Source organism: Nostoc paludosum FACHB-159 (assembly GCF_014698835.1).
Classification (GTDB): domain Bacteria; phylum Cyanobacteriota; class Cyanobacteriia; order Cyanobacteriales; family Nostocaceae; genus Nostoc; species Nostoc paludosum.
This window is the reverse complement of the sequence record NZ_JACJTU010000013.1, coordinates 115113-171431: the sequence shown is the minus strand read 5'-3', so window position 1 is coordinate 171431 and position 56319 is coordinate 115113. Positions and strand designations below refer to the sequence as shown.

General features: G+C 41.9%; 64 protein-coding genes (1 of these 64 cut by a window edge). 34 read left to right on the top strand and 30 right to left on the bottom strand.

Annotated elements, in window-relative coordinates:
- Positions 1-15 precede the first annotated feature (15 nt).
- The 3 genes from tuf (at position 16) to H6H03_RS15810 (ending at position 2618) form a co-directional block, all read left to right on the top strand.
- Complete coding sequence (gene tuf / locus H6H03_RS15820) at positions 16-1245, top strand: elongation factor Tu (protein ID WP_190956034.1); 1230 nt, start codon at positions 16-18, stop codon at positions 1243-1245.
- 161 nt (positions 1246-1406) lie between these two features.
- Complete coding sequence (gene rpsJ / locus H6H03_RS15815; RefSeq protein WP_008232935.1) at positions 1407-1724, top strand: 30S ribosomal protein S10; 318 nt, start codon at positions 1407-1409, stop codon at positions 1722-1724.
- A gap of 246 nt (positions 1725-1970) precedes the next feature.
- Entirely contained in the window at positions 1971-2618 is a 648-nt protein-coding gene (locus tag H6H03_RS15810; RefSeq protein WP_190956033.1) for an LON peptidase substrate-binding domain-containing protein, read from the top strand.
- Between the two features lie 71 nt (positions 2619-2689).
- Here the strand turns inward: H6H03_RS15810 and pheA are convergent, their stop codons facing one another.
- Positions 2690-3562 carry a prephenate dehydratase gene (gene pheA, locus H6H03_RS15805; RefSeq protein ID WP_190956032.1) on the bottom strand — a complete coding sequence of 291 codons (873 nt, stop codon included), beginning with the start codon at positions 3560-3562 and terminating at the stop codon, positions 2690-2692.
- Positions 3563-4190: 628 nt separating this feature from the next.
- Between pheA and H6H03_RS15800 the strand changes: the two genes are divergently transcribed.
- On the top strand, positions 4191-4778 hold the full coding sequence (locus H6H03_RS15800) for a DUF1997 domain-containing protein (RefSeq protein ID WP_190956031.1): 588 nt from the start codon (positions 4191-4193) through the stop codon (positions 4776-4778).
- 8 nt (positions 4779-4786) lie between these two features.
- Here H6H03_RS15800 and H6H03_RS15795 read toward each other — a convergent pair whose 3' ends face one another.
- From H6H03_RS15795 to H6H03_RS15780, 4 genes are all read right to left on the bottom strand, one after another.
- Positions 4787-5464 carry a ribonuclease HII gene (locus H6H03_RS15795; RefSeq protein WP_190956030.1) on the bottom strand — a complete coding sequence of 226 codons (678 nt, stop codon included), beginning with the start codon at positions 5462-5464 and terminating at the stop codon, positions 4787-4789.
- Between the two features lie 8 nt (positions 5465-5472).
- On the bottom strand, positions 5473-7575 hold the full coding sequence (locus tag H6H03_RS15790; protein ID WP_190956029.1) for an Rne/Rng family ribonuclease: 2103 nt from the start codon (positions 7573-7575) through the stop codon (positions 5473-5475).
- A gap of 1595 nt (positions 7576-9170) precedes the next feature.
- The gene (locus H6H03_RS15785) at positions 9171-11894 is read right to left on the bottom strand and encodes a TIGR03936 family radical SAM-associated protein (protein ID WP_190956028.1); all 2724 of its coding nucleotides are present in this window, start codon (positions 11892-11894) and stop codon (positions 9171-9173) included.
- Positions 11895-12053: 159 nt separating this feature from the next.
- On the bottom strand, positions 12054-12383 hold the full coding sequence (locus H6H03_RS15780) for an STAS domain-containing protein (protein WP_190956027.1): 330 nt from the start codon (positions 12381-12383) through the stop codon (positions 12054-12056).
- Positions 12384-12852: 469 nt separating this feature from the next.
- Between H6H03_RS15780 and H6H03_RS15775 the strand changes: the two genes are divergently transcribed.
- Both H6H03_RS15775 and H6H03_RS15770 read left to right on the top strand, forming a co-directional pair.
- Positions 12853-13053, top strand: a complete 201-nt coding sequence (locus H6H03_RS15775) for a hypothetical protein (protein WP_096536754.1) — start codon at positions 12853-12855, stop codon at positions 13051-13053.
- Positions 13054-13350: 297 nt separating this feature from the next.
- A complete protein-coding gene (locus H6H03_RS15770; RefSeq protein WP_190956026.1) occupies positions 13351-14526 on the top strand; it encodes an LL-diaminopimelate aminotransferase in 1176 nt (391 codons plus the stop codon).
- Between the two features lie 123 nt (positions 14527-14649).
- Here H6H03_RS15770 and H6H03_RS15765 read toward each other — a convergent pair whose 3' ends face one another.
- On the bottom strand, positions 14650-15006 hold the full coding sequence (locus H6H03_RS15765) for a hypothetical protein (RefSeq protein WP_190956060.1): 357 nt from the start codon (positions 15004-15006) through the stop codon (positions 14650-14652).
- A 300-nt stretch (positions 15007-15306) separates the two neighbouring features.
- On the opposite strand from H6H03_RS15765, the gene clpS reads away from it, so the two are divergent.
- The 3 genes from clpS to H6H03_RS15750 all read left to right on the top strand — a co-directional run bounded on the left by clpS (position 15307) and on the right by H6H03_RS15750 (position 17053).
- Positions 15307-15588, top strand: a complete 282-nt coding sequence (gene clpS / locus H6H03_RS15760) for an ATP-dependent Clp protease adapter ClpS (protein ID WP_099066750.1) — start codon at positions 15307-15309, stop codon at positions 15586-15588.
- A 42-nt stretch (positions 15589-15630) separates the two neighbouring features.
- Complete coding sequence (locus tag H6H03_RS15755; protein WP_190956025.1) at positions 15631-16455, top strand: CPBP family intramembrane glutamic endopeptidase; 825 nt, start codon at positions 15631-15633, stop codon at positions 16453-16455.
- Between the two features lie 139 nt (positions 16456-16594).
- Positions 16595-17053 (top strand): hypothetical protein, encoded by a 459-nt coding sequence (locus tag H6H03_RS15750; RefSeq protein WP_190956024.1) that lies wholly within the window; start codon positions 16595-16597, stop codon positions 17051-17053.
- Positions 17054-17221: 168 nt separating this feature from the next.
- Here H6H03_RS15750 and H6H03_RS15745 read toward each other — a convergent pair whose 3' ends face one another.
- The 3 genes from H6H03_RS15745 to H6H03_RS15735 form a co-directional block, all read right to left on the bottom strand.
- On the bottom strand, positions 17222-17860 hold the full coding sequence (locus tag H6H03_RS15745; protein ID WP_190956023.1) for a pentapeptide repeat-containing protein: 639 nt from the start codon (positions 17858-17860) through the stop codon (positions 17222-17224).
- Positions 17857-19245 carry a DICT sensory domain-containing protein gene (locus H6H03_RS15740; RefSeq protein ID WP_190956022.1) on the bottom strand — a complete coding sequence of 463 codons (1389 nt, stop codon included), beginning with the start codon at positions 19243-19245 and terminating at the stop codon, positions 17857-17859. Before H6H03_RS15740 ends, H6H03_RS15745 begins: the two co-directional genes overlap by 4 nt.
- 211 nt (positions 19246-19456) lie before the next feature.
- Complete coding sequence (locus tag H6H03_RS15735) at positions 19457-21049, bottom strand: photosystem II high light acclimation radical SAM protein (protein WP_190956021.1); 1593 nt, start codon at positions 21047-21049, stop codon at positions 19457-19459.
- Between the two features lie 583 nt (positions 21050-21632).
- On the opposite strand from H6H03_RS15735, the gene H6H03_RS15730 reads away from it, so the two are divergent.
- The 6 genes from H6H03_RS15730 to H6H03_RS15710 all read left to right on the top strand — a co-directional run bounded on the left by H6H03_RS15730 (position 21633) and on the right by H6H03_RS15710 (position 24934).
- Positions 21633-22028 carry a DUF1830 domain-containing protein gene (locus H6H03_RS15730; RefSeq protein WP_190956020.1) on the top strand — a complete coding sequence of 132 codons (396 nt, stop codon included), beginning with the start codon at positions 21633-21635 and terminating at the stop codon, positions 22026-22028.
- 135 nt (positions 22029-22163) lie between these two features.
- Entirely contained in the window at positions 22164-22625 is a 462-nt protein-coding gene (locus tag H6H03_RS15725; RefSeq protein ID WP_190956019.1) for a DUF4079 domain-containing protein, read from the top strand.
- 97 nt (positions 22626-22722) lie between these two features.
- Positions 22723-23019 (top strand): hypothetical protein, encoded by a 297-nt coding sequence (locus tag H6H03_RS40345; RefSeq protein ID WP_242057853.1) that lies wholly within the window; start codon positions 22723-22725, stop codon positions 23017-23019.
- Positions 22937-23323 (top strand): Uma2 family endonuclease, encoded by a 387-nt coding sequence (locus H6H03_RS40340; RefSeq protein WP_242057852.1) that lies wholly within the window; start codon positions 22937-22939, stop codon positions 23321-23323. Before H6H03_RS40345 ends, H6H03_RS40340 begins: the two co-directional genes overlap by 83 nt.
- A gap of 109 nt (positions 23324-23432) precedes the next feature.
- Positions 23433-23990 (top strand): hypothetical protein, encoded by a 558-nt coding sequence (locus H6H03_RS15715; protein ID WP_190956018.1) that lies wholly within the window; start codon positions 23433-23435, stop codon positions 23988-23990.
- Positions 23991-24154: 164 nt separating this feature from the next.
- Positions 24155-24934: an ABC transporter ATP-binding protein gene (locus H6H03_RS15710; RefSeq protein WP_190956017.1), complete on the top strand. Its 780-nt coding sequence runs from the start codon at positions 24155-24157 to the stop codon at positions 24932-24934.
- 114 nt (positions 24935-25048) lie between these two features.
- Here H6H03_RS15710 and H6H03_RS15705 read toward each other — a convergent pair whose 3' ends face one another.
- A complete protein-coding gene (locus H6H03_RS15705; protein ID WP_190956016.1) occupies positions 25049-25819 on the bottom strand; it encodes a response regulator transcription factor in 771 nt (256 codons plus the stop codon).
- Between the two features lie 581 nt (positions 25820-26400).
- Between H6H03_RS15705 and H6H03_RS15700 the strand changes: the two genes are divergently transcribed.
- A complete protein-coding gene (locus H6H03_RS15700; RefSeq protein WP_073641169.1) occupies positions 26401-26649 on the top strand; it encodes a DUF6761 family protein in 249 nt (82 codons plus the stop codon).
- 120 nt (positions 26650-26769) lie between these two features.
- Here H6H03_RS15700 and H6H03_RS15695 read toward each other — a convergent pair whose 3' ends face one another.
- The 6 genes from H6H03_RS15695 to cysS form a co-directional block, all read right to left on the bottom strand.
- Positions 26770-26916: a hypothetical protein gene (locus H6H03_RS15695; RefSeq protein WP_190956015.1), complete on the bottom strand. Its 147-nt coding sequence runs from the start codon at positions 26914-26916 to the stop codon at positions 26770-26772.
- An 11-nt stretch (positions 26917-26927) separates the two neighbouring features.
- On the bottom strand, positions 26928-27251 hold the full coding sequence (grxD, locus tag H6H03_RS15690) for a Grx4 family monothiol glutaredoxin (protein WP_190956014.1): 324 nt from the start codon (positions 27249-27251) through the stop codon (positions 26928-26930).
- Positions 27252-27382: 131 nt separating this feature from the next.
- On the bottom strand, positions 27383-27640 hold the full coding sequence (locus tag H6H03_RS15685) for a BolA family protein (protein ID WP_190956013.1): 258 nt from the start codon (positions 27638-27640) through the stop codon (positions 27383-27385).
- 162 nt (positions 27641-27802) lie between these two features.
- Positions 27803-29149 carry a TldD/PmbA family protein gene (locus H6H03_RS15680; RefSeq protein ID WP_190956012.1) on the bottom strand — a complete coding sequence of 449 codons (1347 nt, stop codon included), beginning with the start codon at positions 29147-29149 and terminating at the stop codon, positions 27803-27805.
- Between the two features lie 119 nt (positions 29150-29268).
- The gene (locus H6H03_RS15675; RefSeq protein ID WP_190956059.1) at positions 29269-30708 is read right to left on the bottom strand and encodes a TldD/PmbA family protein; all 1440 of its coding nucleotides are present in this window, start codon (positions 30706-30708) and stop codon (positions 29269-29271) included.
- 97 nt (positions 30709-30805) lie between these two features.
- Positions 30806-32281 carry a cysteine--tRNA ligase gene (gene cysS, locus H6H03_RS15670; RefSeq protein ID WP_190956011.1) on the bottom strand — a complete coding sequence of 492 codons (1476 nt, stop codon included), beginning with the start codon at positions 32279-32281 and terminating at the stop codon, positions 30806-30808.
- Positions 32282-32416: 135 nt separating this feature from the next.
- On the opposite strand from cysS, the gene H6H03_RS15665 reads away from it, so the two are divergent.
- From H6H03_RS15665 to H6H03_RS15640, 6 genes are all read left to right on the top strand, one after another.
- Positions 32417-33529 carry a CobW family GTP-binding protein gene (locus H6H03_RS15665; protein WP_190956010.1) on the top strand — a complete coding sequence of 371 codons (1113 nt, stop codon included), beginning with the start codon at positions 32417-32419 and terminating at the stop codon, positions 33527-33529.
- 208 nt (positions 33530-33737) lie between these two features.
- On the top strand, positions 33738-34190 hold the full coding sequence (dtd, locus tag H6H03_RS15660) for a D-aminoacyl-tRNA deacylase (RefSeq protein WP_190956009.1): 453 nt from the start codon (positions 33738-33740) through the stop codon (positions 34188-34190).
- A 107-nt stretch (positions 34191-34297) separates the two neighbouring features.
- Complete coding sequence (gene psb28 / locus H6H03_RS15655) at positions 34298-34639, top strand: photosystem II reaction center protein Psb28 (RefSeq protein ID WP_190956008.1); 342 nt, start codon at positions 34298-34300, stop codon at positions 34637-34639.
- A gap of 155 nt (positions 34640-34794) precedes the next feature.
- Positions 34795-35298 (top strand): MogA/MoaB family molybdenum cofactor biosynthesis protein, encoded by a 504-nt coding sequence (locus H6H03_RS15650; RefSeq protein ID WP_190956058.1) that lies wholly within the window; start codon positions 34795-34797, stop codon positions 35296-35298.
- Positions 35299-35849: 551 nt separating this feature from the next.
- Positions 35850-36467 (top strand): EF-hand domain-containing protein, encoded by a 618-nt coding sequence (locus tag H6H03_RS15645; RefSeq protein ID WP_313931851.1) that lies wholly within the window; start codon positions 35850-35852, stop codon positions 36465-36467.
- A complete protein-coding gene (locus tag H6H03_RS15640) occupies positions 36467-36700 on the top strand; it encodes a hypothetical protein (RefSeq protein WP_190956007.1) in 234 nt (77 codons plus the stop codon). The genes H6H03_RS15645 and H6H03_RS15640 overlap by 1 nt, the downstream gene beginning before the upstream one ends.
- A 134-nt stretch (positions 36701-36834) precedes the next feature.
- Here the strand turns inward: H6H03_RS15640 and mraY are convergent, their stop codons facing one another.
- Both mraY and H6H03_RS15630 read right to left on the bottom strand, forming a co-directional pair.
- Positions 36835-37938: a phospho-N-acetylmuramoyl-pentapeptide-transferase gene (mraY, locus tag H6H03_RS15635; RefSeq protein WP_190956006.1), complete on the bottom strand. Its 1104-nt coding sequence runs from the start codon at positions 37936-37938 to the stop codon at positions 36835-36837.
- A 79-nt stretch (positions 37939-38017) separates the two neighbouring features.
- Positions 38018-38257, bottom strand: a complete 240-nt coding sequence (locus H6H03_RS15630) for a DUF3134 domain-containing protein (protein WP_190956005.1) — start codon at positions 38255-38257, stop codon at positions 38018-38020.
- Between the two features lie 241 nt (positions 38258-38498).
- On the opposite strand from H6H03_RS15630, the gene H6H03_RS15625 reads away from it, so the two are divergent.
- Positions 38499-39083 carry a PAP/fibrillin family protein gene (locus H6H03_RS15625; protein WP_190956004.1) on the top strand — a complete coding sequence of 195 codons (585 nt, stop codon included), beginning with the start codon at positions 38499-38501 and terminating at the stop codon, positions 39081-39083.
- 76 nt (positions 39084-39159) lie between these two features.
- Here the strand turns inward: H6H03_RS15625 and H6H03_RS41315 are convergent, their stop codons facing one another.
- Positions 39160-39291 (bottom strand): hypothetical protein, encoded by a 132-nt coding sequence (locus H6H03_RS41315; protein WP_277926153.1) that lies wholly within the window; start codon positions 39289-39291, stop codon positions 39160-39162.
- A gap of 120 nt (positions 39292-39411) precedes the next feature.
- Here H6H03_RS41315 and H6H03_RS15620 point away from each other — a divergent pair, with 120 nt between their 5' ends.
- The 4 genes from H6H03_RS15620 (at position 39412) to mdh (ending at position 42377) form a co-directional block, all read left to right on the top strand.
- Complete coding sequence (locus H6H03_RS15620) at positions 39412-39624, top strand: photosystem I reaction center subunit IV (RefSeq protein WP_096536781.1); 213 nt, start codon at positions 39412-39414, stop codon at positions 39622-39624.
- Positions 39625-39878: 254 nt separating this feature from the next.
- Complete coding sequence (locus H6H03_RS15615) at positions 39879-40754, top strand: DNA-formamidopyrimidine glycosylase (RefSeq protein WP_190956003.1); 876 nt, start codon at positions 39879-39881, stop codon at positions 40752-40754.
- 151 nt (positions 40755-40905) lie between these two features.
- A complete protein-coding gene (gene ndhO, locus H6H03_RS15610; protein ID WP_190956002.1) occupies positions 40906-41121 on the top strand; it encodes an NAD(P)H-quinone oxidoreductase subunit O in 216 nt (71 codons plus the stop codon).
- A 281-nt stretch (positions 41122-41402) separates the two neighbouring features.
- Positions 41403-42377 (top strand): malate dehydrogenase, encoded by a 975-nt coding sequence (mdh, locus tag H6H03_RS15605; protein WP_190956001.1) that lies wholly within the window; start codon positions 41403-41405, stop codon positions 42375-42377.
- Between the two features lie 128 nt (positions 42378-42505).
- On the opposite strand, the gene H6H03_RS15600 is transcribed toward mdh, so the two are convergent.
- Positions 42506-42895, bottom strand: coding sequence for a translation initiation factor (locus tag H6H03_RS15600; RefSeq protein WP_190956000.1), 390 nt, complete (start codon positions 42893-42895; stop codon positions 42506-42508).
- A gap of 76 nt (positions 42896-42971) precedes the next feature.
- Positions 42972-43460 carry a hypothetical protein gene (locus tag H6H03_RS15595; RefSeq protein WP_190955999.1) on the bottom strand — a complete coding sequence of 163 codons (489 nt, stop codon included), beginning with the start codon at positions 43458-43460 and terminating at the stop codon, positions 42972-42974.
- A gap of 337 nt (positions 43461-43797) precedes the next feature.
- Here H6H03_RS15595 and H6H03_RS15590 point away from each other — a divergent pair, with 337 nt between their 5' ends.
- From H6H03_RS15590 to H6H03_RS15580, 3 genes are all read left to right on the top strand, one after another.
- Positions 43798-44457 (top strand): hypothetical protein, encoded by a 660-nt coding sequence (locus H6H03_RS15590; protein WP_190955998.1) that lies wholly within the window; start codon positions 43798-43800, stop codon positions 44455-44457.
- A gap of 122 nt (positions 44458-44579) precedes the next feature.
- Entirely contained in the window at positions 44580-46391 is a 1812-nt protein-coding gene (locus H6H03_RS15585; protein ID WP_190955997.1) for a P-loop NTPase fold protein, read from the top strand.
- A 96-nt stretch (positions 46392-46487) separates the two neighbouring features.
- Positions 46488-47948 (top strand): DUF1802 family protein, encoded by a 1461-nt coding sequence (locus H6H03_RS15580; protein WP_190955996.1) that lies wholly within the window; start codon positions 46488-46490, stop codon positions 47946-47948.
- 31 nt (positions 47949-47979) lie between these two features.
- Here H6H03_RS15580 and H6H03_RS15575 read toward each other — a convergent pair whose 3' ends face one another.
- The 4 genes from H6H03_RS15575 to H6H03_RS15560 all read right to left on the bottom strand — a co-directional run bounded on the left by H6H03_RS15575 (position 47980) and on the right by H6H03_RS15560 (position 49333).
- Positions 47980-48282 (bottom strand): type II toxin-antitoxin system RelE/ParE family toxin, encoded by a 303-nt coding sequence (locus tag H6H03_RS15575; RefSeq protein WP_190955995.1) that lies wholly within the window; start codon positions 48280-48282, stop codon positions 47980-47982.
- Positions 48279-48545: a ribbon-helix-helix domain-containing protein gene (locus H6H03_RS15570; protein ID WP_190955994.1), complete on the bottom strand. Its 267-nt coding sequence runs from the start codon at positions 48543-48545 to the stop codon at positions 48279-48281. Before H6H03_RS15570 ends, H6H03_RS15575 begins: the two co-directional genes overlap by 4 nt.
- Positions 48546-48656: 111 nt before the next feature.
- On the bottom strand, positions 48657-49019 hold the full coding sequence (locus H6H03_RS15565; protein WP_190955993.1) for an aspartyl protease: 363 nt from the start codon (positions 49017-49019) through the stop codon (positions 48657-48659).
- Complete coding sequence (locus H6H03_RS15560) at positions 49016-49333, bottom strand: hypothetical protein (RefSeq protein WP_190955992.1); 318 nt, start codon at positions 49331-49333, stop codon at positions 49016-49018. The genes H6H03_RS15565 and H6H03_RS15560 overlap by 4 nt, the downstream gene beginning before the upstream one ends.
- Before the next feature lie 283 nt (positions 49334-49616).
- On the opposite strand from H6H03_RS15560, the gene H6H03_RS15555 reads away from it, so the two are divergent.
- Positions 49617-50276, top strand: a complete 660-nt coding sequence (locus tag H6H03_RS15555; protein ID WP_190955991.1) for a Nif11-like leader peptide family natural product precursor — start codon at positions 49617-49619, stop codon at positions 50274-50276.
- Between the two features lie 132 nt (positions 50277-50408).
- On the opposite strand, the gene H6H03_RS15550 is transcribed toward H6H03_RS15555, so the two are convergent.
- The 3 genes from H6H03_RS15550 to H6H03_RS15540 form a co-directional block, all read right to left on the bottom strand.
- Positions 50409-51995, bottom strand: a complete 1587-nt coding sequence (locus H6H03_RS15550) for a glucose-6-phosphate isomerase (protein WP_190955990.1) — start codon at positions 51993-51995, stop codon at positions 50409-50411.
- Between the two features lie 112 nt (positions 51996-52107).
- Complete coding sequence (locus H6H03_RS15545) at positions 52108-52365, bottom strand: cytotoxic translational repressor of toxin-antitoxin stability system (RefSeq protein ID WP_190955989.1); 258 nt, start codon at positions 52363-52365, stop codon at positions 52108-52110.
- A 152-nt stretch (positions 52366-52517) separates the two neighbouring features.
- A complete protein-coding gene (locus H6H03_RS15540; RefSeq protein WP_190955988.1) occupies positions 52518-52715 on the bottom strand; it encodes a hypothetical protein in 198 nt (65 codons plus the stop codon).
- A 243-nt stretch (positions 52716-52958) separates the two neighbouring features.
- On the opposite strand from H6H03_RS15540, the gene H6H03_RS15535 reads away from it, so the two are divergent.
- From H6H03_RS15535 to H6H03_RS15525, 3 genes are all read left to right on the top strand, one after another.
- Positions 52959-53390, top strand: coding sequence for a hypothetical protein (locus H6H03_RS15535; protein WP_190955987.1), 432 nt, complete (start codon positions 52959-52961; stop codon positions 53388-53390).
- A gap of 235 nt (positions 53391-53625) precedes the next feature.
- A complete protein-coding gene (locus H6H03_RS15530) occupies positions 53626-54759 on the top strand; it encodes a branched-chain amino acid ABC transporter permease (RefSeq protein WP_190955986.1) in 1134 nt (377 codons plus the stop codon).
- Positions 54749-55531, top strand: coding sequence for an ABC transporter ATP-binding protein (locus H6H03_RS15525; protein ID WP_190955985.1), 783 nt, complete (start codon positions 54749-54751; stop codon positions 55529-55531). Before H6H03_RS15530 ends, H6H03_RS15525 begins: the two co-directional genes overlap by 11 nt.
- A gap of 173 nt (positions 55532-55704) precedes the next feature.
- Here the strand turns inward: H6H03_RS15525 and H6H03_RS15520 are convergent, their stop codons facing one another.
- Positions 55705-56166, bottom strand: a complete 462-nt coding sequence (locus H6H03_RS15520) for an HIT family protein (protein ID WP_190955984.1) — start codon at positions 56164-56166, stop codon at positions 55705-55707.
- A gap of 37 nt (positions 56167-56203) precedes the next feature.
- Positions 56204-56319, bottom strand: the final stretch of a protein-coding gene (locus H6H03_RS15515) for a DUF2087 domain-containing protein (protein ID WP_190955983.1). 475 nt of this gene lie beyond the right edge of the window; the window shows 116 of its 591 coding nt (coding positions 476-591); its start codon lies beyond the right edge, outside the window; its stop codon occupies positions 56204-56206.

Genomic DNA, 56319 nt, shown 5'->3' with positions numbered 1-56319 from the left:
AGGAAACGAGGATTCATGGCACGCGCAAAGTTTGAAAGGACTAAACCCCATATTAATATCGGTACAGTTGGCCACGTTGACCACGGTAAAACTACCTTGACAGCAGCCATCACAATGACCTTGGCAGCTATGGGCCAAGCTGTAGCTAAGGGCTACGACCAAATTGATAACGCGCCAGAAGAAAAGGCACGGGGTATTACCATCAATACCGCTCACGTAGAGTATGAAACCGCAAATCGGCACTATGCTCACGTAGACTGTCCCGGGCACGCTGACTATGTGAAAAACATGATCACTGGCGCAGCGCAAATGGATGGTGGCATTCTTGTAGTTGCTGCTACCGATGGTCCTATGCCCCAAACCCGCGAACACATCCTGCTGGCAAAACAGGTAGGCGTTCCTAGTCTGGTTGTCTTCTTGAACAAAGAAGACTTGATGGATGACGAAGAACTTTTGGAACTAGTAGAACTGGAACTGCGGGAATTGCTTTCCAGCTACGATTTCCCTGGCGATGACATCCCCATCATCAAAGGCTCTGGTCTGCAAGCTCTAGAAGCAATGACCAAGAATCCCAAGACCCAACGCGGAGAAAATAAGTGGGTAGACAAAATCTACGAACTAATGGATGCTGTAGATTCTTACATTCCCACCCCCGAACGGGATGTTGACAAGCCCTTCCTGATGGCTGTAGAAGACGTATTCTCCATCACTGGTCGTGGTACTGTTGCGACCGGTCGGATTGAGCGGGGTGTAGTTAAAGTCGGCGATAACGTTGAACTAGTGGGTATCAGAGATACTCGCGCCACCACCGTAACTGGTATTGAGATGTTCAAGAAGAGTCTCGACCAAGGTATGGCTGGAGATAACGCGGGCGTACTACTCAGAGGTATCCAAAAGGCTGATATTGAACGCGGGATGGTAATCGCCAAACCTGGTTCGATTACACCTCACACTCAATTTGAAGGTGAAGTATACGTTTTAACAGAAAAAGAAGGCGGTCGTAAGACTCCATTTTTCTCTGGCTACCGTCCCCAGTTCTATGTACGGACAACCGATGTAACTGGCACCATTAAAACCTTCACATCTGATGATGGTGGCGAGGCAGAAATGGTGATGCCAGGCGATCGCATCAAAATGACAGTAGAATTGATCAACCCGATCGCTATTGAACAAGGAATGCGCTTCGCTATTCGCGAAGGTGGTCGCACCATCGGTGCTGGTGTCGTCTCCAAAATTCTCAAATAGCACCTTTTTGCTCATAACAAAGGAGCAGAGATGGTATAATCCCACTCTGCTCCTTTCTATTCCCTGAATTCAAAAAAGTAGGGAGTAGAAAAAAAGATACTCCTTACTCACCACTCCCCATTTACTACTCCCCTAATTACGCAGAACCTGGAAAATTAAAGATGGCAACTCTACAGCAGCAGAAAATTAGAATTCGCTTACAAGCTTTTGACCGTCGTTTATTAGATACATCTTGCGAGAAGATTGTAGATACAGCTAACCGCACCAATGCTACAGCGATCGGCCCTATTCCTTTACCAACAAAACGCCGAATCTACTGTGTGCTGCGATCGCCTCACGTAGATAAAGATTCACGCGAACACTTTGAAACCCGTACTCATCGCCGGATTATTGACATCTACCAGCCATCTTCTAAAACTATTGATGCTTTGATGAAATTGGATTTACCATCCGGTGTAGATATCGAAGTCAAACTTTAATTAGTCATTAGTCATTGGTCAATAGGCAAAATACGACTAACAAAGCACAAAGTCTGACGGGAGGTTTCCTTTGCTTAGACTTTGTAAGACAGAAATAATGATATCAGTATGAATATTTACCTTGCCCTGAAGAAATATATCTCAGGGCTTTTTATTTAGCCCTAAAACAAATGGTAGAATGTAAACAAATTACGGGAAAAGCAGAGAAAAACATATTTTAAAGATTAAGTTTATACCAAGGTAACAATGACATCATCTTCTAAAATTGCAGTCCGCGAACTACCTCTGTTCCCGTTACCCGAAGTAGTTCTGTTTCCTACCAGACCATTGCCCCTGCACATCTTTGAATTTCGCTACCGGATCATGATGAACACGATTTTGGAGAGCGATCGCAGGTTCGGTGTTTTAATGTTCGATCCAGTTAAAGGTACAATTGCAAACACTGGCTGCTGTGCCGAAATTGTTCATCATCAGCGGCTGCCAGACGATCGGATGAAAATGTTGACCTTGGGGCAGCAAAGATTTCGTGTATTAGAATATGTTCGTGAAAAGCCATACCGTGTTGGTTTAGTAGAGTGGATTGAAGACCACCCACCGACTAAAGATTTGCGGCCTTTGGCTTCAGAAGTAGAACAACTACTGCGGGATGTTGTACGTCTGTCAGCTAAACTAACCGAACAAAATATTGAGTTACCAGAAGATTTGCCCGACCTCCCAATAGAGCTATCTTATTGGGTAGCTAGTAACCTCTATGGTGTTGCCGCAGAACAACAGTTATTGCTAGAGATGCAAGATACTGCAACTCGTCTAGAGCGTGAAGCAGAAATTTTAACTTCTACTCGCAATCACTTGGCAGCTAGGGCTGTTCTGAAAGACACATTTAATGAGAAATAATAAGTAGTTATTAGTCATTGGTCATTAGTTATTTGTTTATTAACAAATAACTAATGACAACTGACAAATGACTAAACAACGCTTACTGGTAAAACACTGTAAGTGCCCAAAATTCTGAGAATCTCTGTGTGGCTACTTAATTCTGCTAAAGCAGATTGCATTTGTGTTTCTTTGGCGTCTGCTTCTACATCAATAAAAAACAAATATTCACCTAGCGATCGCTTTGTGGGACGAGATTCAATCCGGCTGAGGTTAATTCCCAACTGAGCAAAGATTTGCAAAGGTTTGACTAACGCTCCTGGGATGTTAGCAGGTACGCTAAAAGCTAGGGAAGTGTGACTACAACTTGGTCTAACGTTCTGAAATCCAGCGTTTGGTTGGCCCTGACTTACTACCCAAAAACGAGTAAAGTTTTCTGGATAATCGTTAATAGCCCTGGCAAGTATGGGCAGATTGTAGAGATCAGCTGCTCTACTAGAGGCGATAGTTGCTGTTGTCGGCTCTTGTTCCAATCGCCCTAGTGCTTCGGTTGTAGAGTTGTTAGCAATAATCTGTACTCGTGGGAGGAACCGCTCTAACCATAGCTGACATTGTGCCAAAGCTTGGGGATGAGAGTAAACAGTTTGAATGCTATCTAAGCTAGTGGCACAGGAAATTAAATTATGCACAATGGGTAATATCAAGGCCAACTGAATTTGTAACTTGTCCAACTGCCACACTGTATCTAGCGTCATGGTCACACTCCCTTCAATAGAATTTTCCACTGGCACAACAGCCAACTGGGCTTGACCTTTAGCAACTGCTTGCAGCGATTGGGAGATGCTGGGATAGGGGCATAAAATAGTTTCAACTCCTGTACTTTTGCCCAGCCAGTTGACATAAAAAACAGCTGCTTGTTCTGAATAAGTGCCGGGTGGCCCTAAATGTGCGATCGATATAATCATGCCATTAGCCTTGAGTTGATAGTTTCACTAGAACTAGGTGTCGAGAAGGAATAGTAGAAAAGGATTTTATCCTAAATATTTTTGACGTTACATAAATGTGGGATGAATTAATATTTTTGACGAAGGCTAAAGGTAGATTCTTTGCGCGGTAATTGCTCATCATGGGGAAACCCCCAAGACCGCGCTGCCTTGCTTTTGCGCCTACCCTACAGGAATGCTAAAGGCGAATGCGTGAGGTTAAAAATCATCCCTAGATTCAGCAATGCCATATTTTTATACATATACAAATAAATCGAATTATGAATTTAATTAAATAAGCTATGCATAGCAGTTCTCTAATAGTCGGATTTGCAGGCAATTTTTCCCTAAATTTATCTGAAGATTGAAGATAAATTTTATTAGCTTATCCGATTTTGGATTACATATTTGTAATTTTTTGTCAATGCTTAATTCGTAATCTAAACTTTCTTTAAGAAAAGATAGTAATGAGCTTACCAACTTTTTGGCGATCGCGTATACCTCATCAACAAGTATAATTTTGATGGTAAATAAAATTTTTACTTTTCTGTAATCAGATTTAAGTTGTTAAAAAATATTAAAATTAAGAAACATATACTTTTATTCGCTCATGGCTATCCGGTTTACAGCGTCCCAATCGGTTGAAATAGCCGTTCCAGAGGAGCCTATTCCGATTCAGTACTATTTACGTCAGCCTCAACGTCTGGTTAAGGCATTGGTTGACAATAGCCGCATTCAGCAACTTTCTGAAGAGATATTTCGCTTGAAAATGCGTCCGCTGACTTTTATGTCACTGAGTATTCAACCGACTGTAGACATGAGAGTTTGGGTAGAATCAAATGACATAATTTATTTGCGATCGCTAGGCTGTGAAATTCTAGGTTTCGAGTATATTAATCAGCGCTTTGCTCTCAATTTAAAAGGGCATTTATCTCCCAAAGAGTTAAGCACAGGTACTCGCCTGCAAGGAAGAGCTGATTTAGAAGTACAAATAGATTTGCCACCACCATTTTCCCTGACTCCCAAGCCAATTTTAGAGGCTACTGGCAATGGTTTGCTCAAAAGCGTGCTGTTGACGGTCAAGCAAAGGCTATTACATCAACTTTTGGCAGATTATCGCCACTGGGTAATATCACAAACGAAAAATCAAGGAATTAACGGCGACAGTAGTAAACTGCCAATGTTAAACCCTGAGTAATTATTGCATCATTCACTATCCAGTACTTTGATTTGGCAAGGACGAAAAGACTTGCGATGTAGTGGCGATGGGCCGTATTGTTGCAGAGCCAGCAGATGCTGCTGGCTACCATAACCCTTGTTACACTCTAAGTTGTACATTGGGTATTTTGATGCTAAACGCATTATTAGCTCGTCACGCCAAACCTTGGCGACAATACTGGCAGAGGCAATAGCAAGCGAGCGCTCGTCTCCTTTGACTATTGTTTGTTGGGCCAATAAAAGATCTTGAATTGACTGATTGCCATCAACTAAGCAGAGTGTAGGCTGTACTTTTAACTTTAGTACAGCCCGCTTCATTGCTAACAGCGTCGCTTGCAAAATATTTATCTTGTCAATTTCGGCAGTGGAAGCAAACCCAATTTTCCAATCTACAGCCAGTCCCCAAATTTGTTGTGCTAGCTGAGTTCTTCTTTGACTAGACAATTTTTTACTGTCTTTAATTTTAGCTGCCATTAGTTCTGGCAAAGCATAATCTGGCAGGATTACGGCTGCGGCCACCACAGGGCCAAATAAAGCGCCTCGCCCTACTTCATCCACACCTGCAACTAACCCCGAAATCCCTGACAAGGTAGAAAACTCCAGCCAACTGGATTCTTCCAGAATTGCTGGGGAACAATTAGCAGCAGTTTGCTGTGTTTCTACCATAAGGCAAATTAATTGTCGTCGAGCGCCGAGGAACGACGACGGCGGCGACGGTTGGCTGTGGTGCTACTTGCATCACTTTCATCTACGTTTGCCACAGGTGTCGAAGGGCTGTCAGTAAACTCTGATGGTTCAGCTGTATCTTGGATTATCTCTTGGATTGAGGATTTTTGTTCTGGCTCAATAACTTTCGGTATCGGTATTCTGCTTGGAGTAAGTTCAGATGTTGCCCTTTGAGCGGTAATTGGTTCTGGGATCGATTCAGTTGGCGGCGTTGGCAGTTGGCCGGGCTGAATCACGTTAATAATCACAGACTTGGGATTTTTAACTTCTTGCTCCAATTTCACCAAAGGAGAGATTCCCATTAAGGCAAACATATCCTGTTCTTGGAGTGTCATTTCTACAGTCCTAATTTCTGGTGGTTCTACCACTGGTTTGACTGGCTCTGCTTTGGTAATTTTAGTGCGCTCTATTCTTTCACTCCAACCTGGCTTACCAAGGGTAGGTGAGGGAATTTCTGGCATTACTCCCAGTTCTGGTTCACCGTCAAGGTCTAAGTCTGGCTCGTTGACAAAAGCAAGTGGATTAGTGCCACTCCGGGCTTCATCTTTCCCATTTAATCCGTTAATACCACCAATGCGACTCCGACGAGTTCGGGTACGACGCTTATTATCGTTCAGTTCTTGATAACTTGGATGATTGATTAGATTAAGATTACTCAATTCTGAATCGCCATCAAATGGTTCCCCAAATCCATCATAGGTTTCTCGTGGTTCTGGGATGCGGGCAGATGGCTGACGCGGCTCTCTGTGAGGTAAAGGAGAAACAAAACGCTCACGCTCTGGCATTTCTGTTGGTGTGGGGAATCGATTTTCGATTTCTCCCGGCAGACGCACGGTATGTCCTAAACCGCCACAGGTGGGGCAAGTTTCACCAAACAATTCGTAAATATTTTGACCCTGACGCTTGCGAGTCAGTTCTACTAAACCTAGTTCAGTTAGTTGAGCAATCTGGGGACGAGCTTTGTCTGCTTTGAGTGCTTTATTAAAGTGTTCCAGAACTTGCAGTTGGTCGCGTCGCGATTCCATATCAATAAAATCAACGACAATCACCCCGGCAATATTTCGCAGACGCAATTGCCGAGCAATTTCTGTTGCTGCTTCACAGTTTGTCCACAAAACCGTTTCTCTGGCTGTTGCCGATCGCGTAAACGAACCTGAGTTAACATCAATTACTGTTAATGCCTCAGTCGGCTGAATGATAATGTAACCTCCAGAAGGTAGGTCTACCCTTGGTTTCAGGGCTTCTCGGATGGCGGCGTTAATCCGGAAATACTCTAAAATTGGTGAGCGATCGCGATGATGATCGATTAACAGCCCTTGAGGTGTTTGGCCTCCACTCCAGTTCTGTAAATACTGCTTAACTCGCTTCAAACCAGTGCTGGAATCCACAACGATCCGATTCACATCTGCGCCGTACATATCTCGCAATACGCGCTGAATAAAATCATCGTCCCGGTTGAGTAGTGCTGGGGCGCGGGTGGAATGGGCTTCCTGTTGGATTGCCTCCCATTGCTTTTGCAGCACTTCTAAATCTTCCATAATCGCTTCTTCTGGTTTGCCTTCTGCTTCTGTACGCACCAGCAAACCCATTCCCGCCGGTTTAATCAAAATCGCTAGCGCCCGCAAGCGGTTGCGCTCGCTTTCACTTTTAATCCGCCGGGATAAATTTACGCCTCTGCCATAGGGCATCAGTACCACATAACGTCCGGGTAAGGTGATATTACCTGTAAGCCTCGGCCCTTTTGTCCCCGTTGGCTCTTTCATCACTTGCACCAACACCTTCTGTTGTGGTGCTAATAATTCTGTGATTGCTGCTGCGGTACGCTTTAGCTTTAATGGCCCCAAGTCCGTGACGTGAATAAAGCCGTTGCGTTCCGGATCGCCAATATTAACAAAAGCTGCATCTATTCCAGGTAATACGTTTTCTACTACTCCTAAGTAGATATCACCTATTTGATGATGACCAGTAGCAACAACCAGTTCCTGTATCTGATCTTCAGAAAAAACCGCAGCAATTTGGTGCTGCTCCGCGATAATAATTTGTTTTGGCATTCAATTTCCTCAAAAATTGGCAGCACTAGCAGGTCTAGAGGTTTGTTGTATCAAGTCCGGTTAATTACTTCTAAATGAAAAGTCCTTGCATCGCTGTGCCTTTTGAGACAATGTTACAGCTATCGTTGGTACTCCAAAGGAAGAACTCTTTAGCCTTAGCTCAAACTTCTTTTGACACGACAGTTGCTACCCTACGTTGGGGGAACCCTCTTCTCTGGGGAGACGCTAACGCGAATGAGGGAACAAAAACGCTAAAGGCAAACAAGTAGGGAAACTCTTTATTAGCAAATGTCTGGTCTTTGCATCAGTTTTCATTTTCAGTGTAATTCCAGTTCGATATTATACCTTTTATTCCTGTGAGCCTAAAAAGACGCTACTGGTAATAACAATCGTCAAGCAATTGTGGATTTTAGATTTACGATAGCGTAGCGTAAAGCCTTCTCTTCGAGAGGCTTGCCAACGGCATAGGTTCTCTACGAGACGCTAGGCGTAGCTTGCTTCCCCATAGGGGTACGCTTAGAGCGACGTAGGAGCGTCTTTTGAATTGAAACAGACCACAAGGGTAACAAGCTTAAGGATTTTAGATTGATGATTTAAGATTAGTTCCCACCCAAAAAGGTGGGTATGAACGAAAAAACAATCCAAAATCTGTCTTGAAAAGCTTTAATCGGAGGTTTCCTCCGCTTAAATGCCAGTGTAAAAATGCAAAAACTCACCCAAGCAACTGACTCAACTTTTGTCTCCGACACGCTACGCGTAGCTTGCTTCGACCTAGGAGTACGCAAAATCTAAAAATTGAAAATCGGAAGTCAACCTGAGCTTCTCAGTTAAATAGCTATTGATACTCTTAAGAGCTTTCACACGCTTGATTATTCCAGATCGGCTGCATATTCATATTGTTTAAGCAATTAAATCAACCGTCCGTGGTTGATTTCTGATGTAATACTCTCTTTGAAAGAGAGTTCTGAGTTGAAAGTACTAAATCCTGAGTCAACTTTTAACTCAGGATATTTGATTTGAGAGTAACCTACTGAAGTCGTTAACAAAAAAAAACTACTTCTATTTTCCATTCCCCAGATTTATCCTTAGGGTTATATTCAGCAACACCAGTCGCTACTCTACCTGAAGTTGCTCTGGCCTAGGGCAAACTGCGCTTTGGCTTTGCGCGTCTGTGAGCGTCTATAAGTCGGCATAGCCGACAGCAGTTGGTTTCATAGCGAGTTCTCCAAAGGAGTACAACTCTACAAGAGTAACGCACTGGCTGTTAGGCACTACTGTGGATTAGACATTCAGCAGTTGTTTAAAAAGCATGGAGTTAGAGAACCTAACCGAGCCTGCTGTTCGTTACTGATTCACAAGGTAGCTATAGAGAGAGTGTGTGTTCTTTAATCTGCCTCAGTTTGTCTGGGATAAAATCCTAGAAGTTGCACTCTAAAATCTTTGCTTTCGCCCCCTTAATCCGAGGGTAGTGAACCAGCTAATTCAATGCAGCGCCAGAAAATTTCTCTTCATCTCATTCTAACGCAACCTTGCTAAAAATCAATTCCTATGATGTGCCATCTTATGACAACTACTAGCAAGTTGCCATAGAGGGATTATACCCCTAAAACTAGGCGATTGCGGTGGATGTGTAGGATTTGAAATTCTACATTAGCTACTGCCTCTAACATAAACACAATTTGTTCTGGACGTAAGAGCCAACCATCTTGGCGGTAGCTACCTACATAACGAATAACAGATATACATTCTGCCGTGTTCTTGTCGGTTTCTACCAATTCCAATTCAAACAAGCGATCGCGCAGATTTATTAACTGGCTTTTGCCTGACTTGGTTATTTGCTCGTACCAGAGTTCGTCTTTGGCTTTAATGCTATCAATCCAGTTTTGCCATTGTGCAGGTGTCACTTCATTTGATGTTCCTACAGTCATCAAATACTCTGCGGCTTCCAACAGTTGGCTAGCAGCTTTCGCTTTTAAATCGATTTGCGCCACATTATATATAGGTATGTCTGTGGGCATTTCTCTAGCTAGTTGTTCTTTAAAAGTATCAATTGCCACGGGCATTGTTAACTCAAAATCCGCAATTTCACCGCTGCTGGTAGCTCCTAAAGCCAAAGCAGTGGCTAGAGAAATTCGCGGCATTGGATGAAATCCTCCAGTAAAGGCAATTGGCAAGCCTGCTCGCCGCACAACTCGGTCAAACAAACGCATTAAATCGAGATGGCTCACCAAAGCCATGTTACCTTGTTTACCAAACCAAACTCGTATTCGTTGTGTTCTAGTGGTGTTGGGGACAAATTCACCAGCGAATTTTGGCACAGCAGGTGGTTCAATGACGATATTGTGACCAAAATCAGTGCCACAAACACCGCAGTGAGAACAACCTTCAAAGGAGCAATCAGGTACAATTGCGGCTGTTAGAGCGCGTTCCAAGTCTTCTTTGAGCCACTTTTTGTCAATTCCGGTATCTATATGATCCCAAGGGAGGGCGGCATCGAGGGAGTGGTGAGTGTTGAGTGTTGAGTAAGGAGTTATTATTTCCTCCTCTGCTCCTGTGCGCCTCTGCGCCTCTGCGTGAAATAAATTCCATTCGCCGTTTTCAATTTGGCGATATTTCCAATCTAGACCGGCTTGGGCGATCGCATCTTCCCAAGCAGTAAAAGCTTTATCTAAATTGTCATACCAGGAATCCATACCTGCACCCAGTTCCCAGGCGCGACGCAGTACTTTGCCCAAAGTGCGATCGCCCCGTCCAATAAAATCTTCCATTGCCGAAATCCGGACATCGGTAAAATTTGCCTTTGCTCCCTTTATCCGACGGAATTCTTGCCGCAGCAGGTTTTGTTTGCGCTTAAATTCAGTGGTAGAAACTGAATGCCACTGAAATGGCGTGTGGGGCTTGGGGGTAAAGTTAGAAATTGTCAAATTAAAGTTTAGGGGTTTTCTGCCTTTGCCCCGACATTCACGCTGTAGCCAACTTACTGTTTCAGCAATTCCCAAGACATCAGCATCTGTCTCACCTGGCAAGCCAATCATAAAATAGAGCTTAATTTTATCCCAACCTTGCTCCCAAGCGGTTTTCACTCCCCGCAACAATTCTTCATTGGTCAAACCTTTATTCACGATGTCTCGCATCCGCTGAGTTCCAGCTTCTGGAGCAAAGGTCAGTCCACTTTGCCGCGTACCTCCAAGGATATTGGCAATATTTTCATCAAATCTATCTACTCTTTGGCTGGGTAGAGTCAGAGAAATGTTTTCATTTCTTAAGCGATTTTTAATTTCCATCCCCACCGCTGGTAGGGATAAATAATCAGAACAACTCAAGGAAAGCAAGGAAAACTCATTGTAACCGGTTGCCCGCATCCCTTGTTCAATTGCTTCTACCACTTTATCCGGTTCTACATCCCGTGCTGGTCTAGTCAGCATTCCTGGTTGACAGAAGCGACAGCCACGAGTGCAACCACGGCGAATTTCAATGGTCAAGCGGTCATGTACTGTTTCTACGTAGGGAACCAAGCCAATAGAATATGCTGGGATGGGGGTTGCAACTCTTCGTAGAATTCGTTTAGGAACATCTGGACGCAGAGGATGAACTGAGCCATCATTTGCCATCTCGTAAAACTGAGGGACATATACGCCTGGGATCTGTGCCAAGTCTAGTAACAATTCTTCCCGACTCAAAAGAGCTTTTTTGCCTTCTTCTAATACCAAACCAATCTCTGGCAGTAATTCTTCTCCGTCTCCAAGAGCGAAAAAGTCGAAGAAGTCAGCGTAAGGCTCAGGATTTGATGTCGCTGTCTGTCCCCCAGCAAAAATTAACGGGTAAGGAGAGAACGCGGCGACGCGGGGATGGGGAGACGCGGTGATATTTTCTTTGTTCTCCCTGTCCCTGTGTCCCGGCGTTTCCGCGTCTCTTCTTTCTCGCCACGTTAAAGGAATTCCCGCTAAATCCAACATTTCTAGGATATTAGTTGCACCCAGTTCGTAACTGAGGCTAAAGCCTAAAATGTCGAATTCTGTGAGCGATCGCTTTGACTCTACCGCAAATAACGGTGTATTAGTTTCCCGTAGTTTGGCTGATAGATCTTGTCCTGGTAAGTAGGCGCGATCGCACAACTGACTCTTTTGGGCATTCAAAATGTTATATAAAATGATGTGCCCTAAATTCGATGCACCGACTTCATAGACTTCTGGGTAGGTTAAAACCCAGCGTATTGTTGTCGTTTCCCAAGGTTTGTGTACTGCTAAGCGCTCGTTACCCAAGTAACGCCCTGGTTTTAAAATATCCGATGTTATTAGCTTTTCAACTGCAACAGCCACTATGCTATCTTCGAGCTACCTTAATTACAGTTACTAAAACCCAACCTTAGCATCGAATTAGGTCTTTCAACAAAATTTATCGTTACAACTTATAACTCCTTTACATAAAGTCCGCTCCTCACCTAAACTTTGCTTGTTTTACATAGTTTTTATATGAATTTATGTTGCAGACAAGTCAGATGCGCTTTCTAAAATTTCAAAAACTCTATCTAGCTGCGTCAGTTCAAAAATAATTTTAACTGAAGGAGCAAGATTGCAAAGTCGGAAACTCCTCTCTAAACTCAAAGCCAGTTTGTGTGCGGATAACAATGCCATCAAACCTGCGCTGTCTAAGGATTCTACTGCCCCTAAATCTACTACCAAGATGGAAATATCATTTTTCGTGAGCTCCGTGGTTAGATCTCGTTCAAATTCTAAAGCGTTTGCAGCATTCAAAGAGCCTTGTGGTTGAATAACCGCAATTTTGGGATACTGAAGCACTGCTTGCATGGTTACATCCTATGAGAGTTATTGAAGCGTCAAGGTAAGAATTATTTGAACATAAACTTTTTTTTGTTGCATCGACCATATGTCTTAGCTTTCTTTGCTGAATCTTTATTGCTTTAGTATGTCTGTTTAAAGATTGTCATAATTCCAGTTTAAAATGTGTTCATATATACTTTTTTTTTATCTCAGTTCAAAAACAATCAACATAGACAGCAGTAAAACAAAAAAATTATCCGTAACTTTTCTGAGGAAACTTGCCTGGTCTATAACTTAAGCTAATTTAGCCAAGTTTTAAGGGAAAGTTAAATGTTGGACTTTACTGTTACTGATGATATTAGGCAAAATCACAGCAGATTGTTTATCTAGCTAATTTAAATTGTGATCTATATCACTAACAAATTAGTATTTGATCGCTTTTTATACTGAGAATTATCTGGAATAATTAATATCATATAGAGTTGGGTTATTACTTATGAGAACTAGGTACGCTATTCGTAAATTGGTAGAAAAAGCTCTTGATATTAAAAAATTAACCCCTGAAATAGAAAATGAAATTAACTCAGAACTAACACAACTAGGTTATATTTCTGACGTTGACTACGAAGCTTTAGAATTATTAATGTCAGAAATGGATGCTGGTCGGATTCAGTTAGTTTCTAGCCTTGGATACTAATTATCTGTCTTTAGGTATAGAGGTTTTTAGTTTATTGAAGTGAATTTAATAAAGACTAGAGCAATCAAACTTTCAAACAGTTATGGTAGCTCGGACATGGCTAACGAAGAAGAATTCACCATACATGAATATAGATCCTTGTAAAGGCACTTTTACCTGTGTACCTTCTGGAAAAACAGTGCCGATAATAAGGGCGAGATCGTTGGTTTTATTTTCTATGACATTGATTATTTAAATGCTAAGGTGGCGTAAACTGTGCTAATGACCACCTAGATTGTGCATTCTTCATAAATAGCCATGCAGTTCGCTAAACGCCTAGAAAAAATTCCTCCCTATCTGTTTGCTGAAATTATCCACAAGCAGAATGAACTCGTTGCTAAGGGAGTTGATATCATTAATATGGGTATTGGCGATCCAGATAAACCGACTCCTATTCATATTCTCCAGGTAATGCATGAGGCAATTGATGATGCTTCTATGCATAATTATCCGCCCTACCAAGGTACGAAGGAATTCCGGGAGACAGCGGCTAAGTGGATGGAAAATCGGTTTGGCGTGACAGGGTTGAATCCCGATACAGAAATTGTTTCTTCAATTGGTTCTAAAGAAGCAATTCATAATACTTTTTTAGCATTTGTGGAAGCAGGAGACTATACATTAATACCAGATCCTGGTTATCCTGTGTATCGGACTTCAACAATTTTCGCTGGTGGTGAGTCTTTTACTATGCCTTTGAAGGCAGAAAACAGTTTTTTGCCTGATTTGAGTAGCATACCTGAAGAAGTAGCTCATAAAGCAAAGCTGTTGTGGATTAATTATCCTAATAATCCTACTGGGGCGTTAGCAACACTAGAGTTTTTTGAAGAATTGGTAGCTTTCTGCAAGCAGTATGATATCTTGCTGTGCCACGATCACGCTTACTCAGAAATGGCATACGATGGTTACAAACCGCCTAGTGTGCTGCAAGTTGCGGGTGCGAAAGATGTGGCGATGGAATTTCACAGTCTGTCTAAGTCATACAATATGACAGGTTGGCGAGTGGGTTTTGTTGCTGGTAATTCTGTTGGGATTCAAGGATTAGCGCAGGTAAAAACTAACGTTGATTCTGGGGTGTTTAAGGCAATTCAACAAGCAGCGATCGCAGCTTATTCTAAGACCACAGAGGCAGAACTTCAAGGCATCATGTCGGTTTACCAAAATCGCCGTGACATTATCATCAATGGACTGCAATCTCTAGGTTGGCCAATTCAGCCCCCTAAAGCTACCCTTTATGTCTGGACGCCTGTTCCTCAAGGATATTCCTCAATAGAATTCGTGAATTTGCTACTTGACAAATGTGGCATTGTTGTACCCCCTGGCAGTGGTTATGGTGCATGTGGAGAAGGCTTTTTCCGAATTGCTTTAACTATCTCTGATGAAAGATTGCAAGAAGGAATTGAACGAATGAGAGATGCTGGTATTCGTTACGTGTGACTGGAGACTGGGGAAGATGAGGGAGAAGGGAAGATGGGGAGAGAATTTTACCCCATCTCGCCACCACTCCTAACTCTTAACTTCTCACTAAATATTCAACAGTTAGCAGTCAGGAATAATGCCCTATCCCCATCCCTCTTGGGATGCTTGCCAAAGTTGATGAATAAACTGATTGAGTTGCTGTTTAGCCGCTGAGTCAAGCTCGGCTTTTGGTTGTTTTGCTAAAACTTGACTCAATAAGGTAATTACTTCTGTGTCTAAAGCTGGTTGAAATAAATCAGCAGGCCAAAGTAGATCAGATGCATCCCGTAAATCGGTAATCAGTGGGGATTCTTCAATGAACGTGACCATTAATAAAGGACGCACCCAGCACAATTTACGAGAAACTACAAATTGAATGACTTCTGCATATAGATTCCTCTCACCATACTTTAAAGACACTATTTGTCCCGGTTGAAGAAAATCTAGGTTTATGTCCATCATTTAGACAGTTTGGGCGGCGATAAAGATTGTTTTGTAAGTTCTTGAATTTAAAAGCCAGAATGCGCTCCTTTTAAAGGAAGCTTCTGTAACATTAGGGTAGCACTCTCACGGCAACGATGTCTTAGAGATATGGCTGTGTCTGTGCCTACGCAAAGCCAATAGGACTAATCCCGACTGCAACGGGTTTTCCTAGCATAGTATCTCGACAGAAATACTATAGAATAGGTAAATAACTGTTAAGCAATCGCTAAACAGAGGCTTTGTTGTAGTGAATTAACGATTAAAGAGCAAAGAGCAGTGTCAGTTGAAACCATTGAAAAGCGTTCTACCTCCCGCAAGCTCGCGCCTCGCTATCGCGTTTTGCTCCATAACGATGACTACAACTCTATGGAGTACGTGGTACAGGTATTAATAACCACTGTGCCGAGCCTTACCCAACCCCAGGCTGTTAGTATCATGATGGAAGCCCATACTAATGGAATGGCTTTAGTCATTACTTGCGCTCAGGAACATGCTGAGTTCTATTGCGAAACATTGAAAAGTCACGGTTTAAGTAGCACGATTGAACCTGATGAATAATCATTAGTCATTGATCGTTTATGATTAATGACTTAACTTTGTATGAAAAAAAACCTTGTCCGTTTAGCCGAACGCCCTGCCCCTATTAGGCTGGGTTATTTTATTTTGAGTTTATTGCTGCTATGGTTGCCCTTAGCTGCACCAATTTACTTACTAGTAAATAATTCAAATTTAGTAAGTATATTGACGATGGTATTGTTATATGGATTATTTATTATTCTCTTGAGGTTATGGGGTAAGCATGTCTACCAACAACCCCAAATTCTGCGGCATTATGGCTTAGAATTCACGCGGCAAAACGGTGTGGATTTAATGCGTGGTTTGGCTATGGGGATAATTAATATTCTGATACTTTTTGGGGTACAGGGTTTATTGGGTTGGTTGGTGTGGCAAGAACCAAAAGTTTTCTTGCTGAAAGTGATTTTAGAGGGTTTAATTGTCGCTTTGGGTATTGGCTTTGCTGAGGAATTATTATTCCGAGGTTGGTTGCTAGATGAATTGCAACGAGACTACAGTCAGCCTGTAGCACTGTGGACTGATGCAATTACATTTGCAATATTACACTTTATTAAACCGTTAGCAGTAATTATTCAGACACTACCCCAATTTCCAGCTTTAGTATTGCTGGGATTAACGCAGGTATGGGGAAAGCGCTGGCATAGAGGACGCTTAGGTTTTCCAATTGGTTTGCATGGTGGTTTAGTCTGGGGTTACTACATTATTAATGTGGGGAAATTAGTCAAATACTCTGGTCAAGTTCCTGATTGGGTAACTGGTGTGAATAATAATCCTTTACAAGGAGTGATGGGGGTATTGTTAATGAGTGCACTAGCTTTGTGGATACGAGGGCAGAGTCTTAAAAATTAAAAATGGGTAATGACCTTGTGGAAAAATAAAATATCGGCTAAAAAAAACTAAATTAATATTCCATTTAGGCAAAGTGTCAGAGTGTAGGCAAAAGGCTTTTAGAGATGTAACATCAAGCAAATATTTATGGTTAAAAATAATGGATTGTAGTCGTCTGGAATATATTAAAAATGTCAATGATGATGAAGCTTGGGCGTATGAAGACTATCTTATTGGATCTTACTTTCGCTTGAACTTTAAACAGGGTGAAGGTGTAGATAGTCACACTTTTAACTTACCAAAAGGATCTCTGATCATCCTTTCTCAAAGACCACCTGGGAAGGAGCGATACTTGACCCACGTAGTTGAACTGGTTAATGACGGAAGTGAAGATAAACCTCAATGGGAAACAGGTATATGGGGTATTTTTCGATGGGTTAAGGTTCATTGGATTGCTGATTTCAACAATCCCAGCCGTATTCCTCTTGATAAGAATGAAATGAGAGCAGAATGGGGTTGTTATAACACTAAAGCTAAATTGTTGTCTAGTGAAAACTTGATGAAGCAGTGGGGTAGTATCGATAAATTAAGAGCGCACTTAGGAGAAGTCTTTAATTAAACGATCGCCATGATTCACATTGCCCGATCGCACCTACGCCACATTTTTGATAGATATAATTCCTTCACCACACCACTGGATAAGTAGCCTTAGATCGTTTGTAGGGGCGTACAGCTAGCTGTACGCCCCTACACACTGTATTTGTCACATTCTTTTTTCAAATTGGTATTACGCCCGCGTTTCAACTACTGTACCCACCACGCACGCCTTATCGAAATTAACGCCGTTTAAATTCGCACCTTCTAACTCTGCACACAGCAAATTTGCCCCGGTAAAATTCGCCCCTGCCAAATTAGCGCCCCGCAAGTCAGCTTCCTCAAGGTTTGCTTCACTCAATAATGCCCCTTGCAAATCAGCACGACTCAAGTCTGCACCTTTGAGATTTGCCCCAGTCAGGTTTGCACCGCGCAAGTCAGCACCGCGCAAGTCCACACCTTGCAAGTTGACATTCATCAAATTCGCACCACTGACGAAAGCACCCGCCAAGGATACATCGCTGAGTCTGGCTCCCATTAAGTTAGCACCCCGCAGATTACTACCCCGCAAGTCAGCACCAGTTAAATCTGCTTGCATCAGGTTTGCTCCCATGAGGTTCGCCCGCAAGTCGGTTCCTTGGAGGTTCGCGCCCATTAAATTCGCCCCCTCTAAATGCCCGCCTTCGAGTTTGGAAGCAGCGAAGTTAACACCCACAAGGGTGGCACCAGCAAGATTAATTCGGTTTAAATCCAGTCGGGAAAGTTCTTCGTCTTCTAAATTTGCCCCTGGAAGTTGTTTGAGTTTTCCTAATTTGATAGCTTCAATATTCATTTGTAGTAAGTACCAATCTCTTCACTTGTCTTGCTGTAGCTATCCCATTGGGAATCAAGTAGCCAGACGCCGCTGCTAACTTTAGGTGTCATTATGGGTAAATCGAGTCCTTGTTGTAAACCCATAACTAATAAAGCTAGGGTATCTATAAGTTTAGGGTCAAAGCGGGTAGATTGTTGCTGTCTGCACTCATCTAAAGCTTGAGTAAATATTTCTTCGCGACTCTGATTTGAGGATTTTCGCTGATTTACTCGCCACTGAAAGTCTGCCAATAATGACAAAATTCTCGACTCTAGAGGAATTTCATCTCCAGCTAAACCTGCTGGTTCCCCTGTGCCATTCCACCATTCGGTTTGGTGAGTAATAATTTGGGCAACTGCTCGCAGTCGTGGCATGGTTCGCAATACCTGTGCCCCTGGTATTAAAGGACAGCTAGGAGCTTCTTCTTGAGAATGTGCGGGTATTTCACCAGAAGTGAGAACGCTTTCTGCTTTTTGTAATGGATCTATGCGATGTAACAAAGCCGCTAGCCGCAATCTTTTGATTTGCCATGCGGGAAGATCCAAAAGTTGGGCTACAGCTTCGGCAAGCACGACTACTTCCGCAGCTGCCATTGGATTAGTCACATCTGCCGTATCTAGCAGTTGAGCCATCCGCAAAAATGCTTGGATTTCGTTAGAAACCAAGTTTCGATCTAGGGTTTGTTGACGAAGTGCTACGGGGATGGATAAATTGTCTTGTTCTGCTTGGAGATAATCCACTACGCGGGAGACAACTGTACCCAAATTTTCTAATCTGGCTATAGATGGTACGATCGCCTCTCTATGGGCAATGAGTTTATTCGCCAGTTCTGGGTTGTATTTTTTGATGTGAGCGATCGCTATTTCTGCTGTTTCTTGTACTAATTCTGGCTCAAATGTCCACAAGCCGTAGAATTTGCGCTCTAAGTCTGATGTCGGTATTCCACTGCTGCCATAATCAGCCGCCAATAGTTCTTGACAAATTACCATCGCTGTGTAATTTGGTGACAAAATAATTAAGTGCCATTCTTGTGCTACCGAATCTGCTCGATCTAATGCTACTAAGTCTACATTCTGTAGAAGGCTTGTAGGATGTTCGGCAAAGCCAGCGTCAGGGGCAGCCATAATGACAATTTCGCGGCTGTGCTGGGCGATGTCTGCATATCGCTCGGCTTCTTGCAGATACCATTTACCTTGTTGGAAGGCCGTAATAACTAAAGGTTTATCGTCGTCTCCTAAAATATGGTCTTCCAGGGCATGGCAAAGAGAGACTAGGGTATTTTTGTAGTAGACCCCGAATCGAATTGGCCTGGTGCTGTGGCGATGGGCTGTTTCCAGCTGTTGTAGAATTGAACCTTCTAACATGAGTTTGGGATTTGATGAAAACGAACCGCAACAGAGAAGTTTGAGCGGCGGCTACCCTTCGGGAATGCCAAAGCCGCCGTTGGCGCAGCCCGCCGGAGGCATCAAAACTTCTCCTAACGGAGACGCTAAACGAATGGCGGGTGCTGAGGACGCTGAGGAACAGAGGGCGAGATATTCAAAATTTATGAATACCTCTACATTCTTGTGTTTTCTAGGATACACCTGCTAGCTGTTTTTCTTTCCTCTCTATCGGTGAAGAAAGTGCTGCTTCTAAGTCGGCACAACCCAGTTTTTCTTCTAAAATATTCATGACTTCACGTCCGAAGTCGTTGGGATTTTGTTGCCAAGCTTGTAAACAGACTTCCCCAAAGAAGGAACCAAGGGGTTCGGGGTTCCAAAGGAGTTTTTTGGCTGTCCACGGCATCAAGCTCATTGGATTATACCCTGGTTTGAGGATGCCTTCTTTGAAGGCATATTCTTCTAAATGGGTATGGGGTTGTAGTCCAATAAAGAAGATGGCAGGTTCGACTTTATCAGCACCAAAAATTCGCTCTAGTTCCCGGTGGTAGGCGATGGTTTGGCGGATGGTTTCGGGACGTTCGTCAATAACATTAAAGGAGTAATTGACGGAAACCAAGTCGTTGAAACCAGCGGCTTTTAAGTCACGACAGTTTTGTAAGACGGTTCGGAGGTTATATCCCATCCGCATTTTCCGCACGAGTTCTTGAGAACCGCTGGTAATCCCGATTTCAAAGTAGTTCATCCCGGTTTTCACCATCAACTCACACAGTTGTGGTGTCAAATTGTCAGCTCGAATGTAAGCTGCCCAGTGGATGTCTGTCATACCAGAATCGACGATTGTTTGCAAGAGTTCTATGGCATCGTTGATAAATTTGCGGGCGGGGATGAATTGGGCATCGGTAAACCAGAAATTGCGAATGCCGCGATCGTATAATTGGCGCATCTCGGCAACTACTTCATCTGCTGGATTGATGCGTACTTGTTTGCCTTCAACAACCGTATAAACGCAATAACAACAATTGTGAGGACAACCGCGCTTAGTTTGTACGCCTATGTAAAAGTCTTGCTCTTGCAGATAATAGTTAAATTCCGGCCAGATGCTTTCGATATAGTCGTAGTTGCAAGCTGTTTTTTCTATGGGAGTGGGTTGTTCGTGAATTAGCCGTTTTCGTGGTTGAGTTTCTCCCACTACATAACAGCGCTCATCTCGAAACTCTCTACCACTTAAAAGTTTTTCCAGCAGAGTTTCCCCTTCACCCACGGAAATAATTGTCCCTTGGGGTAAGCTTTTACCCAATTGTTCGTAAAATACGCTGACTGCACCACCACCTACAACTGCACGGGCATCAAAACTATATTTTTGCGCGCGCTTTAAACCGCGTTTGATTAAGCCCAGGTTACGCCACAACTCTACATAGTAAGCGATGAAGATTCGCAAACCGCCCAGTGCCCCGCGTAGTTTTAATAGAGGATTCTTGGCGTAGTAAAATTCAAAAGCGTTTTGTAGCGGGTTACCACCACGTCCGCCAACTGGGGCATAAATTTGAATATCCCGCCAAGAAAATACTAGTAGTGTGGGTTTAAATTCATCGATACAGCGATCCAAAGCTGAGTTGTAGTCTAAAGGTGGTACTGTTCCCAAATCAAAGATACGCTGTTCGATGTTGGGAAATTGCTTGTGGACGCCATCGCTGAGGTAGACAACCCCTATGGGAAAGATGGGGTTACAGGGAAGGCGAACATAAAGAATTCGATTTTCCATTATGGGTGTTTTGACTGCCATCTTGCCAATGTTGCGGGAAAACGAGAAAAAATTCAGTTTTAAAGGGTGTTTTTGTTTTGGTTGCTTTTATTTATCACAATCTCGCTTGACATTGAAGCCGATTATTGATATGAACCAGCTTTTTGTCCCAAATAGGAATCAATAAACTTAATTTGCACGCTAAATGCATATGGACAGACAGAGATTTATGAAGATATTTTTCATATAGCTTTACGATAACATTGAGTTTATTCATTAAGCGACCATTTGGGGGTATTAATCTTGGGATAGATCGAACACCAAAACTGACTTGTTCGCAAACTTAAAAACCAAGGGATCATCGTCAGATTAATTTCTTATTTATCTGTCTTGAGAAAATTAAAGTTTTTATACCGAGTAAAAATATCTAAATCTTTTATCTATAGTGTATAATTGCAAAAAAGGCATAAATAATTACAAAATTTTCATAACCATAAATATTTCTTTAGATAGAAATAATCTACAAATATTCAGTTGGTATTCACAGTTACAGCAACTGGGGATCAGTCGGTGCTAGGCTTGGGTAGTGTAATGTAAAATTGTGGCGTAAAGCTCCTCAGCAGTTATGGCTCAAATTTTAGATCCTCTACCACCTGAGCAATCGGGGAAAATTCTCTGCTGCTACATTAATGCCACGAGCAAAATACAGGTAGCTCGCATCTCTAATATTGCAAATTGGTATTTTGAAAGGGTTGTTTTTCCAGGGCAACGCCTAGTGTTTGAAGCTCCGCGAAAAGCTCAATTGGAGATTCATACGGGTATGATGGCAAGTGCAATTTTATCCGATACGATTCCGTGCGATCGCCTCATGCTTGATGACCCTAGCAATTATGAGTTAGATACAGACTCATCATTTGGAAAAGAACCTATAGATACCACAGTAATGGTGCAGCAACTTAATACAAAGACCGGAGATAGTATAAAACCCTTACAAATCGCTGGTTTAGCAGCTGTTGATTAAAAAAAACAATTTGGCTCAATTTTGAGGTTGCTGAATTCAGCAGCCTTTTTTTTATTAGTCATTAGTCATTTCTTCCTCTGCTCCTCTGCTCCTCTAGCCAATGCCCAATGCGCCACTCTCATCTACAATCATGTTATGAATCTGCCTTCATTTCTTTGGTTGTGGAAAATTGCCGCCTGGTCGATGGGCTTATCCCTGCTGGCATACTTGATGTTAGCAGTCACCGGCGTTTGGATGTTTCGGGCGAGAACTTCGCAACAATTTCCTTTTATTCCGTTATTTATGGGCGGAAATAGAGGAGTGCGATCGCTGCACTATCTAATGGGCATCAGCATGGTAAGTTTAGTGCTACTATTGCTGGCGATCGGCATTGTTGGCACTTTGGGACACTTTGGCTCTCTAGGACACTCGTCACACTTGCCGGCTGGATTGATTGTGGTAGCTTTGGTTTTACTGTCTGCTTTCAGTGCAACCCAAATTAGCCCCACAAAACCTTGGGCTAGAACTTTACATATAAGCCTAAATATAATTCTGTTTGTCGGATTTGCCTGGGTATCCGTTACTGGCTGGAGTGTCGTGCAAAAGTATCTACCTTAAACCAATGAGTAACAGATTAAAGCTTTGGAAGCAAACTGTATCAAGCTTTTTACATTGTGTATTAATTACGAATTAGGTTTTTTAAGGAAGTGTTGATATGAGCATTCCACTTTTAGACCAGCCTACAGAAGAAAAACTAGTAACTCTTAAAGATATTTCTTGGGAGCAATGCAAAGGAATTGAAACTCAGCTAGTGGACAACCGCAATGTCCGATTGTCTTATTTGTCAGGAATGTTAGAAATTCTGTCTCCAATTGGTGAAGAACATGAATCCGTGAAAAAAAACTCTCGGTTATTTGCTAGAAGCTTACATGAGAGAGTTGGGTATCCGATTTTACGGTCGTGGTGGCTACACCTTGGAAGAACCGGGGTATGCTTCAGGTACACCGGATGAGTCTTACAGCATTGGCACAAAAAGAGAAGTTCCTGACATCGTTATTGAAGTTATTCTCACCAGTGGAACTATTAACAGGAAGGAGCTATATAAACCCAAAAAAGTGCCTGAAGTCTGGTTTTGGAAATCAAACTCTATCAAAATATTTCGTCTGACCGAACAGGGGGAATATGAACAAGTAGACCAAAGTGGATTTTTCTCTGATTTAGACCCCGCTAAGCTGCTGCGTTATATCGCTATGCCTGACCAGTACGATGCTGTACAGGAATTTATTCAGACTATCCGAAATGAGCTAAACAGATAACTTTGCGATCTACTGATGCTTAATCTTCTCTCTCTAATGAACCTGCCATGAAATAAGGTTTTTGTACAGAAAGCTCAATTACAATGAAGAAAAGCATTGTAATTGAGCCGTGACAGCAAATTCAGCCAATACTTCAGCTTCTATTTTTAATCTTTCTCCTTTGATTCGGATAACGCTGCTGAGTCTATACATAGCACTCACAGTTCCCTTACCTTTCCTATCACAGGTAACAGCTGCACCCATACCACCAGCATTATTATGGGTAGGGATTAGCATCGGCTTAGTTGCCTTGTACGCAGTGTTGACCGAACAAGTCCTAGTGGATGAACAAGGAATTCAGGTTACTTACCCCCGTTGGGTGCCTCGCTTTTTTCGTAAAGGCTGGTTTTTACCTTGGTCAGAAGTCAAAGAATTAAAACCTCGCACTACTGGTCAAGGAGGTCTAGTTTATTATTTCCTCAGCCAAGATGGAAAAGCTTATCTACTACCAATGCGTGTAGCTGGATTTGCCCGTTTGGTGCAGATTGTCCAAGCAAAGACCAATATCGAGACTACAGATGTTCGTCCTTTAGCACAACCGTGGATGTATGCGATTTTACTAGGATTCACGCTGTTGTTACTGTTGGTTGATGGCTGGGCGATCGCCACAGCTTTAACCATAAAATAGGGCATTGGGGACTGGGGATTGGTGATTGGGTATTAAAAGTTAAGAGTTATTCTCACTCATCCCCCTCATCTCCCCATCTCCCCATACTTCTCTACGAGAGGCTGCGCCAACGGCTCCGCTGAGTACAAGTCTCCCCACTCTCCACTCCCTACTCCCCAGTTCCCTTGAATAATGCCGCAACAAGAGCCACACTCAGGCTAGAACAAGTTAATCTGCTTACAAAGCTGAAAAGCCAAGCTTCAGGGAATCAGCAGGGATGTCCCATATTGCAGGATATTTCCTTTGAGGTACTCCAGGGCGATCGCATAGCCATTGTAGGCGCAGTGGGCGCTGGTAAAACTTCGTTACTACGCCTTATAAACCGCCTCATTGAACCCACAAGTGGCAAAATCTATATAGAAAATCAAGAGTATCGCCAAATTCCCATCATCCAGCTACGCCAGATAGTGACACTTGTATTGCAAGAATCAAAGCTGTTAGGGATGACAGTTGGGCAAGCTTTGGCTTATCCTTTGATTTTGCGTGGTTTGTCCAAACAGGTAATTGAAGAACGAGTCAATTACTGGACAGAACAACTGCACATTCCCAATGAATGGTTAGGTCGAACAGAGGTGCAACTTTCTGCGGGACAACGGCAATTAGTAGCGATCGCTCGTTCCTTGCTCATCCAGCCTAAAATTTTATTATTAGACGAGCCAACCTCTGCCCTAGATGCTGGTGCAGCTTCCCATTTAATACAAGTCTTAATCCAATTGAGTCAAACCCATCAAACCACGATTTTGATGGTAAATCAGCAACTGGATTTAGCCCAGATGTTTTGCACTCGATTATTACACCTACAGCAAGGTCATTTATCGACAAATCAAAGAGTTTCTGAAATCAACTGGGATGAATTACGAAAAACTCTGATTCAAGCACAATCTCAAGACGATTTTGAATTTTAGATTTTGGGTATTGGGCATGGGGCAAGAGGGAAAAGAAAGATCCTCTTTTCCCTTTTACCTTTGCCCTTTCCCCTTTCCCCAAGGCGTTGCCATCTCCCCACTCCCCAATCCGTATCACACTTGACTACTACTAAGTGTTGAACGTTGATTACTAAATCTCTCTCTACTTAACTTTGTTTGTGACTGTGGAATGTTACTATTCAAAATTTCCATGTTAAAACGGTATCCCACATTGCGGATAGTTTGAATCAAGCTAGGTTGTCGAGGATCGAGTTCAACCTTTTTCCGCAGCGACAAAACGTGAGTATCAATGGTACGAGGATTATCGATGGCATCAGGCCAAGCACGACGCAGCAATTCTGACCTACTCAGAGGCACTCCCCCGGCTTGTGCTAAAACGTATAATAAGCTGAATTCCTGGGGCGTTAAGTCAATGAACTCTCCCTGGAAGCGGACGCGGCGCTGAACTAAATCGATTTGCAAAGTACCATAATCCAAATATGCTGGTGCAGTCGGTGTGCGCTTACGGCGAATCAGTGCCTCTACCCGTGCTAAAAACTCTTGCATTCCAAAAGGTTTGCTCAAGTAATCATCTGCACCTGCCTTTAAACCTGCGACAATATCAGCTTCACTATTGCGGGCAGATAGCATTAAGATTAAAGGCTGTTGCTGACGATGCAACCAACGACAAAATTCAATGCCGTCACCGTCAGGAAGATCTGCATCCAAAACCACAAGTGTTGGTTGATGGCTTAAAAATACTTCCCTTGCTTGATAAATACTGGCAGCTTGATGCACCCGGTATTCCAGTTGTTGCAAGTGCCAACCTAGCAACGACCTTAGATGGGGATTCCCTTCAATGATTTCTATACAAACCGAACCCACGGTGGCAAGACCCCTTAGCGTCGATGACTTTCAAAGTAACAAGCCCATGTCTAAGGTTTTGTAGCCTTTGTTACTTCAACTGCTATTAGCTTTACATTTCCTCATAAAAAAAGCGCCAATATCTTTAATTTTTCCTTTACAAAAGGGCATTAGAAATATTCTTAAATTTTTGTTAAACTTATAAAAAGAGTTGTCGAACTTATCACAAGTTCTTCTAACTTAAATATTCTGTTTCTTGATAGCTATGAGATCCAGCAACCATAAACCGAATAGCTAATCCTTAAGAAAAAAGCTTTCCAGCCTCATGGAAAAGTGATTCTTAAGGAAGAGATTTAGTGCTTATATCCATGAATATAGCACTAATAAAATCTCTCTGCTGGCAGGCAAAATCATAAAAATCCCTTAGCAGATAAGTAAAATAGCTGTTTTCTGGAATACGATTAAAGTAGTTTGTAGCTACTAGGAGAGTGCTACCCGAAGGACATATGTTTATTTTTAATTGATACCAAAGTGAAATTACACTTCACATTTGAACGTGAATCATTTACAATTCTCATTCCAAAGACATTAATACAGCAGTTATGCTCCAAGACACACAAACCATTCGCTATTACCAAAGACTCACTGACGCCTTCGTCGAGTTATGGAATCGCGGTTATCGTATGGATGATATGCGGATGTATTTGGATGGATATCTAGCCGCACTGCGACACGGCAACACCATTGAACCCTTTCTGATTCATCGCCTAGAAGAGGAAGCCAGCCGCTACTTGTACGATGCATCAAACTTTGCAGTGCCGCAACCACAGCCACAGCCCGATTACTACTAATACCGCTTGCTTGGTCATTAATAGTAACCGTAAATCAACGCAGATAATTATAACATATTATTTGTATTGGTCAACGGGTTCTTGTGGTGTGAAATTTTGGAGATATTGTATTGATAAAACTTATCCCCTCAGCCCTGTATTGGTCTTGCCAATGCGACTGAGGGGATTTTTGGCTTTTAGAAATGGGCAGTGGGGAGATGGCAACGCCTTGGGGAAAGGTAAAAGGGGATCTTTCTTTTCCCCTTTGCCCAATGCCCAATGCCCCATGCCCAATGCCCTTATGAAGCTAGTGCTACTTCTACCTTTTCCTGCAATTTACCTTGTTGGTAGAGTTCAATCATAATGTCTGAACCACCAACGAATTCACCATCGATATACACTTGGGGAAATGTCTGCCACTTGGAGTATTCCTTCATTCCTTGGCGGATTTCATTATCTGCGAGAATGTCAACTGTCTCGAAAGGAACTCCCAAAGTATTCAGAATTTGCACAACATTGTTGGAGAAACCACATTGGGGCATTAACTTGGTTCCCTTAATGAAAACCAAAATCTTGTTGTCTTTTACCAATTTATCGATTTTCTCTTTGAGTTCTGGTGTCATGGTATTCGTGTTTCCTATGTTACATTGAACAATCACGAATTAGGAGTAAAGAGTAAAAAATTTATCACTCCTAACTCTTGTACAGACTAGAGTTAACCCTTGTCTGTACTCATAACTCCTAACTTTGATATTTACGAAGCTGATGTTGCTTGCCAAGCTTCAGGAGTATATGTTTTTAGAGACAAAGCGTGAATCGCTTCACTTGATATAGCTTGTTGCAACGCACCATAAATTAATTGGTGTTGTTGCACTAGTCCTTTACCTGCAAAGTGCGATGAAACTACTGTGACCTGATAGTGGTCGTTGCCACCAGTCAAGTCTTGCACCTGAACTTGGGCGTCTGGCAGTTCCGCCACGATCATTGCCTCAACCTGCTGCGGACTAATCATCGCAATTCCTGAAAAAACCTACTCCTCTATTATTAGCAGATATAGAGCAAATGCCCATGCCAAGTTTAGGGATTGGGGATTGGGAGGGGTAGGAAACTTTTTTATAATCTCTCTTATCTCCCTCATCTTTCCCAGTCCCCAGTCCCCAGTCTCCAGTCACTTTTACAGAGTGTAGGTAAAATCTTTGACTAACATACCGGGAACTAAACTACCTCCTAATTGACGACTTTCATATGTTCCGACTTCGGGAATAAATTCTTGAAAAGTAGTTAAATCAATGAGGTTTTCTCCCCAAAAGCGATAGAGGCTTTCATCAAAACGTAAGTTTTCAATGGGGGCGATAATTTCGCCGTTTTCTACCCAAAAACAAGCATAACGGGTCATACCAGTGATTCTACCAGTTTGGCGATCGCTCCAATTCAAGTAATGCAAATTCGATACATATAATCCTGTATCTAAACTTAGAAGAATCTGCTCAAATCCTAAATTACCGGGACTCACTTCTGGCGATCTTAATGCTTCTGAGCCATTGGCACCATTGGCAATTTTTCCATATTCCTTCGCAGTCCGAGAATTTACTAGAGTATTTACCAAGCATCCTTTTTCGATTATAGGTAACTCCAGCGCTGCTATTTCGCCTAATTCATTAAATCGAGGTACTAATCCCCGTTGAAAGTTTTCTTTTAAACTGAATTTCGGAGACAGTTGTTTTTCTTGACGCCATAAAGCCGCTAAAGAACTATTACCTTGTTGAATATCAGCTTCGCTTACAGAACCCCAAGAAAGCATCATTAATAAATCTGCAACAGCAGCAGGCGCAAAATAAGTTTTGTACTTTCCTCTTGGTAATTCTTTGACTGGACGAGAAAGAAGTTCTAGTTGCTTTTTAGCTTCGTTTATTTTAGCTATATATGCATTTTTACCCCAATCACTACCTGCAAATGTACCTTTAACTGCTTGCCCAGATGTCATGAATAATGAATAATCTAAGGTAAAAGAATCAGTGACAAACCAATGTTTTTGACCGCTAGAATCACCATAAGCTTTAATTACAACTCCGCCAGCGTATATCCCAGTAAAATCAAGTTCGGAAACTAGTCCTAGAACAGTTGTTACTACTGCTTCTTCTGGCAATAAATTTCCAGAATGTATTTCTCGACTAGTATTATTTCCTGAGGGCAAAACTAAATATGGGTCGGTGGGTAATAGAATCAGTTCATCTCGGAGTTCTTGCAAGCCGCTATAGGCTAACTGCCAATCTCTCTCCCAATTTCCAGTAAAGGGAAATTGCCGAGAACTACTGCGCCCGTCTTTCATCAAAGTTAGTTCTATCCAACCATCTGCAACGCAACCTGTTTGTCGGACTTTTGCATGATTAAAACGAGTAAATTGACTGCGCTCACTGCTGAGTCTGACAGTAAATTCTTCATCTTCTGATTTTTTAATAAGCAGAGTTTCAACCAATTGATTAAAACTGAATTCTAAAGTAGATAATTCCTCAATTTTCATGGATATTAGCTATTAATAAATTATATAAAAATGGGAGCTTTGCTGGCACAAAGATAGAGAAGGCAGGGAAGAGGACGCAAAGAGTAATTTACCCATGTCTGGCTGTCCCCGCGTCCTCTTCAATTTCCTCCACCAAAAACTTCGACATTAGCGAATACACAAACAGGCGAAGCGTGTCCTACCCAAATAGCTTGATTTGGTTCTCCTTTGCCACAATACGGAGTACCGTACATTTGCCAATTGTTGGCATTTCCTACTTTAATTAAGCTATGCCAAAACTCTGGTGTTGTGGCGCGATAGTTCGGATTGCGGAGGGTTTTGGTAAATTTACCATTTTCTATTAATTTGGCGTATTCGCAACCAAATTGGAATTTATAGCGGCGATCGTCAATTGACCAAGAGCGATTAGATTCCATGTAAACGCCATGTTCTATGCCACCAATCATGTCTTCAAAACTAGCGTTTAGAGGCTCTAAATTCAAGTTTGCCATACGATCGATTGCTGGTCGATTCCACGAAGAAGCACGGGCACAAGCTACTCCTGGTACACCTGCTCTAGCTTGGCTCTCCAAGCTACCCAAACCCCGTTGGAGTACTCCTTCTTTGATTAAATATTCTCGTGTTGCTACAGCACCAGTATCATCAAAGCCATAGCTAGCAAATTCACCAGGGACAGTGGGATCAAAGGTAATATTCATCAATGGGGAACCATATACTAGTTTGCCAAAATCACTTTTGTTTACAAAACTGCCCCCAGCATAATTACGTTCATCTCCCAAAATTCGGTCAATTTCTAGCGGATGCCCGACACTTTCATGAATTTGCAACATCATTTGGTCTGGGGCTAAAACTAAATTGGTACGGGTGGTTGGGCATTCTTCTGCTGTTAAAAGTTCTATTGCTTGTTCGCCAATTTGCCGTACCTGATGCAGTAAATTCTCTTGTTTTAAAAGTTCTATTCCACCTTGATAACAGTTTGCTAGGGAGCCGTTGTGGCTGCGCTGCTGGACGATTGCGCCATCTTGGGCTGTGGCTCCGTAATGAGTGCCGATGAATAGAAATTTTTGATAGACTTCTGAGCCATTGCTGCTAATAAACCAAGACTCCCTCTGGCTGGTGTTTACGCCAGCGATGGTTTGCACAATTTTGTCGTCAACTTTTAGGGTTTGGCAAATGCGAACCAGTAAATCGTTGATTTCTCCGGGAGTTAAAGTGTCCAATGGCTCAATAAATGGAGATTTATATTCGCCAACAACTTTAGGACGCTCAGTTTCACGGAAGGGATATATCCACCATTCGCTAGCTGCTAGCGCCTGTTTATAGGCTGTTTGGGCAGCGGCTTGTAGGGATGGTAGCTCTAGGGAATTAGTAGCTGCATAACCTAAACAACCATTGACCAGAACTTCCAGCATGACTCCTACGGTGAAGGATTTGCCGTTGGCTTGGGGTAAGGCGTCACGGACTAAACGATTAGTGGAAGTTTCTTTGACGGCTCTGATACCAATCCAATCAGCAGGAATATCGAAACTAGCGATCGCTTTTTTGAGTTCAGATAACATAATTTTAGGAATGGGGATTGGGGAATGGGGCATAGGGCATAGGGCATGGGGCATTGGTTATTTTGCTTACCTCCCCATCTCCCTACTCCCACTCCCTTTAATTTCTATGCCAACGCGTGCCTTCACGGCTATCAATTAGCGTAATACCTTGTGCTTGCAGTTCGTTACGAATGCGATCGCTTTCGGCAAAATCTCTGGCTTGACGTGCTGCTTGTCTTTGCTGAATTTTAGCTTCAATTTCGGCATCGCTTAAACCTTCTGTTGTCGAAGTTTCTATTTCTGGCTTGGCTTCTAAACCCAATACTCCAGCCAAGGTGACGAGTGTTTGCCATTGGCGTTGTAACTCCAAAGCTGGTGTTTCGGTTTTTCCTTGATGCACAAGAATATTTCCTTCACGGTGGAGTTCTTTTGCCAATTCAAACAGCACTGTTAAGCCACCAGGAAAATTAAAGTCATCATTAACGAGTTGTTGGAAGCGCTCAATGTATGAATTTTGGATTTTAGATTTTGGATTTTCGATTAGGGAATTTTCTGCTTTTTCTACTTCCCAGCCTAGTTGTTTGCCGTATTGGTAGCCGAAAAGTAAGCCTGCTTTGAGAGTTTGCCAAGCGTTTGTTTTATCTGCGATCGCTTCGTCGGTAAAATCTATGGGTGTGCGATATTGGGCTGTCAGCACTAATAAACGCACCGCCATCGGGTCAACTCCTCGATCTAGCAATTCTCGGATGGTGATAAAGTTGCCCAAGGATTTGGACATTTTTTCGCCATCAACTTTTACCATACCGTTATGTAACCAGTAATGCGCTAGGGGTTTTCCTGTGACAGCCTCAGATTGGGCAATTTCGTTTTCGTGGTGGGGAAAAATTAAGTCAGCACCGCCAGCGTGAATATCTATGGTATCGCCCAAGCGATCGCGCACCATTGCTGAGCATTCAATGTGCCACCCTGGACGACCTGCACCCCACGGTGACTTCCAAGCCGGTTCTCCCGGTTTTGCTGCTTTCCACAGAGCAAAATCAAAGGGGTCTTTCTTTTTCTGATATTCTGGATCTTCTACGTTGACGCGATCGCTAGCTCCGGCTTGCATATCTTCTAACCTGCGTCCGGAAAGTTTGCCGTACTCAGAAAACCGTCGTACTGCATAATACACATCGCCGTCAGCGGGGTAAGCAAAGCCTTTATTTTCTAAATCGTGAATTAACCGCAAAATTCCATTCATTGTGTGAGTAGCACGGGGATATTCATCAGCTTCTTTGATTCCCAACCGTGCCATGTCCTCAAAATATGCTTTGATGAAGCGATCGGCTACGGCTTCCATTGATGAATGCTCAACACACGCTCGATTGAGAATTTTGTCATCAATATCAGTAAAATTTTGAATATAACGTACTTCATAGCCGATAAACTGTAGGTATCGGCGTACTACGTCCCAAACGATGCAAGCTCTGGCATGACCCAAATGGCAATAATCATATACCGTCACGCCGCAGTAATACATCTTAACCTTGCCTGGTTCGACTGTTTCAAACGGTTCTTGACGACGGGTGAGGGTATTGTAAAGGGTTAGGGTCATAATCAACTAATGCTGAAATAGAGAGATACGCAATAATAAAGTAAGCAACTGGGATGACAGTCCAGCATCCCTATGCTAGTGTTTTCTGGACTATCTGCGCTACATTACTATTTTTGATTTTTTGATAACAGCGCTATGCAATCAGCAGCTACTTCCGAATCTCAGGCAATGGATACACCCAAACAAGGAATGCCAGTAACAATTATTACGGGTTTCCTTGGTAGTGGCAAAACGACTTTACTTAATCATATCCTCAACAACCAACAGGGTTTAAAGACCGCTGTTTTAGTCAATGAATTTGGCGAAATTGGCATCGACAATGAGCTAATCGTTTCCACTGGTGAGAACATGGTGGAACTAAATAACGGTTGTATCTGCTGCACTATTAATAATGATTTAGTAGATGCAGTTTACAAAGTTTTAGAACGCCAAGAAAATCTAGATTACCTAGTAGTAGAAACCACTGGTCTAGCAGATCCGCTACCAGTAGCCCTAACATTTTTGGGTACAGAATTGCGGGATTTAACTCGCTTAGATTCGATTATCACTGTAGTAGATGCGGCGAATTACAGTTTAGATTTATTTAATTCTCAAGCAGCATACAGCCAGATTGCCTATGGTGATGTAATTGTCTTGAACAAGACAGATTTAGTTGATGAAGCTACTTTGAATGAATTAGAGACGAAAATTAACGAAGTTAAGGAAGGAGCAAGAATTCTCCGTACCACGCGATCGCAAGTGCCACTTCCGTTAATTCTCAGTGTCGGTCTGTTTGAGTCTGATAAATATTTTGACACAGTGGTGGATGAACACGAACATCACGACCATCACCATCACGACCACGACCACGACCACTCAACATGCGGTCATGACCATCACGACCATGACCATGAACATGAACACCATCACCATCACTCTGACCATTTAGAAAATGATGGCTTTACTTCTATATCTTTCCAGAGTGACAAACCTTTTTCTATTAGGAAGTTTCAGTATTTCTTAGATAACCAGCTACCCTCGAATATTTTCCGCGCCAAGGGGATTATGTGGTTTGATGAAAGTCCGAAGCGTCATATTTTCCACCTTTGTGGTAAACGCTTCACCTTGGATGATGATGATTGGCAAGGTCAACCCAAAAACCAACTAGTGCTGATTGGTCAAAATCTGGATCGTGAAACTTTAATCACTCAAATAGAAAACTGCATTTGCCTACCTTCTAATAGTCGCGGTAAAGGGTTTGGAAAATAAAAGTAGAGACATGATTAACCCTTGTCTGTACTAGAGGATTAATCACGTCTGTACAAGAATTAGGAGTTAAAATTGTGTACTTGTTCCCAGGTTTTGCCTGGGAATGTATTTTTACTGGTTCCGTCATCGATTTTACTCGATGAAAATCACAGTTAAATGCAAAGGCAGCTTAGCGATCGCATTTTCTCATCTCAACTCCTGACTTCTTATGCGCGTTATCATCCAGCGAGTTAAATCATCTCAAGTTATCGTTAACGGCGAAATCATTGGTAAAATCGGGCGGGGACTCAATTTACTTGTAGGCATTGCTAATACCGATACTGATGCTGAACTCGACTGGATGGTGCATAAGTGCTTAGAATTGCGGCTGTTTCCTGCTGAACAAGGAGACGAACGTTGGCAAAAATCCGTGCAAGAAATTGGCGGTGAGTTGTTGGTAGTTAGTCAGTTTACCCTGTACGGTGATTGTCGCAAAGGTCGTCGCCCTTCTTTTGACCGCTCAGCCGCTCCTCAATCAGCAGAAGATTTATATAATCGTTTTGTTACCAGGTTAAGAGCCAGCAGTTTGCACGTAGAAACTGGCCAATTCGGTGCAATGATGCAAGTTTCCATTGAAAACGATGGCCCAGTAACTTTGTTACTTGAAAAAGAAGCAGTATAAGTATATACACTAATAAAAATATGAATCACAGCCGCCTCTAGACTGTGGGGTTCTAATTGATGAGAGAATATTAAACTAACGATCGCAAAAGTTTAAATTCATTTATCATGGCGAAAATACAGTTTGCTAGAGGTGTTGACGAAGAAGTAGTTCCAGACGTGCGTTTGACGCGAGGACGCAGTGGTGAAACTGGCACGGCAACATTTATTTTTGAAAATCCCAAGATTTTAGACCAAGGCGGCACCGACGACATCACCGGGATGTACCTGATTGACGAAGAAGGCGAAATCATCACCCGTGAAGTTAAGGCTAAATTTGTTAACGGGAGACCAGAAGGATTAGAAGCAGTTTACATTATGAAATCCCCCGAAGAATGGGATCGCTTTATGCGCTTCATGCAGCGATATGGCGATGAAAACGGTCTTGGACTCAGTAAAAATCAAGGATAGGACATAGGGCATAGGGCATGGGGCATAGGGCAAACAGGGAGTGTGGGAGGATGGGAAAGATTTCTTTCCCATCCTCCCACACTCCCCACACTTCCCTATCTCCTCATCTCCCCGCGTCAGAGCGTCAGAGCGTCTCCCCATCTCCCCATCTCCCCATGACACAACAACCCCACCCAGACTCATCTGGAATCACACTGACTTGTGCCGTGGTCACAGTCAGCGATACACGCACGCCCGAAACAGACAAAAGTGGTCAGCTAATTCAGCAGTTACTCATTGCTGCCAACCATGCTGTAGGAGCCTATGCGATTATTAAAGATGAGCCAACACAAATTCAAGAGCAGATAGAAAATCTCGGTAAAACTGCAAATTTGGATGCTGTAATTTTTAATGGTGGTACAGGTATTGCACCGAGAGATACTACCTATGATGCAATTGAGCAGTTACTAGAGAAAACCTTGCCGGGATTTGGTGAGTTATTTCGTTTTTTAAGTTATCAAGAAATTGGTTCGCGGGCGATCGCTTCTCGCGCCGTTGCTGGTATTTATCAAAATAAATTAATCTTCTCGCTTCCTGGTTCCAGTAATGCTGTGCGGTTGGGTATGGAAAAACTGATTTTACCGGAACTGGCTCATTTAGTAAGTCAAATGCGGAAATAGAGTTAGACTGGTGAATATTTAAGTATAATCGCGTAATTATTGGTAAAGCTATGGAGCCTGTATCACTGACGTTGTAGACATTTTAGAGCAACGGTTAGGTGTGGAGCATCCTAATAACCCAAGTTGCTAGTTACAGATTTAGGCGATCGCCTCAACTCACAACAGTAAAATTCAAGTTCCCAACCTCATCAATCTAGCTTTTATCTCCAAGTTCCGTGTTCTAAACTCCAAGTTTCCTGTTCCCAACGAGAACGTTCCTGTTCTAAGTGAGAATGTTCCTGTTTCAAATGAGAACATTTCTATTTCAAGTGAGAATGTTCCTGTTTCAAACGAGAACATTTCTATTTCAAGTGAGAATGTTCCTGCCTCAAACGAGAATATTTCTATTTCAAGTGAGAATGTTCTTGTTTGAAGTGACAACGTTTTAGTTTCGAGCTAGTCGTTTCTTGTTCTGAGGTGGAATGATGGTGTTGTAAAGGCGTTGGCGTAGCCCGTCGCAGACATCGCTGTGGTAAAATTTCTTAAGTAAGGCTGGGCGATGGCTTCTCGCGGTGTTACTGGTATTTATCAAAATAAATACTACGTACTGTTGTGGTAATGTAAGTACGTTTGGTAAGCAAAAGGGAAAAGCATTGTTAAGCGAATATCATAGAAAAAAGTTACTGCATCACTTTTACTGTCTGGATGCCGATAATTCTGGCTTCATTGGGAAAGAAGATGCTGAGATTTTTGCTCAGAGGTTCGCCAAAATCCGTGGCGCAGACCTTGGTTCAGAGATTCACAAAGATTTATTGTTTAAGTGGCTTGATGTTTGGGAGAATTTTTGGTCTAAAGCGGATTTGGATGGAGATGGTAAGGTAAGTCCAGAAGAATTTTGTCAGGGCATAGAGAAAGCGGTTTCAAATCCAGATTACAACGACCCTTTAATAGAGACTTTGTTTGACATTCTTGATTTAGACAGTGATGGTCACATATCACAACAAGAGCATCGTCTCTTCTTCAGTGTGTTTGACTTAGATGCTGAAAAATCAGCTTTTGTTTTCTCCAAGCTTGATATCGATAAAGACGGTATCCTCTCTAAAGAAGAGTTTGTTTCTGCTAAGAGAGAATTTCTAACTGAAAAAGAACCCGGTGCTGTAGGCAACTGGTTTTGGGGTTCTGTGGAGTAATGCACGCCATGATTTTGGCGGATTCCCTTTATTTTTGCGTGCATTGGGGTGCTTGTGCTTTGAATTATATTGTCTTCTTCCTTGACCAATTACTAGTAGAGAATGTCCCAGCTTTAACCCAAGCAAAATCCAGTTTTCCAGGGTTGAGCATAATTCATCTTTCTCTAATTGAGTGGTCAGGATTGGGAAAAGTCATGGATAGCGCATTGTTAAATACAGTTGCAGCATCCTGAAAATAAACCTCAAGATTTAGTGTCGCTTTGTCTTAATTCCATTCAAATTCCATGTAAAATTATTCACTTGATTCCAAATAAAAAAAACCCCGAAGCTTCGAGGGTTTTTTTTTAAATTAGTTTTTCAACAATTTTTAGAATGGAGCGATCGCTAAACAAATAACAGCTAAAATCGCAGCGATGATATAAAACACTCCAACTACTTGCAATTCTGACCAGCCTGTTAGCTCTAAATGATGGTGTAGGGGTGCCATTTTGAAAAGACGCTTGCCTTTGCCATCGGGGCCTTTAGTGGCTTTGTAGTAACTTACTTGTGCCATCACAGACAGAGTTTCTACGAAGAAGATACCACTGAGAATGAACAGGGCTACTAAGCTATTTGTTAACAATGCTACAGCCGCTAAAGCTCCTCCCAGTGCTAAAGAACCAGTATCTCCCATAAAAACGCGGGCTGGGTTGCGGTTATGGGCTAAGAAACCTAAGCAACCACCACTTAAAGCTGCACAGAAAACCATCAAGCCCGGTGCTGTGGGTGCTATTAGGGCGCCCAAGGCTAAAAGAGCGATCGCAACTGTTCCGCCTGCTAAGCCATCAATACCATCAGTTAAATTAGTAGCATTACTTTCTGCAACTAGCACAAAACCTGCTACAGGCCAGAATAAAAATCCTAAGGGTAGTGTAAAGCTAACCCAAGGCAAAGCTATATTTGTAATATTAGAAGGTTGATTAAACATCAGCCATAAACAAAACACCACCGCAAAACTTACTTGTAAAGCCAGTTTCATCCGGGGGGATATACCTTTATTTGACTTACGGCGGAGAATTTGCCAATCGTCGAGCCAGCCAATCAATCCATAGCTGATTGTTAATGCTGAAACTGCAAGCACCTCTGTCGCAAAATTAGACAATACACAGGCAAGTATCACAGCTACAGGAACAAAAAATATACCGCCCATTGTGGGAGTCCCTGCCTTTTTCAGATGAGCTTGGGGCCCATCCTCGCGGATTATTTGTCCGGTTTTGAGTGCTTGTAGTACAGGTATTACCAAATAGCCCATGATACCTGAAGCCAGCGCAGACAACAATAGTGGCAGGGTTAGCGACATAGCTTGCCAAGGTAACCGATTTGCCATCCAATCCAAGAAAAATGCGGTTGTGCCTAACCCCACGGCTAATAAAGAGGCTAGAGCGATTCCAGAAATGTTTAATCCTTGCTCAGGAGATAATTTAGCGTCCACAGAATTTTCCCTTCACTCCACACTTACAAAAGTAAATACCAGAAACGAGGCATATTACCAAGTTCCTCAAGACAAATTTTTAATCTTCAGCGATACCGATATCGTCGTCATCATCAAGGTCGTAATCGCCAATTCCGTCTTCTACGCCCATTAAGGAGTCTATTTCTTCTTCGTCATCTTGAAAATCGGGTTCGTGAACGTCTCGCGCTATGAGACGACCGTTAGTTTGTAACCAATCTAGGAGGGAAGATTCTTGCTTTAGGGGGATGACATCGGCTCGTTGATTACGAGGTTCCTCACGTAATGGAGAGTTCAACATATCGACGAAGACAACAAAAGGTTTACGTAACTTGACATTTAGAGTCTATCACTTGACACGGATTAATTTAGTTATCCTTTCAACCCTTGAGTTGATAAATCCGCATTGAGATAGAAATTTTTATTTAATAGGCTTATGGTTTACGGAAAGTGGTTATTAGTAATTTTTTTGGCTTTACACATAGGTTATGAATAACTTGTTTATGCTGATGAAAAGAGAGTGATTTTTGAGGTTACAGACTATGCTCGGAAAAACGGCTCTTATTGATGCAATCGCTGGTACAAATCGCGGTCTGTTGGCGACCCAAACACAGAAACAGGCCATCTTAGCAGCGATCGCTAACTTAGAAGACTTTAATCCTACACCACGTCCGGTGGAAGCTAAGGAATTGCTAGATGGCAATTGGCGATTACTATACACCACTAGCAACGCTCTTTTAAACTTAGATCGTCTACCTTTGTGCAAACTAGGTCAAATCTATCAGTGTATCCGGGTAGAAACCACCAGCGTTTACAACATAGCAGAGATTTACGGCTTACCTTATTTAGAAGGATTAATCAGCGTTGCTGCAAAATTTCAACCAGTTTCACATCGACGCGTCGAAGTAAAATTTGAGCGGTCTATTATCGGCTTACAACGTTTAATAGAATACAATTCTCCGGGAACTTTTATCCAACAAATTGAAGCAGGTAGAAAATTTCCGGCAATTGATTTTGCTATAAACAACAATCAACAGCAAGGCTGGTTAGATATTACTTATATAGATAACGATTTGCGAATCGGGAGAGGTAACGAGGGAAGTGTGTTCGTATTGAGTAAAACATAAGCTTATGCAAAAATACTGTTCGCGAACGAAGGTACGTTATAACGAGAACTTTGTCAAGGAGGGTTAAACACTATTTTCAACTGGTGACTGGGGATCGGTGGCTGGGGAAATGAGGAGAGAATTTCACCCCACCTTTCCCTAACTCCCAATGCCCAATGCCCCATGCCCCATGCCCAATGCCCTGTTTGGCCAATGCCCAATTTTCCATACCCTACAACCTAATTCAGACAAATAACTTAACAAAGGCTCTTGCTGCGACCTTCAGGTTGTAGAGTGAAATCAATTAGCCCTCTAAATTGGCAATTGATAACTAAAAGGGAAAGTAATCATGGTTCAACGTGGCTCTAAAGTACGTATTCTCCGCCCTGAATCCTACTGGTTTCAAGATGTAGGAACCGTGGCTTCTATCGATCAAAGCGGCATCAAATACCCAGTAATTGTCCGTTTTGAAAAGGTAAACTACTCCGGTATTAATACCAACAACTTTGCTCAAGACGAACTATTAGAAGTCGAAGCACCAAAGGCTAAGGCGAAAAAATAAGCAGCAAACCCACAAGGGGATTGCTTAATGGGATGATGAAGGGAAGCCTCAAGTATGAAATCTGAAATATGAAACTTTCAGTTCTTTCATCCTTGCTCTTAGCCTACCCTAATCTATAAGAAGCCGCCCTGCGGGTATTTACGGTTTCTGTTTAGAGTAGTATGGTAAAGCCACCTACGGGTGTTTACATACTTTGTCATCTTTGTTTGCTTAGTCCCCGAATATACTAAACTTTGCTCGCTTAATCAGCTTAAATGCCTGAACTGCCTGAAGTTGAAACAGTCCGAAAGGGTCTAAATCAATTGACCCTCAATCAAAAAATTACGGGTGGAGATGTGTTGCTCGATCGCACCATCGCCTACCCGTTTTCTGTCGGTGAGTTTATTGATGGAATTAAAAACAGTGCGTACCCCGGAGGGGTTGGCGCAGCCATCGCTATTTGGCATCGTCGCGGCAAATATCTCGTAGCTGAACTCACCTCCTCATCTCCCTCCTCAACCAGTTGGCTAGGGGTTCATCTGCGGATGACTGGTCAACTATTGTGGGTGGATCGAGATGAACCTTTACATAAGCACACGCGAGTCAGATTATTCTTTGGCGATCGGCAAGAATTACGGTTTGTCGATCAACGCACTTTTGGACAAATGTGGTGGGTTCCGCCTGGTATTCCTGTAGAAAGTGTGATAACGGGTTTGGCAAAATTGGCAGCCGACCCATTTTCAGATGAATTCAGCGTTGACTATCTAGCAAGTAAACTCCAAAAGCGTCGCCGTCCCATTAAAACTGCATTATTGGATCAGTCGGTGGTGGCTGGGTTGGGTAATATTTACGCTGATGAAGCACTATTTAAGAGCGGAATTTTACCTGAAACGTTGTGTACCGATTTAAAGCTAAAGCAAATCGAGAATTTACGAACAGCGATAATTCAGGTCTTAGAAACGAGTATTGAGGCTGGTGGTACAACTTTTAGTAATTTTCTCAATGTTAAGGGCGTTAATGGCAACTACGGAGGCGTAGCTTGGGTTTATAACCGCGCTGGAGAACCTTGTCGAGTTTGTGATACGCCTATTATGCGGACTAGGCTTGCTGGGCGATCGAGTCACTTTTGTCCTGAGTGTCAAAGGGGGTAGGTAGAGACGCGATGAATCGCGTTTGTACGGGAGACGCAATTCATCGCGTCTGTACAAGAGTAGAGAGTTTTTAGAGCTTAAAATGTGACTTGTGAGTTCTAAGTCTTCTAGAATGCAGATAAAACAAGTTACAAATTTGAGAGGGGAACTCATGGCAGTTAAAAAAGGCGATATGGTTCGCGCCGTCCGGGAAAAACTAGAAAACAGTCTAGAAGCAAAAGCTAGTGATACTCGCTTTCCTTCCTATTTATTCGACTCTAAGGGCGAAATTGTAGACCTTAAAGGTGATTATGCACTTGTTAAGTTTGGGAAAGTGCCAACGCCAAATATTTGGTTACGTGTAGATCAACTCGAAGAGTTTAAATAAGAAAAAAGAGTTTAGAATTCAGAATTCAGAAGTCAAAATTGAGCATTCATTCTGTCTTCTGGATTCTAAACTATTATTGAAATTAATTGCATAATAAAACGGAATTCACGAGTCAGGGGTCAGAGTTCTGCAATTGAATTTTGTGTGAGTGATGGATGAATAAACCGGTTTAAATTCGTTACTAAATTTTTAATTTGGTGGTCTAGAATTATTGGTGGGTGCTACTTTAAACCAATTGATTCTGAATTCTGAATTCTGAATCCTGTATTCTTCTTTTATTTATGTCTTTTTCTTCTAACTCCCCGATTGTGTGTAATTTACCCCGTGTCACCATTGTTGGTGCGGGTAGGGTTGGCAGTACTTTAGCCCAACGCATTGCTGAGAAAAACTTAGCAGATGTAGTTTTGCTAGATATCATTCTAGGAATGCCCCAAGGTCTAGCGCTGGATTTAGTTGAGGCTAGGGGAATTGAATTACATAATCGTCAGATTATTGGCACAAATAATTATGCTGATACATCTGGTTCGCAAATTGTGGTGATTACGGCAGGAATTCCCCGAAAAACAGGTATGAGTCGGGATGATTTGCTGAAAACTAATGCCAAGATTGTAGTCGAAGCGGCTAAGAATGCGATCGCCTATTCTCCCAATGCCATTTTTATTGTCGTTACTAATCCTTTGGATGTGATGACTTATTTGGCTTGGCAAGCAACTGGTTTACCACGCAGTCGAATTATGGGTATGGCTGGTGTGTTGGATTCTGCCCGTTTTGAAACCTTCATTGCCCTGGAATTAGGAGTTTTACCCGCTGATGTCAAAGCAATGGTACTGGGTAGCCACGGCGATTTAATGGTGCCTTTGTCTCGTTATGCTACTGTTAACGGCATTCCCATCACAGAATTGCTGGATACAGCTACAATTGCACGTTTGGTGGAAAGAACTCGCAATGGCGGTGCTGAAATTGTGGAATTAATGCAGACGGGTGGCGCTTTTTTTGCTCCTGCATCGGCTACTAGTGTGATGGTGGAATCAATTTTATTAAATCAATCGAGATTGTTACCAGCGGCGGCTTATCTTCAAGGTGAATACGGTTTAGAAGATGTTGTGATTGGCGTTCCCTGTCGGTTGGGATGCAGTGGGATTGAAAGTGTGTTGGAATTAAATCTCACTGATGGAGAAAGAGAGGCTTTGCATACTTCGGCTCAATCTGTACGGAAAAATATTGAGCGATCGCAGGAAATTTTGGCTAATAATTAGGTGATGGCAATTTTGGACTTCGGCTACGCTCAGCCGAAGGATTTTGGATTAAATGTCTTTACTAAAAGTACTATGAAACTGCCCACGCATAAAACGTGTGGGCAGTTTCATAAAATATTAGTTTTCTGTTAACGGCGGTAATCCTGGTCTGCGGGGTCGCCATAGGGGTCTTCGCTGGCTGGGCGAACATCGCCGTAAGATCCTATATCTGCGGGGTCACCGTAGGGATCTTCGCTAGCTGGGCGGACGTTACCGTAAGATGCGATATCTGCGGGGTCGCCGTAGGGGTCTTCGCTGGCTGGGCGAACATCGCCGTAAGATGCGATGTCTGCGGGGTCGCCGTAGGGGTCTTCGCTAGCTGGGCGAACATTTCCGTATGATGCTGGGTCTGCGGGGTCGCCGTAGGGGTCTTCGCTAGCTGGACGGACATCGCGATCGCCATATCGATCTATTTCAGCTTGGTCGCGGTTTGACCCCAAGAGGAAATCTTTCGCCTTTCGCAAAAAGTCATCTACCATGATTTATCTCCTGATTTAAATTCGTGTTTCCGACATCGGCGATCGGCGTTATCCTCTCGGAACAGGCCTTGCCGATCTAAAGTCCCGGTGCTGCTAATGAAACTAAGTTACTTAGGTCGCGACCTGTGGAGCGTCCGTTATAACCTTGGAAATCCTGGTACTGTCGCGCCTCAGATTCCGGTACTCGAATTCCTTCTGATGGTGGAGTTACCCAGTGAGCGCGATGTTCAGCATCGCGGTAGTATACACGACCGTTTTTAGAAAGATAGTACTTACCTTGCGCTCCTTCTTGGGGAGCATTTTTATGCTGGTTGTAAAGGTAGTAAAGTGCTGCTGCACCTGCCAAAATCGCCACTTTTTGACCGCCAGACAAGCCCTTTTTAACTTCGGGTTGGGTGCTGCGATCGCTCACTGTTCTACCAACGCTATCATCAACTGGTGGTGGCACATTGGCACTTCGGGAACCGCCTCCGCAGCTACTCAGCAATGGCACTGTTAGCAATGCCGAAAGCAAAACAGCCAGCAAACGTGAAACTACTTTACGTTCTTTAAATATTGTAATCATCGGATCTCATCATCATCTACGTTTACTAAAAGCCTTGCTGTTGTAGCAACAGAGTTAGAGTTCCTGTTAGTTTACCTGGAATTACAAAAACATTTACTGCTGATTTACAACAGCACAACTACAGCATTTCATTAATATAATGAGCAATTTTATTGAATATTACATCTTGCCTTTGAGGGAAACTCACTTCATCCCAACGAAATATTTTGTTGATTTTTGATGAATTTCTTTCCTGTAAACATAAAAATATTCAGCAATTTCTCGGTTATTTTTTTGTGCTAAATTACTTAAAAAGATACAGCTAGCATAAATACTTTTGTCAAAAAAAGCACACAACATGGCATTAAAAAACACGATCCAAGTAAAAACTCGTCTGCTTTTGGCTTTATGGGATTTAGGAGGAATACAGCAAGAAGTTAAGAAAGGTAAATTTACTAAGCGAATTGTATCGAAAAAACAAAAATTAGCAGATTATCAGAATGTATTTAAGGAATTAGAGAACCAAGGAGCGATCGCAATTTCCAAAAAGGGGTACTCTCTGATATCTCCCAAGGGATTAGAGGTATTGGGTGAGGGTTTGAGGAGTGGTGATTTTAAGTTTGAAGGGACGATTGTCGGAACTTGGGCGGCGAATGCCTTGGTGAAGTGGATTCGTGAAAAAGGCATTGTGGTAGCTAGTGCAGATGTAAGAGTCAATGGGAAGAGTGGGGCGATCGCATCTTACGACGAGTTTAAATCTGCGGCGTTGGAAGTTTACGACAAGCTGAACCAAAACTACAACTTAGATGATTTAGTGCCAATTTATCGGATTAGGAGAGAAATAGGCGATCGGGTTAGTCGTGAAGATTTCAATAAGTGGCTATTAGAAATGCAAGAGAAGGACATTTTGCAACTCCAAGGCGGTAGCTTGTCAGACAGCGATTCGGACAAATTGGAAGATTCCATAACTACCCCAGTAAGTGGGTTACGCTGCTACGCCAAGCGTTTAAACTCATAAATCAATTTTTAGGTTGCTCTTCACACTCTCTCAAACGTCAATTTTAGATGTTGTGCAGCTACAAATAATGAGCAATCCAAAATCTAGTATCCAAAATCCAAAATTCACCTCACTCTAGATCAATGTCTAACGACAACGGCCTAATTAATGCCATTAAAAATCACAACCCATTTGACAGACCTTTAGTAGTTAGAAGTCAAGATATTTGGGTCACAGGTTTTCCTGACGTTCCCTCCTTAAATGCCCATGCCTCGGATGCTGTTTTTGATGCGATTGAAAGAGTTCGCACCAAACAACAGCCAGTCATAGGCATTACGATCAAGGCTGAAAGAGGACTAGGTAAAAGCCATCTTATCAGTCGAATTCGTCACCAACTTCAGGCTGATGGTAGTGCTTTATTTGTTTATACAAGCGAGATTAACGATTTAAATCGAATTAAAGGTGAATTTTTACGAAATTTAGCAAATAGCCTCAAACACATCGGTAGCCAAGGAATGAGCCAGTGGCGGGAATTAGCAACTGCTATTTTCAATGAAGCTTACAACAAAGCTTTCACACCTGATGAGATGGTTCGTCACTTTTCTGAAGTTTTAAGAGTAAATTCCAAGGTAGTTGAGCATTGGACTGATAAAGTCTTGGGAATTAAGCATGATATTGAAAACCCTGACATTATTGCTGCGATTTTATGGACACTTTCTTCTAATCCATCTGAGGAGCGTTACGCTATAAACTGGCTTGCTGGTCAAGAACTACCACAATCAAGAGCTGATGCACTAGGTTTAGCAAACTCCAGCGCTCAGGATAGAGAAGCCCAAGCTTTCAGCACAGTTCGTCAAATTCTTGACTTGATTAGTGATTACAAACCAATAGTCATTTGTTTTGATGAATTAGAAAGTATTCTTATGTGTAATGATGCCGGATTCACAGCATCACAAGTTACTGCTATTTTAGCGAAAGATTTATACGATAAGATTAAACGCGGTGTTTTTATAACAGCGATGTTTCCTCAAACCTGGACTGATCAAATAAGAGCTTTAAAAGAGGCAGAATCAGTTACAGATCGGATCGCTCAAAGAACTATTGAGTTAACTTATCTCAAATCTGAAGATGTTATTGCCTTAGTTTCCCAGTGGTTAAAAGACTTTTATAACCAACAGGAAGTAACACCGCCTTATTCAGTTTATCCTTTTGATGAAGAGAAACTGAAAGAACTGGGAAAGGAAAGACCAATGGTAAGAAAAGTATTGCAGTGGTGTAAAGAAAACTGGAGCGTTCCAACTATAATAATACCTCCAACACCGCCTAAGCATCCAGTAGAATCTGCTTACAATAATGAAATAGCGGCTCTTAACAATAAGATAAAAGATGAGATTGAGGATAACAAAAAAGTCGCTAATGCACTGCAATTTAGCTTTTCTACTCTAGTTGGACAAACTTTAGAAAATGTCCAAATTATAGAAATTTTAGATGTTAAAGCTCGTAGTGCAGACCAAGGATATATAAATTTTAAAATTGTTGGTCAGGAAAACGGCAATGTTGTCAAAATTGGAGTCTCTGTTCTTGAAGGAGTTAGCGGTAGATTTCTCCAAGCTGGATTAAAACGCTTAATTGAATACCAAGAGTTTGATTTAACTCGTGGCTGCTTAGTTCGTTCTAAAAAAATTAGTAGTGGTACTAAAGCTAAACAATATTTAGATGCACTTTTGTCACGTCATCTAGGTGGCGAATGGGTATTATTAAAAAGTGAAGAAATTAAGCCACTTTTAGCCATTAATTATGTTATGAAGGCCAGAAATGATTATGAATTAACTGAAGCAGAAATCATTGATTTTGCTCTACAAAATCGAATACTACTTGATAATAATCTCATACGTGAAATTCTCAGCGATCCGTCTGGGCAAATTCCTGAAGATGCTATTGATGAAGATATTTAAAAAATTTACCTTAAATTAAAAGCTTGAGCTAAAGAAACCAACCCCGTAGAAGTAGACTTATTTTTTTAGTCGCAATATTTGAATTTTTCAGCAATAATGAATAATTCTGTTGTCATTAATACTGCTATTTGCTTGCCTGCACCAGATATTGAGGCATTAATTCAAGGACGAGTAATTGTCGCTATGTGCAAAAATTATATCGTTCCAGAGCGTCAATTTGCCCTTTATCCAAGCGATGGTTCAATTAATATACTGCCAGTTGACCAGTACTATCAATCAAATTTCTTGACTACTGCTAAAACTATTCTTGCCCAAGTAAGTGCTGAAACTATATCAGTTAGAGCCTGGGTAAGATGTGAAAAGTGTGAACCTCTAGATAATACTGAATCATTGTCTGCTTTATCACGGCTAACAATTTGGACTACAGAAGCTTTACAAGAAATATTAACGCAAAGACATAATATTTTTTTGTTATACTTACGGGTATATCACTTACCCAAAGTAATTACACTCTCTATAAAGGTAAACAGCCAGTTTGTTTACTTAGCAGAACCTTTAACTATTTCCGAAGTCACACCCGTATTAGAAGATCGCACCTTCGCTCAACGCAAACGCCAACTAGAAAATCGACAGCCACCACTACATCCTGAACTTGAAGAATTACAAAGTGCGATCGCATCTCTAATCATTAGCCAACCAGCAGCGAAACAATTAGACGATGATATCAAAGTATTTTTAGGTTGGAGTAGTGAAAAGTTAATTAAGCAACCCAATGCAAATTTAGCTTGGATAAATGATATCGCAAAATTAGGCGATCGCAGCATCGAACAAGATGAGAAAAAAAGCAACTACCAAGCTGGTACAGATTTTGAAAATATCGCACGTCAAAGTCTAGAGTTTTTAGGCTTCAAAGTTGAAAATGCTTACAAAGGTGGTGCTGGAGGCTTAGATTTATATTGTTCAAAACCTTACCCTATTATTTGTGAGTGTAAGGCGGGTAAGCTGATTCCGAGTCGAACTGTTGAGGAATTACTAAAACTTGGTGGGATGCACTTAGGAAAAACTCAACTACTAACTTCAGCTAAGTTAGTAATTGGCCCTGGTAATCCATCTCCAGATACACTAAAAGCCGCTAAAGAATGGGAAGTAAGTATTATTAATGCTATGACTTTACAAAAGCTCGTTGAATTGAAAGCAAAATATCCAGGTGCTATTAATTTAGTTGAATTACAGCAATATCTAGAACCAGGGCAAATTGACTATAAAATTGATGAATATATTGATAAAGTAGAGAAAGTGATTAAGTTGCGATCGCACATTATCCAGCTTGTCAAAAAGCATCTAGAGAAAACAGATGATGTAAATGTTGGAGTAGATGCCCTTCTTGTTGCATATATTTATGACAATCCACCTGAGTCTTTAAAAGATAAAGAATTATACGAAATTTTGATAGAACTTTCTTCGCCATTAACAGGCTATTTAGGAAGAATTAAAGGTAGTGATTGGAAGGGCGATCGCTTTTACTTTCTGCGTGATTTACCTATTCATCTAAAATAAACTAGTGTATGATTGCCAAAAAAAGACCAATTTATTCATCTGGTTCGGCAAATAAAGATTCTATATTTCGATAACCGCTAACTACACGGACGATTTCAATTCCATTATCTATAACCCGATAAAGAATAATGTAGCCATCTAAAGGAACACCTCGCAAATTAACTTTAATATTTTCGTAGCTGCGCCCCATATTTGGGAAACTAGCTAAATATCTACACTTTTTGTCAAACTTTTCAACAAAACTCTCGCCAGCATTAATATTTTTAGTTACAAAATAGTCAATAATTTCTGATAAATCCTGACTTGCTTCTGGAGAAATAATATGTCGCTTCATCCTTGAGCTTCTCTCGCTTGACGCAGTTTTTCTCGCAATTGTTCAACTACAACCTCTCCATCAATACCTTGCCCTTTATCTAGTTGTTCAATAGCGACCTCAACTTTTTCCCGCGTTTCTTCAACCCATTGCTGATAACCTTTTTCCCACTCTAATAGCAATTTCAATGCTTTACTAATCACTTCTTCAGGATTTGCATATCTCCCTGTAGCAATTTGCGCTTGGATAATTTGCTCTAATTCAGGTTTAATTTGAATATTCATGATTTCACTTCCAATTGATTGACAGCTTTAATCTTGTTATAACAGCATTTCAACTAAGATAATTTGAATAGCAATTTAATCTTAATAGCGTCTTATCCTAAGACATAGGAGCTATCCCCAAGTTAAGATACCAGCTTGATAATTCACGACCAACGGCAGAATCTTTAGCCATTCTGAACCTAATAAAATTTCTGTAATTTCATCGCCTGCAAAAGCTAGAATCTGATACTCTTGTCCATTTAATTGCACATTACCTAAATAGACATCAAAAATTTTTTCACCCTGTGCAGTTAGTAATTCTTGGTCACGAATAAATTCCCAATCTAGAGCATCTAAATCTTGTTTATTAATAGCTAAAAAGCCTGTGAACCCAGTATCTAACATGGCATCCACAGGCAGATTTAATCCATCAGATGTAATCAAATCAATTTCAAAAAATAACTGACCATTATTACCAAAGATACCCTGAATCATATTGTACCAGTGGCTCCAGTCTCATTCAGGCAAAAAATACAATGTACAGCATTTGGGTGTCGATCGCGTGCTTTCTGACTAGCTACTTCTATATCTTCATCAATGAAATAATCTCCACTATCTGGTTCCACTGCAATATACCAGCCATAGTGTTCTTCGATATATTCTGGACACACACGCTCGAATATTGCGCGACAACGCTGATGAAATACTTCGCGTTCCGCTTTCCGTCTAGCAAGTTCTTCTGGTGGTAAAGTACGTTCTGGAAAGATTCTACCCCGGCGTGCGGGTTGTTTTGCAGTTGATTCCGTCATGGTTTAACCCTACCTCTTGATGCTGCTTTAACTTTCTTTAACTTTATATTATGGGAACTAACAACGAAGGATGCCGAATCTAAGCATCGCTATGTTGAATTTTTTCTCAGTAATTGTAATTTATAGTGATAAACTTTACAAAAATCTTATACTTAGCTACTGTGTATTTTCATTTACAACAGATAGTCAACTAAATACTGTCGAAGAGTCTTCTTATACTTACTACACTGGTATTCACTAATTAAAATTCACTAGCAAGTTTAAGACTTAGGAAAAATGAGTCATGTATTATCAAATTTGGAACTTTTTTCTTCAAGAAGATAAATATAATTATTGGAAAGAGAGAATAAAAGTTCACAAAAATTTTAACAGAGTTACATGGCAAAAGATTATTGATTTTTTGTCATTGGTTGAGCAGACTTTCGTACTCAAATATCGGCTAGGAGAAACTGATAGTCTTGAGCCATTTCTTAAGTTAGCAACAGAGAATGGTTACAATCTCACAGCAGAGGAGCTTGCGTGGTTTTTAATCACTAGAAAACAGATTTGGGATCTTTTTGATTTGGCACAAAAAACGCCGTCTCTTAAAGAGCAATTGCTTACTGCTAAAAGTCCACAGCATTTTGTCAACATAGCTGCGGAGAATAGCTATTACTTTTCTGTAGATGAATTAGCTTGGCTATTGACTGAAATTAAATCGTCATCGGAATTAGTATCAATTAACAATAGTGTTGGTGAGATTTTAACGGTATCAAATTACGGCAGGATTGAAACAGGATACTGGATTTGGCTGGCAGAAGACTGGGGAATTGTAGCGCCATTTTGTCATATAGATAAGCCAAGTACTTTTTTGTCTCAAAATATCAACAATCCTTTTTTACCCGATCGCTGTTTCTTACCCAAGAGCTACTTTAACCAACGCCTAATGGCAATTCATAATTAAAATAATGAGTTTTCCATTATACAATAAAGCATCCTAGACTGAAGATATATCTTCTATCTAGAATGCTTCACAATAAAAAATTGTTGCAGATACAACAATTATCGACAAAATGCGATCTCGGCACTCAAGTTATCAGCCAGCAGAAACCGTCAAACTGCTGGGTTTATGAAGATCGCCTTGCAAAACCACACCGCGCTGATTGGCATGGAGATGACGCAAAATCTTATAAATCGCCTCAACTTGGTCTGATGCACCAGCCTTTTCGGCGAGTTCTTCCAAAGAAACGGGAGTTTTTTCTTTTTGTAGCGCTGCTACTACTCGTGTTTGTAAGTCAAGAATACCAGCGGCGGCTTTTTTGCCAGCTTCTACGCCTGGTTGATGGTAGGCGTTGATGTTGACCAAGCTAGCATATAAACCAACAGCACGTTCATACAAAGCGATTAGTGCCCCTACAGTCCGGGCGTTAACTTGGGGAATAGTAACTGTTATTGAATCGCGCTGATTTTCATAAAGTGCTTGTCGGGTTCCTTGGAGAAAACCAGCAAGATAATCACCGGATGTCACTCCCGCATCGATTTCTGCCGATGGCCCCTGACGATCTTCTAAAACTTCGATGAGGGTAGCAAAGAAATTCGGCACGCCTTCGCGCAACTGCTGGACGTAAGCATGTTGATCTGTTGAGCCTTTGTTACCATAAACGGCGATGCCTTGATAGACAGTGTTGCCGTCTAAGTCTTTTTCCTTGCCCAAGGATTCCATTACCAGCTGTTGCAGATAGCGGCTAAATAACAATAAGCTGTCCTTGTAAGGTAGAACAACCATATCTTTTTCACCCTTGCCATTGCCAGCGAAGTACCAAGACAAAGCAAGCAAGGCTGCTGGGTTACTCTTCACATCTGCGACGCGGGTAGCATCATCCATTTCTTTGGCACCTTGGAGCATGGCGCGAACATCAATGCCTTGCAGTGCTGCTGGTACTAACCCGACGGCAGACATTTCTGATGTGCGTCCTCCCACCCAGTCGTACATGGGAAACCTAGCCAGCCAGCCTTCTTTTTTGGCTACCTTATCAAGGTTGCTATCAGGGCTGGTAATAGCTACTGCATATTGGGCAAACTCCAAATTGTGTCCGGCGTAGGCTTTTTTAACTTCAATCATGCCATTGCGAGGTTCTGGCGTTCCCCCAGATTTGGAGATTACCAACACTAAAGTACTGGCAAGATTGTTTCGCAAATGATTGAGAACGCGATCGATACCTGCCGGATCGCTGTTATCAATAAAGTGAATTTTCAGGGGCGGGAAATCAGACGCCAAGGCTTCAGCGACAAATTGGGGGCCGAGGGCGGAACCACCAATACCAATAGAGATAATATCTGTGAAGCGGTTGGCTCTGGGAGGATGAATAGCACCTGTTTGAACTTTTTCCGCAAAGGCTTCGATTTGTTCGAGGGTTTGGACAATTTCTTGGGTAAGTTCTGGAGTTGGCGCTAAATCAGGATTTCGCAGCCAATAGTGTCCAACCATGCGGTTCTCATCAGGATTTGCGATCGCACCCTTCTCCAGTTGAGCCATATCCGCAAACGCCTTTTCAAACTTCGGCCGCAACGACTCCACAAAGGCATCATCGAACCGCATTCGACTCACGTCTAAGTACAGTCCTAATCCCTCGTGGAAATATAACCAGTTTTGGTATCGTTGCCAAAGTGCCCTAGCATCCATAGGGAAATCTCAAATAAAGTGTTTTTCAAAAACCAGTTTAATGGAAGGTAATAGCGATCCCTGCCTAGCGTTATACAGTTTACAGTTTTAAGTGTTCGCTTAACTCTTTCCCTTAAACATCTGGCATAGGGATGACACGCAAAAATTTCACAATTCCACCTCTAATTTCTATACCAATCAGATAATTATCCAGAGTGAAGCGGTGAAAAATCCCTTCACTATCAAGCTGTCGTAGTTCTTTTAGTCCACTCAACTGCCACTTTTGAGCAAACTGAGTAAAAACAAAATCATACACCCGCTCGTAAGCAGCAGGTTCTAAATTTTTTAGGTCTAGCAAAAAAGACCTTGCATAGCGCACTTCCACACTCACTAGGGGTTATACCATTTTGGATTTTAGACTTCGGCTTACCTCGACTTCGCTCGGCACACGTCGCTCAGTCGAGCAATTTTGGATTTTGGATCGTGTACTCCTGCAAACAAGCAAGCTACGCATATTGGGACAAAATTGAAAGCGCTGCTACGTTAGAAAAACATTAACAGTCGTATTGCTTCATCATGGGTTAAGATGTCCCACGGTTGCTGCGATCGCTTGACTTTTTGTATGGCTTTAAGCATGTAAAAGTCACAATGTAAAGCTTCAAGAACATTCCAAATGCTTTGTAGATCGTCATCGGCTAACTGCTCGATTAAATGATGCATTCTCAGTCGCAGTAAATTCATACGTTAATTCTTGCCTATAAACAAACACCAACAATAAATAGTATTCCCAAAAAATTAGTCAGGCTTAACGACAATATTTTGGGTTTTGAATTGAGAATTGCCTTTGTAGAGGCAAGGGAATAGGGAACAAAGAAAAGAAAAAACAGGCTTATCTGAACTGCATTGTGCTATCTCCGCTAAACCAAGCGTACAAAACCGGGTGGGAAGATAAAATTTCAGCTTCAAAAGGTCAACGTTGACCTTTTGAGGCTCGACGTTGACCTTTTGAGGCTCGACGTTGACCTTCTGAGGCTCGACGTTGACCTTCTGAGGCTCGACTTTGACCTTCTGAAGCTCGACGTTGACCTTCTGAAGCTCGACGTTGACCTTCTGAAGCTCGACGTTGACCTTCTGAGGCTCGACGTTGACCTTCAGAAGCTCGACGTTGACCTTCTGAAGCTCGACGTTGACCTTTTGAGGCTCAACGTTGACCTTTTGAGGCTCGACGTTGACCTTTTGAGGCTCGACGTTGACCTTTTGAGGCTCGACGTTGACCTTTTGAGGCTCAACTTTGACCTTCTGAAGCTCGACGTTGACCTTTTGAGGCTCAACTTTGACTTACTGAGGCTCAACTTTGACCTTGAAATAAATTATCCAAATGCAATCTTGTGGGGTGGGTGTCTCGCCCGCCCATAAACAAGGACAGACAAGACGCCCACTCCACAAGAGAAGTTCAATATTTTTTATTTGGAAAGCCCTTAAATCTTCTCAAGAGAACTAAACTCAATCAATGGCTGGTGTGATCGCAGTCTAGAAAACGCAAACTTAAAATAAAAGCCTGTAAAATTTATTTCTTAATGATAGATTGAACAAACTCTTAACTCTTGTACAGACGCGATGAATCGCGTCTCCCAACTCCTAACTATTTAATATGGTCGAATACCTCATTTTCTTAGCAATTTCTACAGCTAGTTTTGCCTTATTCGCTCTCGGATTGAATTTGCAGTGGGGCTTTACCGGGTTAATTAATTTTGGTCATATTGCTTTTATGACCCTGGGAGCATACACGACTGTGTTGTTAAGCTTAAAGGGCGTTCCTCTACTAATATCGACCCTTGTTGGAGGAATCGTAGCCGCTTTGTTGGGTTTGATAATTGGTTTTGCAACTCTGCGCTTGCGGGAAGATTATTTAGCAATTGTCACTATTGGTACAGGAGAATTAATTCGTTTAGTGGTGAATAATCAAGAATTACCTGTAGGAAATTCTTGGGTTTCTGGGGCGTTTGGGGTACAAAGTTATCCCATACCGTTCTCCACACAGCCGAGTTTATTTTTGAGATTAGTGATGATTGGGTTGTTAACACTGTTAGCTGCCGTCACTTTTTTTACGTTGTGGCGATGGATTCGTACTGCCCAAAGATTGAGAGCCGCTGATTCCAGCCAAAGGTTGAGTAGCAACCAAGAATTTGCATCGCGTTTGGGAGTGGGAATTTTGTTAGCAGTTTTGGCAGCAGCAATTTATATTTCTGGGGTAATTGGATTGTATAATTACAACCCAAAAGCAGGTTTGATGTTAGTATTGCTGTTAGTTTTGGCAGTGGTATTCTGGCGCTTAGAAATTTTGGTGCGATCGCCTTGGGGTAGAATTCTCAAAGCTATCCGTGAAGATGAAGAAATTCCCAAAGCATTAGGAAAAAATGTTTTTTGGTATAAATTACAGTCTCTCATGCTTGGAGGTGCGATCGCTGGTATCGCAGGTGCTTTTTTCGCTTGGCAACTCGGTGCTATTTATCCTGATAATTTTCAACCCCAGCTGACCTTTGATACTTGGATTATGGTAATTTTAGGCGGTTCTGGGAATAACATCGGCACAATCTTAGGCGCTGTAATTTTCTTTGCCTACGATGCCATCACGCGAGAAGTTTTACCAAGAATTGTACCCCTTGATGAAGCACGTTTAGGTGCATTTCGCATCATGGTAATCGGATTAATTTTAATGGTACTGATGATTTGGCGTCCTCAAGGTATCTTAGGGAAAAAGGAGGAACTCACCCTTGGTAAATAACCAATCATCACCACTTCCTCTGCTGGTAGCCACTGGACTTTCTAAAAGCTTTGGCGGTATTAAAGCAGTTAATGAAGCGAAAATCGAAGTTGCTAAAGGCAGCATCACGGGTTTAATTGGCCCCAATGGTGCTGGTAAAACCACTTTATTTAATTTACTCTCAAACTTCATTCGTCCAGATAAAGGACGAGTAATTTTTGACGGCGAACCTATCCACAATTTGCAACCATATCAAATCGCCCAACAAGGAGTAGTACGCACCTTTCAAGTTGCACGGACTCTCTCGCGGTTGTCGGTGTTAGAAAATATGTTGTTGGCGGCGCAAAAACAAACCGGTGAAAACTTTTGGCAAGTGCAATTACAACCGCACATCGTCGCCAAAGAAGAAAAGCAACTCCAAGAGCGAGCAATGTTTTTATTAGAGTCGATTGGTTTAGCAAAAAAAGCACAGGATTATGCTGGTGGTTTGTCTGGTGGACAGCGCAAGCTGTTGGAAATGGGACGCGCACTGATGACTAATCCCAAGTTAATTTTGTTGGATGAACCAGCAGCAGGAGTAAATCCAAGATTAATTGATGATATTTGCGATCGCATTCTCACTTGGAACCGCCAAGATGGCATGACGTTTTTGATTATTGAACACAATATGGATGTCATTATGTCCTTGTGCGATCGTGTTTGGGTACTTGCCGAAGGACAGAACTTAGCTGACGGTACCCCAGGAGAAATTCAAACCAATCCCAAAGTCCTCGAAGCTTATTTAGGAAAATAATTTCTGAGATAAAAAGATATTTGCTTATCAAAGCTACCGATTCCCAACTTTTCAAATAAGTTGGGAATCTTGTTTTTCACAAATAACTTTAGCTTGATGCCATTTATTTCTGAGGCTGCGCCAAAACTTTTTTTACTTCTTTCTTTGCGCTCTTTGCGTCCTTTGCGGTTCGTTTATAGTTTAAATTCTAGCCTAACTTCTGCCGCGATTTTTGCTGCTTCTGCATTACTTACCCACTTCCTTAAACCTAGCTGATTGAATAACTTTTTTATTCGTAGATAAATTAACAATTGAAAATTTCCTACAGGCATAGACGATGAACGAGGAATAACATGGAAGTGGATGTGCTTGACTTGTTCGCCCCACGAACAAACATGAATTTTAGCTGGTTTAACTACTTGCGAAAGTGCTGAACAGGTATTTTGAATAATTTCACCTAAAGAATTCGCTTCTTCTAGCGTCAGTTCCGCTAAATGTTCGCAATGCCGTTTGAGTTTGATAATTAAATATCCTGGTAACAGAACAGGATTCAAAGAATGTTCTACAACCCAGTAATTATCTTCATAAATCACTCCACCAGGCGCTTGTACTTTTCCAGCCAGCACACTGCAAGCAAGGCATCCATCCACTAACATCTGTCATCTCCTTTTCAGCTTGCTATTCGACCTTATATCACACCTCTGTAATTCGCCAATAAACCCCATTTTCTCGTTGCATTAACTGGTAACCAATTAACTCCCGCCGCAGGGTAGCACAGTCAGGATGATAACTTTTAAGAATCTCATTTA

Coding starts and splice junctions, on each gene's coding strand:
- H6H03_RS15735 (WP_190956021.1), bottom strand. CDS start 21,049: ATGGCAGTCAAAACACCCATAATGGAAAATCGAATTCTTTATGTTCGC.
- H6H03_RS15620 (WP_096536781.1), top strand. CDS start 39,412: ATGGTTCAACGTGGCTCTAAAGTACGTATTCTCCGCCCTGAATCCTAC.
- pheA (WP_190956032.1), bottom strand. CDS start 3,562: ATGATTATATCGATCGCACATTTAGGGCCACCCGGCACTTATTCAGAA.
- H6H03_RS15590 (WP_190955998.1), top strand. CDS start 43,798: ATGGCATTAAAAAACACGATCCAAGTAAAAACTCGTCTGCTTTTGGCT.
- H6H03_RS15800 (WP_190956031.1), top strand. CDS start 4,191: ATGGCTATCCGGTTTACAGCGTCCCAATCGGTTGAAATAGCCGTTCCA.
- H6H03_RS15810 (WP_190956033.1), top strand. CDS start 1,971: ATGACATCATCTTCTAAAATTGCAGTCCGCGAACTACCTCTGTTCCCG.
- grxD (WP_190956014.1), bottom strand. CDS start 27,251: ATGACACCAGAACTCAAAGAGAAAATCGATAAATTGGTAAAAGACAAC.
- H6H03_RS15725 (WP_190956019.1), top strand. CDS start 22,164: ATGAATCTGCCTTCATTTCTTTGGTTGTGGAAAATTGCCGCCTGGTCG.
- H6H03_RS15750 (WP_190956024.1), top strand. CDS start 16,595: ATGGATTGTAGTCGTCTGGAATATATTAAAAATGTCAATGATGATGAA.
- H6H03_RS40340 (WP_242057852.1), top strand. CDS start 22,937: ATGAGAGAGTTGGGTATCCGATTTTACGGTCGTGGTGGCTACACCTTG.
- dtd (WP_190956009.1), top strand. CDS start 33,738: ATGCGCGTTATCATCCAGCGAGTTAAATCATCTCAAGTTATCGTTAAC.
- tuf (WP_190956034.1), top strand. CDS start 16: ATGGCACGCGCAAAGTTTGAAAGGACTAAACCCCATATTAATATCGGT.
- H6H03_RS15575 (WP_190955995.1), bottom strand. CDS start 48,282: ATGAAGCGACATATTATTTCTCCAGAAGCAAGTCAGGATTTATCAGAA.
- H6H03_RS15550 (WP_190955990.1), bottom strand. CDS start 51,995: ATGGATGCTAGGGCACTTTGGCAACGATACCAAAACTGGTTATATTTC.
- H6H03_RS15595 (WP_190955999.1), bottom strand. CDS start 43,460: ATGATTACAATATTTAAAGAACGTAAAGTAGTTTCACGTTTGCTGGCT.
- H6H03_RS15795 (WP_190956030.1), bottom strand. CDS start 5,464: ATGGTAGAAACACAGCAAACTGCTGCTAATTGTTCCCCAGCAATTCTG.
- ndhO (WP_190956002.1), top strand. CDS start 40,906: ATGGCAGTTAAAAAAGGCGATATGGTTCGCGCCGTCCGGGAAAAACTA.
- H6H03_RS15680 (WP_190956012.1), bottom strand. CDS start 29,149: ATGAAAATTGAGGAATTATCTACTTTAGAATTCAGTTTTAATCAATTG.
- H6H03_RS15745 (WP_190956023.1), bottom strand. CDS start 17,860: ATGAATATTGAAGCTATCAAATTAGGAAAACTCAAACAACTTCCAGGG.
- cysS (WP_190956011.1), bottom strand. CDS start 32,281: ATGACCCTAACCCTTTACAATACCCTCACCCGTCGTCAAGAACCGTTT.
- mdh (WP_190956001.1), top strand. CDS start 41,403: ATGTCTTTTTCTTCTAACTCCCCGATTGTGTGTAATTTACCCCGTGTC.
- H6H03_RS15730 (WP_190956020.1), top strand. CDS start 21,633: ATGGCTCAAATTTTAGATCCTCTACCACCTGAGCAATCGGGGAAAATT.
- psb28 (WP_190956008.1), top strand. CDS start 34,298: ATGGCGAAAATACAGTTTGCTAGAGGTGTTGACGAAGAAGTAGTTCCA.
- H6H03_RS15570 (WP_190955994.1), bottom strand. CDS start 48,545: ATGAATATTCAAATTAAACCTGAATTAGAGCAAATTATCCAAGCGCAA.
- H6H03_RS15665 (WP_190956010.1), top strand. CDS start 32,417: ATGCAATCAGCAGCTACTTCCGAATCTCAGGCAATGGATACACCCAAA.
- H6H03_RS15625 (WP_190956004.1), top strand. CDS start 38,499: ATGCTCGGAAAAACGGCTCTTATTGATGCAATCGCTGGTACAAATCGC.
- H6H03_RS15600 (WP_190956000.1), bottom strand. CDS start 42,895: ATGGTAGATGACTTTTTGCGAAAGGCGAAAGATTTCCTCTTGGGGTCA.
- H6H03_RS15530 (WP_190955986.1), top strand. CDS start 53,626: ATGGTCGAATACCTCATTTTCTTAGCAATTTCTACAGCTAGTTTTGCC.
- H6H03_RS15640 (WP_190956007.1), top strand. CDS start 36,467: ATGCACGCCATGATTTTGGCGGATTCCCTTTATTTTTGCGTGCATTGG.
- H6H03_RS15630 (WP_190956005.1), bottom strand. CDS start 38,257: ATGTTGAACTCTCCATTACGTGAGGAACCTCGTAATCAACGAGCCGAT.
- H6H03_RS15770 (WP_190956026.1), top strand. CDS start 13,351: ATGCAGTTCGCTAAACGCCTAGAAAAAATTCCTCCCTATCTGTTTGCT.
- H6H03_RS41315 (WP_277926153.1), bottom strand. CDS start 39,291: ATGGAAAATTGGGCATTGGCCAAACAGGGCATTGGGCATGGGGCATGG.
- H6H03_RS15615 (WP_190956003.1), top strand. CDS start 39,879: ATGCCTGAACTGCCTGAAGTTGAAACAGTCCGAAAGGGTCTAAATCAA.
- H6H03_RS15560 (WP_190955992.1), bottom strand. CDS start 49,333: ATGACGGAATCAACTGCAAAACAACCCGCACGCCGGGGTAGAATCTTT.
- H6H03_RS15565 (WP_190955993.1), bottom strand. CDS start 49,019: ATGATTCAGGGTATCTTTGGTAATAATGGTCAGTTATTTTTTGAAATT.
- H6H03_RS15765 (WP_190956060.1), bottom strand. CDS start 15,006: ATGGACATAAACCTAGATTTTCTTCAACCGGGACAAATAGTGTCTTTA.
- rpsJ (WP_008232935.1), top strand. CDS start 1,407: ATGGCAACTCTACAGCAGCAGAAAATTAGAATTCGCTTACAAGCTTTT.
- H6H03_RS15700 (WP_073641169.1), top strand. CDS start 26,401: ATGCTCCAAGACACACAAACCATTCGCTATTACCAAAGACTCACTGAC.
- H6H03_RS15755 (WP_190956025.1), top strand. CDS start 15,631: ATGAAAAAAAACCTTGTCCGTTTAGCCGAACGCCCTGCCCCTATTAGG.
- H6H03_RS15540 (WP_190955988.1), bottom strand. CDS start 52,715: ATGAATTTACTGCGACTGAGAATGCATCATTTAATCGAGCAGTTAGCC.
- H6H03_RS15580 (WP_190955996.1), top strand. CDS start 46,488: ATGAATAATTCTGTTGTCATTAATACTGCTATTTGCTTGCCTGCACCA.
- H6H03_RS15775 (WP_096536754.1), top strand. CDS start 12,853: ATGAGAACTAGGTACGCTATTCGTAAATTGGTAGAAAAAGCTCTTGAT.
- H6H03_RS15585 (WP_190955997.1), top strand. CDS start 44,580: ATGTCTAACGACAACGGCCTAATTAATGCCATTAAAAATCACAACCCA.
- H6H03_RS15650 (WP_190956058.1), top strand. CDS start 34,795: ATGACACAACAACCCCACCCAGACTCATCTGGAATCACACTGACTTGT.
- H6H03_RS15555 (WP_190955991.1), top strand. CDS start 49,617: ATGTATTATCAAATTTGGAACTTTTTTCTTCAAGAAGATAAATATAAT.
- H6H03_RS40345 (WP_242057853.1), top strand. CDS start 22,723: ATGAGCATTCCACTTTTAGACCAGCCTACAGAAGAAAAACTAGTAACT.
- H6H03_RS15740 (WP_190956022.1), bottom strand. CDS start 19,245: ATGTTAGAAGGTTCAATTCTACAACAGCTGGAAACAGCCCATCGCCAC.
- H6H03_RS15685 (WP_190956013.1), bottom strand. CDS start 27,640: ATGATTAGTCCGCAGCAGGTTGAGGCAATGATCGTGGCGGAACTGCCA.
- H6H03_RS15675 (WP_190956059.1), bottom strand. CDS start 30,708: ATGTTATCTGAACTCAAAAAAGCGATCGCTAGTTTCGATATTCCTGCT.
- H6H03_RS15780 (WP_190956027.1), bottom strand. CDS start 12,383: ATGCAAGCAGTGCTTCAGTATCCCAAAATTGCGGTTATTCAACCACAA.
- H6H03_RS15790 (WP_190956029.1), bottom strand. CDS start 7,575: ATGCCAAAACAAATTATTATCGCGGAGCAGCACCAAATTGCTGCGGTT.
- H6H03_RS15695 (WP_190956015.1), bottom strand. CDS start 26,916: ATGGGGCATTGGGCATTGGGCAAAGGGGAAAAGAAAGATCCCCTTTTA.
- H6H03_RS15520 (WP_190955984.1), bottom strand. CDS start 56,166: ATGTTAGTGGATGGATGCCTTGCTTGCAGTGTGCTGGCTGGAAAAGTA.